Origin of the sequence: Candidatus Centipeda massiliensis (assembly GCF_900290285.1) — a bacterium.
GTDB lineage: Bacteria > Bacillota > Negativicutes > Selenomonadales > Selenomonadaceae > Centipeda > Centipeda massiliensis.
Genome location: NZ_LT985756.1, coordinates 57672 through 115342 on the forward strand (window position 1 = coordinate 57672; position 57671 = coordinate 115342).

At 52.2% G+C, this 57671-nt stretch carries 56 protein-coding genes and 1 pseudogene (2 of these 57 cut by a window edge); 10 read left to right on the forward strand and 47 right to left on the reverse strand.

Annotated features, from left to right (window positions below):
* Nucleotides 1-27 carry the 5' portion of a ShlB/FhaC/HecB family hemolysin secretion/activation protein gene (locus C8273_RS08745; protein ID WP_159060754.1) on the reverse strand. It extends 1647 nt beyond the left edge of the window, so only the first 27 of its 1674 coding nucleotides appear in the window; its start codon is at nucleotides 25-27; its stop codon lies beyond the left edge, outside the window.
* Between the two features lie 536 nt (nucleotides 28-563).
* Here C8273_RS08745 and C8273_RS08755 point away from each other — a divergent pair.
* On the forward strand, nucleotides 564-1517 hold the full coding sequence (locus C8273_RS08755; RefSeq protein ID WP_106627353.1) for an AEC family transporter: 954 nt from the start codon (nucleotides 564-566) through the stop codon (nucleotides 1515-1517).
* 70 nt (nucleotides 1518-1587) lie between these two features.
* On the opposite strand, the gene C8273_RS08760 is transcribed toward C8273_RS08755, so the two are convergent.
* The 6 genes from C8273_RS08760 to gap all read right to left on the reverse strand — a co-directional run bounded on the left by C8273_RS08760 (nucleotide 1588) and on the right by gap (nucleotide 11149).
* Nucleotides 1588-3672 carry a methyl-accepting chemotaxis protein gene (locus tag C8273_RS08760; RefSeq protein WP_456114842.1) on the reverse strand — a complete coding sequence of 695 codons (2085 nt, stop codon included), beginning with the start codon at nucleotides 3670-3672 and terminating at the stop codon, nucleotides 1588-1590.
* Between the two features lie 291 nt (nucleotides 3673-3963).
* Nucleotides 3964-6096, reverse strand: a complete 2133-nt coding sequence (locus C8273_RS08765; protein WP_199821059.1) for a methyl-accepting chemotaxis protein — start codon at nucleotides 6094-6096, stop codon at nucleotides 3964-3966.
* Between the two features lie 235 nt (nucleotides 6097-6331).
* Entirely contained in the window at nucleotides 6332-7888 is a 1557-nt protein-coding gene (gene gpmI, locus C8273_RS08770) for a 2,3-bisphosphoglycerate-independent phosphoglycerate mutase (RefSeq protein WP_106627355.1), read from the reverse strand.
* A 110-nt stretch (nucleotides 7889-7998) separates the two neighbouring features.
* Nucleotides 7999-8748: a triose-phosphate isomerase gene (gene tpiA / locus C8273_RS08775; RefSeq protein WP_106627356.1), complete on the reverse strand. Its 750-nt coding sequence runs from the start codon at nucleotides 8746-8748 to the stop codon at nucleotides 7999-8001.
* 26 nt (nucleotides 8749-8774) lie between these two features.
* Entirely contained in the window at nucleotides 8775-9968 is a 1194-nt protein-coding gene (locus tag C8273_RS08780) for a phosphoglycerate kinase (protein ID WP_106627357.1), read from the reverse strand.
* A 167-nt stretch (nucleotides 9969-10135) separates the two neighbouring features.
* Nucleotides 10136-11149 carry a type I glyceraldehyde-3-phosphate dehydrogenase gene (gap, locus tag C8273_RS08785; protein ID WP_106627358.1) on the reverse strand — a complete coding sequence of 338 codons (1014 nt, stop codon included), beginning with the start codon at nucleotides 11147-11149 and terminating at the stop codon, nucleotides 10136-10138.
* Nucleotides 11150-11372: 223 nt separating this feature from the next.
* On the opposite strand from gap, the gene C8273_RS08790 reads away from it, so the two are divergent.
* From C8273_RS08790 to C8273_RS12650, 4 genes are all read left to right on the forward strand, one after another.
* Nucleotides 11373-12017: a class II aldolase/adducin family protein gene (locus tag C8273_RS08790; RefSeq protein WP_106627359.1), complete on the forward strand. Its 645-nt coding sequence runs from the start codon at nucleotides 11373-11375 to the stop codon at nucleotides 12015-12017.
* 105 nt (nucleotides 12018-12122) lie between these two features.
* Nucleotides 12123-13175 carry an S-methyl-5-thioribose-1-phosphate isomerase gene (gene mtnA, locus C8273_RS08795; RefSeq protein WP_106627360.1) on the forward strand — a complete coding sequence of 351 codons (1053 nt, stop codon included), beginning with the start codon at nucleotides 12123-12125 and terminating at the stop codon, nucleotides 13173-13175.
* A 40-nt stretch (nucleotides 13176-13215) separates the two neighbouring features.
* Nucleotides 13216-13791, forward strand: coding sequence for a hypothetical protein (locus C8273_RS08800; protein WP_106627361.1), 576 nt, complete (start codon nucleotides 13216-13218; stop codon nucleotides 13789-13791).
* Between the two features lie 22 nt (nucleotides 13792-13813).
* The gene (locus tag C8273_RS12650) at nucleotides 13814-14002 is read left to right on the forward strand and encodes a hypothetical protein (RefSeq protein WP_159060755.1); all 189 of its coding nucleotides are present in this window, start codon (nucleotides 13814-13816) and stop codon (nucleotides 14000-14002) included.
* 300 nt (nucleotides 14003-14302) lie between these two features.
* On the opposite strand, the pseudogene C8273_RS08810 reads toward C8273_RS12650, so the two are convergent.
* The 32 genes and pseudogenes from C8273_RS08810 to C8273_RS08970 all read right to left on the reverse strand — a co-directional run bounded on the left by C8273_RS08810 (nucleotide 14303) and on the right by C8273_RS08970 (nucleotide 46793).
* Nucleotides 14303-15199: pseudogene (locus C8273_RS08810) on the reverse strand (IS3 family transposase).
* Nucleotides 15199-16275, reverse strand: a complete 1077-nt coding sequence (locus tag C8273_RS08815) for an IS30 family transposase (RefSeq protein WP_106627362.1) — start codon at nucleotides 16273-16275, stop codon at nucleotides 15199-15201. Before C8273_RS08815 ends, C8273_RS08810 begins: the two are co-directional and overlap by 1 nt.
* On the reverse strand, nucleotides 16235-16669 hold the full coding sequence (locus C8273_RS08820) for a P-loop NTPase fold protein (RefSeq protein WP_159060756.1): 435 nt from the start codon (nucleotides 16667-16669) through the stop codon (nucleotides 16235-16237). The genes C8273_RS08815 and C8273_RS08820 overlap by 41 nt, the downstream gene beginning before the upstream one ends.
* 84 nt (nucleotides 16670-16753) lie before the next feature.
* A complete protein-coding gene (locus C8273_RS08825; RefSeq protein WP_106627364.1) occupies nucleotides 16754-17527 on the reverse strand; it encodes a hypothetical protein in 774 nt (257 codons plus the stop codon).
* Nucleotides 17528-17717: 190 nt separating this feature from the next.
* Nucleotides 17718-18692, reverse strand: coding sequence for an SDR family oxidoreductase (locus C8273_RS08830; protein WP_106627365.1), 975 nt, complete (start codon nucleotides 18690-18692; stop codon nucleotides 17718-17720).
* A gap of 77 nt (nucleotides 18693-18769) precedes the next feature.
* On the reverse strand, nucleotides 18770-19768 hold the full coding sequence (locus tag C8273_RS08835; RefSeq protein ID WP_106627366.1) for a DUF4238 domain-containing protein: 999 nt from the start codon (nucleotides 19766-19768) through the stop codon (nucleotides 18770-18772).
* A gap of 221 nt (nucleotides 19769-19989) precedes the next feature.
* Nucleotides 19990-21228 (reverse strand): ISL3 family transposase, encoded by a 1239-nt coding sequence (locus C8273_RS13225; RefSeq protein WP_159060757.1) that lies wholly within the window; start codon nucleotides 21226-21228, stop codon nucleotides 19990-19992.
* A gap of 355 nt (nucleotides 21229-21583) precedes the next feature.
* On the reverse strand, nucleotides 21584-22369 hold the full coding sequence (locus C8273_RS08850) for a hypothetical protein (RefSeq protein WP_106627367.1): 786 nt from the start codon (nucleotides 22367-22369) through the stop codon (nucleotides 21584-21586).
* Entirely contained in the window at nucleotides 22363-23622 is a 1260-nt protein-coding gene (locus C8273_RS08855) for an AAA family ATPase (RefSeq protein ID WP_106627368.1), read from the reverse strand. Before C8273_RS08855 ends, C8273_RS08850 begins: the two co-directional genes overlap by 7 nt.
* A 318-nt stretch (nucleotides 23623-23940) precedes the next feature.
* Entirely contained in the window at nucleotides 23941-25254 is a 1314-nt protein-coding gene (locus C8273_RS08860; RefSeq protein WP_106627369.1) for a sugar phosphate nucleotidyltransferase, read from the reverse strand.
* A 61-nt stretch (nucleotides 25255-25315) separates the two neighbouring features.
* Nucleotides 25316-26401 (reverse strand): DegT/DnrJ/EryC1/StrS family aminotransferase, encoded by a 1086-nt coding sequence (locus tag C8273_RS08865; protein ID WP_106627370.1) that lies wholly within the window; start codon nucleotides 26399-26401, stop codon nucleotides 25316-25318.
* A gap of 24 nt (nucleotides 26402-26425) precedes the next feature.
* Nucleotides 26426-26833 (reverse strand): cupin domain-containing protein, encoded by a 408-nt coding sequence (locus tag C8273_RS08870; protein WP_106627371.1) that lies wholly within the window; start codon nucleotides 26831-26833, stop codon nucleotides 26426-26428.
* A gap of 45 nt (nucleotides 26834-26878) precedes the next feature.
* Entirely contained in the window at nucleotides 26879-27790 is a 912-nt protein-coding gene (locus C8273_RS08875; protein WP_106627372.1) for an NAD-dependent epimerase/dehydratase family protein, read from the reverse strand.
* Entirely contained in the window at nucleotides 27787-28833 is a 1047-nt protein-coding gene (gene gmd, locus C8273_RS08880) for a GDP-mannose 4,6-dehydratase (RefSeq protein ID WP_106627373.1), read from the reverse strand. The genes C8273_RS08875 and gmd overlap by 4 nt, the downstream gene beginning before the upstream one ends.
* A 111-nt stretch (nucleotides 28834-28944) precedes the next feature.
* Nucleotides 28945-29724 (reverse strand): hypothetical protein, encoded by a 780-nt coding sequence (locus C8273_RS08885; RefSeq protein ID WP_106627374.1) that lies wholly within the window; start codon nucleotides 29722-29724, stop codon nucleotides 28945-28947.
* Between the two features lie 71 nt (nucleotides 29725-29795).
* A complete protein-coding gene (locus C8273_RS08890; protein WP_106627375.1) occupies nucleotides 29796-30665 on the reverse strand; it encodes a LicD family protein in 870 nt (289 codons plus the stop codon).
* A 10-nt stretch (nucleotides 30666-30675) separates the two neighbouring features.
* Entirely contained in the window at nucleotides 30676-32103 is a 1428-nt protein-coding gene (locus tag C8273_RS08895; protein ID WP_159060758.1) for a polysaccharide biosynthesis protein, read from the reverse strand.
* Nucleotides 32104-32114: 11 nt separating this feature from the next.
* Nucleotides 32115-33110, reverse strand: a complete 996-nt coding sequence (locus C8273_RS08900; protein ID WP_234343988.1) for an EpsG family protein — start codon at nucleotides 33108-33110, stop codon at nucleotides 32115-32117.
* Between the two features lie 192 nt (nucleotides 33111-33302).
* A complete protein-coding gene (locus C8273_RS08905) occupies nucleotides 33303-34373 on the reverse strand; it encodes an NAD-dependent epimerase/dehydratase family protein (protein ID WP_199821061.1) in 1071 nt (356 codons plus the stop codon).
* 46 nt (nucleotides 34374-34419) lie between these two features.
* Complete coding sequence (locus C8273_RS08910) at nucleotides 34420-35142, reverse strand: IspD/TarI family cytidylyltransferase (protein WP_106627378.1); 723 nt, start codon at nucleotides 35140-35142, stop codon at nucleotides 34420-34422.
* Nucleotides 35143-35375: 233 nt separating this feature from the next.
* A complete protein-coding gene (locus C8273_RS08915; protein WP_106627379.1) occupies nucleotides 35376-36137 on the reverse strand; it encodes a glycosyltransferase family 2 protein in 762 nt (253 codons plus the stop codon).
* Complete coding sequence (locus C8273_RS08920; protein ID WP_106627380.1) at nucleotides 36137-37528, reverse strand: sugar transferase; 1392 nt, start codon at nucleotides 37526-37528, stop codon at nucleotides 36137-36139. Before C8273_RS08920 ends, C8273_RS08915 begins: the two co-directional genes overlap by 1 nt.
* A gap of 18 nt (nucleotides 37529-37546) precedes the next feature.
* Entirely contained in the window at nucleotides 37547-38887 is a 1341-nt protein-coding gene (locus tag C8273_RS08925) for a GumC family protein (RefSeq protein ID WP_106627381.1), read from the reverse strand.
* Between the two features lie 19 nt (nucleotides 38888-38906).
* Nucleotides 38907-39665 (reverse strand): polysaccharide biosynthesis/export family protein, encoded by a 759-nt coding sequence (locus tag C8273_RS08930; RefSeq protein WP_106627382.1) that lies wholly within the window; start codon nucleotides 39663-39665, stop codon nucleotides 38907-38909.
* A 75-nt stretch (nucleotides 39666-39740) separates the two neighbouring features.
* The gene (locus C8273_RS08935; protein ID WP_106627383.1) at nucleotides 39741-40682 is read right to left on the reverse strand and encodes an AEC family transporter; all 942 of its coding nucleotides are present in this window, start codon (nucleotides 40680-40682) and stop codon (nucleotides 39741-39743) included.
* Between the two features lie 99 nt (nucleotides 40683-40781).
* Nucleotides 40782-41567 carry a histidinol-phosphatase HisJ family protein gene (locus tag C8273_RS08940; protein ID WP_106627384.1) on the reverse strand — a complete coding sequence of 262 codons (786 nt, stop codon included), beginning with the start codon at nucleotides 41565-41567 and terminating at the stop codon, nucleotides 40782-40784.
* Nucleotides 41564-42433, reverse strand: a complete 870-nt coding sequence (gene rsmA / locus C8273_RS08945) for a 16S rRNA (adenine(1518)-N(6)/adenine(1519)-N(6))-dimethyltransferase RsmA (protein ID WP_106627385.1) — start codon at nucleotides 42431-42433, stop codon at nucleotides 41564-41566. The genes C8273_RS08940 and rsmA overlap by 4 nt, the downstream gene beginning before the upstream one ends.
* Nucleotides 42433-42969 carry a ribonuclease M5 gene (gene rnmV, locus C8273_RS08950; protein WP_106627386.1) on the reverse strand — a complete coding sequence of 179 codons (537 nt, stop codon included), beginning with the start codon at nucleotides 42967-42969 and terminating at the stop codon, nucleotides 42433-42435. The genes rsmA and rnmV overlap by 1 nt, the downstream gene beginning before the upstream one ends.
* 139 nt (nucleotides 42970-43108) lie before the next feature.
* Nucleotides 43109-43408 carry a DUF2442 domain-containing protein gene (locus C8273_RS08955; protein ID WP_199821091.1) on the reverse strand — a complete coding sequence of 100 codons (300 nt, stop codon included), beginning with the start codon at nucleotides 43406-43408 and terminating at the stop codon, nucleotides 43109-43111.
* Nucleotides 43409-43418: 10 nt separating this feature from the next.
* A complete protein-coding gene (locus tag C8273_RS08960) occupies nucleotides 43419-44090 on the reverse strand; it encodes a dTMP kinase (protein WP_106627388.1) in 672 nt (223 codons plus the stop codon).
* A 1-nt stretch (nucleotide 44091) separates the two neighbouring features.
* Nucleotides 44092-45543 (reverse strand): aminotransferase class I/II-fold pyridoxal phosphate-dependent enzyme, encoded by a 1452-nt coding sequence (locus tag C8273_RS08965; protein WP_106627389.1) that lies wholly within the window; start codon nucleotides 45541-45543, stop codon nucleotides 44092-44094.
* Nucleotides 45540-46793, reverse strand: coding sequence for a sensor histidine kinase (locus C8273_RS08970; RefSeq protein WP_106627390.1), 1254 nt, complete (start codon nucleotides 46791-46793; stop codon nucleotides 45540-45542). The genes C8273_RS08965 and C8273_RS08970 overlap by 4 nt, the downstream gene beginning before the upstream one ends.
* Nucleotides 46794-46953: 160 nt before the next feature.
* On the opposite strand from C8273_RS08970, the gene C8273_RS08975 reads away from it, so the two are divergent.
* Nucleotides 46954-47409: a nitrous oxide-stimulated promoter family protein gene (locus tag C8273_RS08975; protein ID WP_106627391.1), complete on the forward strand. Its 456-nt coding sequence runs from the start codon at nucleotides 46954-46956 to the stop codon at nucleotides 47407-47409.
* Nucleotides 47410-47462: 53 nt separating this feature from the next.
* Here the strand turns inward: C8273_RS08975 and C8273_RS08980 are convergent, their stop codons facing one another.
* The 8 genes from C8273_RS08980 to C8273_RS09015 form a co-directional block, all read right to left on the reverse strand.
* A complete protein-coding gene (locus C8273_RS08980; RefSeq protein WP_106627392.1) occupies nucleotides 47463-47987 on the reverse strand; it encodes a methyl-accepting chemotaxis protein in 525 nt (174 codons plus the stop codon).
* Between the two features lie 105 nt (nucleotides 47988-48092).
* Nucleotides 48093-49322 (reverse strand): copper amine oxidase, encoded by a 1230-nt coding sequence (locus C8273_RS08985; RefSeq protein WP_106627393.1) that lies wholly within the window; start codon nucleotides 49320-49322, stop codon nucleotides 48093-48095.
* Between the two features lie 29 nt (nucleotides 49323-49351).
* On the reverse strand, nucleotides 49352-50155 hold the full coding sequence (locus C8273_RS08990; RefSeq protein ID WP_199821094.1) for a polysaccharide deacetylase family protein: 804 nt from the start codon (nucleotides 50153-50155) through the stop codon (nucleotides 49352-49354).
* A 56-nt stretch (nucleotides 50156-50211) separates the two neighbouring features.
* The gene (whiA, locus tag C8273_RS08995; RefSeq protein WP_106627394.1) at nucleotides 50212-51144 is read right to left on the reverse strand and encodes a DNA-binding protein WhiA; all 933 of its coding nucleotides are present in this window, start codon (nucleotides 51142-51144) and stop codon (nucleotides 50212-50214) included.
* A gap of 1 nt (nucleotide 51145) precedes the next feature.
* A complete protein-coding gene (locus C8273_RS09000) occupies nucleotides 51146-52441 on the reverse strand; it encodes a gluconeogenesis factor YvcK family protein (protein WP_106627395.1) in 1296 nt (431 codons plus the stop codon).
* A gap of 2 nt (nucleotides 52442-52443) precedes the next feature.
* Nucleotides 52444-53355: an RNase adapter RapZ gene (gene rapZ / locus C8273_RS09005; RefSeq protein WP_106627396.1), complete on the reverse strand. Its 912-nt coding sequence runs from the start codon at nucleotides 53353-53355 to the stop codon at nucleotides 52444-52446.
* Between the two features lie 11 nt (nucleotides 53356-53366).
* Entirely contained in the window at nucleotides 53367-54161 is a 795-nt protein-coding gene (locus C8273_RS09010) for an HAD family hydrolase (RefSeq protein WP_106627397.1), read from the reverse strand.
* 3 nt (nucleotides 54162-54164) lie between these two features.
* Complete coding sequence (locus tag C8273_RS09015; RefSeq protein ID WP_106627398.1) at nucleotides 54165-55001, reverse strand: Cof-type HAD-IIB family hydrolase; 837 nt, start codon at nucleotides 54999-55001, stop codon at nucleotides 54165-54167.
* 208 nt (nucleotides 55002-55209) lie between these two features.
* On the opposite strand from C8273_RS09015, the gene C8273_RS09020 reads away from it, so the two are divergent.
* The 4 genes from C8273_RS09020 to fumC all read left to right on the forward strand — a co-directional run.
* Nucleotides 55210-55698, forward strand: coding sequence for a hypothetical protein (locus C8273_RS09020; RefSeq protein WP_106627399.1), 489 nt, complete (start codon nucleotides 55210-55212; stop codon nucleotides 55696-55698).
* A 47-nt stretch (nucleotides 55699-55745) separates the two neighbouring features.
* Nucleotides 55746-56084, forward strand: coding sequence for a NusG domain II-containing protein (locus tag C8273_RS09025; protein WP_106627400.1), 339 nt, complete (start codon nucleotides 55746-55748; stop codon nucleotides 56082-56084).
* A 1-nt stretch (nucleotide 56085) separates the two neighbouring features.
* Complete coding sequence (locus tag C8273_RS09030) at nucleotides 56086-56571, forward strand: Gx transporter family protein (protein WP_106627401.1); 486 nt, start codon at nucleotides 56086-56088, stop codon at nucleotides 56569-56571.
* Nucleotides 56572-56656: 85 nt separating this feature from the next.
* Nucleotides 56657-57671, forward strand: the 5' portion of a protein-coding gene (gene fumC, locus C8273_RS09035) for a class II fumarate hydratase (RefSeq protein ID WP_106627402.1). 350 nt of this gene lie beyond the right edge of the window; 1015 of the gene's 1365 nt are visible here — the first part of the coding sequence; its start codon is at nucleotides 56657-56659; its stop codon lies beyond the right edge, outside the window.

Consider the following 57671-nt stretch of genomic DNA (forward strand, 5'->3'; position numbering starts at 1 on the left):
ATAGGAGTGATTCATTTCCTTTGCCACGATCATTTCCTTCCTTTCGAGACATCTGCGCGTCGGATGATTCTATACGGATTGTATATTGATAGAAAATTTTATTTTTATCTCATCTAAAATATACTATCTAAAAGAATCGTACGCAACAGATTTGCAGAAAGTGATAACATCTTACATGAAAGAGATACGTTGTCCGTCCGGAAGCACATTTGGAATTTTTCTGCTGCAGTTTACAATGCCAGCGACTTGTGCTAGGATGAACAACATCTTCTATCCATCACCGAAAGCGGGGGCATCTTATGGATGAAATCAATGCACGGCTCATCTATCTATTTACCGATCTGACTTCACAGCACGCCTGTTCATCAGTGACCCGATCATACAGAACACGCTCGTTATCTTCGCGAGCGTTCCGGCGGCGATCAATGCCACGCTTGCCGCGCGGCTCTATCATCTCAATGTCGACTGCACCATTGCCGTTTTTCTTGTGACAACGGTGCTATATCTCACCATCCTATTCCCTGTGACATTTTTTCTGTTTCGAATAGAAAGAAGCGTTTCCCATGGACAATTCCAATTTGCGTATCCTCTACCTCTTTACCGATCTGCTCGCGCCGCTCATCGTCGGCTACCTCCTCTATCGGCACGGCAAGATCTCCGATGCCCTCATCAGCCGCATTCTGCGCCTGAACGTCATCATTATCTATACCCTGCTCGCCCTCATGAGCTGCTGGACGCTGCCGATCTCGTGGGATCTCGCCCTCATCCCGATCTATGGGGTGCTCATTGTCCTCTTTCCGGGGCTGATCGGCTGGGCATTCTTCATCCGAAAATATCACAGTCCCCTCGATCGCGGCGCGTATCTCGCGAACGCGATGATGTCCAACATCACCACCCTCGGCGGTGTCTGTGCCTACATCATCTACGGCGAGCAGGGCTTTGCCTACGCGCAGATCATGGGCATCTTTCAGACGCTGCTGCTTGTGCTCGCGGTATTCCCCATAGCGCAGTACTATTACCTCCAACACAAGAATCACGGACGCGGCGGCAAAATCCATATCCGCTTCGCGGACATCTTCCTCTCATGGAATCAGCTCAGTATCCTCGGCATGGCTGTGGGGCTCGCACTCAATGCGGCGGGGGTGGAGCGTCCGCCCGCCGTCGGTACGGCGTTCGAGGGACTGATCCACTTCGGTGCATGGTTCGGAATGCTTCCCGTCGGAGCGCTCGTCAACCTGCACCGCGCGCGGCGCTATGCACCGTACACCCTTGACCTCTTCGCGCTGCGCTTCCTCATCCTGCCCGCATTCATGATGGCAGTCAGCTATCCCTTCGTCCGCGACCCCGTCCTCCTCGGCGCGATTCTCGTCTTCTCCGTCACGCCGGGTGCAATCAACTCCGTCACGGCGGCAAAACTCTATCACCTCAACGTCGACTACACGATCTCCGGCTTCCTCACCACGAGCATCGCGTTCTTCTTTCTCGTCTATCCCGCACTGTTCTTCCTGCTGCGATAGTAAGGCAGCATAAAAGCCCTGCCGCATTCCTGCGGCAGGGCTTTTGTGCTATATTCTCTTGTGTCAACAATCAAACGTGGAAGCGTGATATCTCGTTCTGCAGATCGGTTGCGATCTGGGCAAGGCTCTCGCTCGCCTCGGCGATGTCCCCGAGTGCCTGCGTCTGCGTGTCGACGGCGGCCTCTGACTCATCCGTCGTCACATCGTTCTCTTTTGCCATATCCATCAGCTTCTTGCTGACGGCGGCAATCGCCTTGTTCTTCTCCGTCAGCTTCTCCGCCGATGTGTTCAGCTTCGTCACGACGCTGTTCGCTCCATCAACCGCCTCGGCGATCATCTCAAAGCGACGCTGCGTACGCTCGAGGTTGACGTTACTCTCCTCAACGAGCTTCTTCGAGACCTCCATCGTATCGACTGCCTGCTGGGACTTCATCTTCAGCTCGCCGATGATGCCGTTGATCTCGTCCGTAAAGCCGCGCGACTGCTCCGCGAGCTTGCGGATCTCCTCGGCGACGACCGCGAATCCGCGTCCCGCCTCACCCGCACGCGCCGCCTCGATGGCAGCGTTGAGCGCGAGGAGGTTCGTCTGCTCGGAGATGGACTGAATCATCGCGCTCGCCTCTTCGATGCGCTCCGCACGCTGATTCGTCTCCTCGACCACACGCGAAACCTCCTGTGTGGCATTGGCGGTCTCCGCAGACTTCTTCATGAGGTCGGTAAGGATCTCCGCGCCCTCGGTCTGGCGCTTATGGATGTTCTCCGTCGCCTCGTTCATCTCCGTCATGACCTTGCGGTTGTCATCGAGCATTTCGAGGATTTCATCCGTATGCTTGACCGCGTCCTGCGTGTCCGCAACCTGCACGCGCGCACTCTCGGCGATGTCGTGGATGCCCGCGCGCACCGTCTCCGCCGAGTGCGCCGTGTTCTGCGCCGTCGCCGTCAGCTCCTCACTCGTTGCTGCAACGGACTGGGAGGCGCCGTTGATCTTGCCGATGATCCCGCGCAGACTGTTCGCCATACGTGCAAGAGAGCTGACCATCGCACCGATTTCATCCGTGCGATACTGATGCTCACGCACCTTCGCCCCCTTCCCAGGATCCAGATCGAGATCCGCGAAGCGAGCAAGCGTATCTGACACATCCCCGATGGGAACGATCAGGCGCCGCTGGATAAACGCCGCAAGAGCGATGACGAGCACCACAGTACAGATCACGGCAAGCACGACGGAGAAGATCACCATCTCGCGCGCTGCGCCGGTAAACTTATCCTGATCCGTGATGGAGAAGATTGCCCACGGCGTATCTGTCCCTTGGAAGTGAATGGAATGGAAGACGTAGACCGAGTCCTTCCCCGTCGTCGTCGAATACTGCGCCTTGCTGAACCCAGTCGCCGAATAGATCTCCTTCTTTTCTTCCTCAGTCGACTGCATGATCGTGAACGCATTCTTCATGATCGACTCGGGACTCGTGCCGTGTGCCACGAGATCGCCTTCATTGTCGATGAGAAGATAGGTGTTATCGGATGAGCTTGCCTTTGCAAAGTCCTCCTGAATCTGGCTCACATCAAAATCGAGAGAAAGCGCACCGATGAAATGCCCATCCACGACGATCGGCATACCGATGGAGACGAGCAGAGATTTCTTGCCCGCTACCTCGTCATAGTACGCCTCTGAGAGAACCAGCTTCGATGTGGACTTCGGCTTCTGATACCACGTCGCCGTCTCATAGCCCGTGCAGCCCTCAAACTCTACCGCGTTTCCCTCACGACTCGCATAGGGCATCGTGCGTCCCGTCTCATCCGACAGAGGATCGCCGGCGTGCGCTGCATCCTGACCGTCGAAGGCATTCGGCTCAAAGACTACGCCAACGCCGACAAGGTTGTCATTGGACGCAACCGCATCGGCAAGCATCTCGTTCAGCGCGGCGCGGCTGCGTGCCTCCGGTGGCTGCTGCTTCATATAGGTATAGATGCGCTGACGTACATCCTCGCCCGACTGCTGCACGGACTCATAGCGGCTGACAACCGCCTTTGACCGCCCCTCAAGCTCGTTGTACTGTGCGCGTGTGCCCATCTCAAGCAGTTCATCATAAGCACGATAGCCAACGAACGACATCAGAATCGTCACCATGACGACCACGCCCACAAGCGTAATCATATTGAGTTGGAATCCGATCCCCCGTCCCCGTTTCTGCCCTTGTTCCTGCAAAACATCCTCTCCTTTCCCGTGCGCGTTTGATGCCATGTATCCTATCCCACAAATCGCGCACACAAAGACAACAGCCCGACTGTCGCTGTAAATAGATTCATATTTAATGGTATATTATTCGCCGCAAACGGCTCTTCTCCTGCCGCAGGAAAATATTATTTCCATGGTCAATACAGAAAAAGGGAATGCAGGTGAAGTCAATGGGCTCCACCTGTATTCCCACTCCATTCTTCGCGTCTATTAAACGCGGAAGCGTGCGACCTCATTCTGCAGATCGGTTGCGATCTGGGCAAGGCTCTCGCTCGCCTCGGCGATGTCCGCGAGTGCCTGTGTCTGCGTATCGACGGCGGCTTCCGCCTCGTCCGTCGTCGCATCGTTCTCCTTTGCCATATCCATCAGCTTGTTGCTGACGGCAGCGATTGCCTTGTTCTTCTCCGTCAGCTTCTCGGAGGATTCGTTCAGCTTCGTCACAACGCTGTTCGCCCCTTCGACCGCCTTGGCGATCATCTCAAAGCGACGCTGCGTCCGCTCGAGGTTGACGTTGCTCTCCTCGACAAGCTTCTTGGAGACCTCCATCGTATCGACCGCCTGCTGCGACTTCGTCTTGAGCTCGCCGATGATGCCGTTGATCTCATCCGTAAAGCCGCGCGACTGCTCGGCAAGCTTGCGGATCTCCTCGGCGACAACGGCGAATCCACGTCCCGCCTCGCCCGCACGCGCCGCCTCGATGGCAGCGTTGAGTGCGAGGAGGTTCGTCTGCTCGGAGATGGACTGAATCATCGCGCTCGCCTCTTCGATGCGCTCCGCACGCTCATTCGTCTCCTCGACCACACGCGAGACCTCCTGTGTGGCATTGGCAGTCTCGGCGGACTTCTTCATAAGGTCGGCGAGGATCTCCGCGCCCTCGGTCTGGCGCTTTTGGATATTCGCCGTCGCCTCGTTCATCTCGTCCATGACCTTGCGGTTGTCATCGAGCAGATGGAGAATCTCGTCTGTATGATTGACAGCATCCTGCGTGTCCGCAACCTGCACGCGTGCACTCTCGGCGATGTCGTGGATGCCCTTGCGCACCGTCTCCGCCGAGTGCGCCGTGTTCTGCGCCGTCGCCGTCAGCTCCTCACTCGTTGCCGCAACAGACTGGGAGACACCGTTGATCTTGCCGATGATCTCGCGCAGACTGTTCGCCATGCGCCCGAGTGAGCGAACCATCGCACCGATCTCATCAGCACGATCCAGATAGATCGCTGCATGCTTTCCCTTCTCGTGATCCAGATCGAGATCGGAAAAACGCGTCAAAATCCCCGTCACATCCCCAATGGGAACGATCAGGCGCCGCTGAATGAACATTGCGAGTGCGATGACGAGCACCACGCTACAGATCACGGCAAGGACGACGGAGAAGATTACCATCTCGCGTGCCGTACCGACAAATTTATCCTTGTCCGTGATGGAGAAGATCGCCCACGGCGTATCAATGCCGTCGTAGTAGAGCGCGTAGAAGACGTAGACCGACTCCTTGCCCGTGGTCGGCGACACATTCGTCAGGCTGTACGGACCGTCCGTGAAGATCTCCTTCTTATCCTGCTCCGTCGAACCCATCAGCTGGAACGCGTCCTTCATGATGGAGTCGGGACTCGTCCCATGCGCCACGAGGCGTCCCGCATTATCAATCATGAGGTAGATGTTGTCGGGCGTACTCGCCTTCTCGAAGTCCTTCTGGATCTGCTCCATGTCAAAGTCAAGGGAGATCGCACCGACAAAGTGTCCATCCTGGATCAGAGGAACGGCGAGCGACACCACGAGAGTCTTCTCTCCGCCAATCTCCTCATAGTATGGATTCGTCAGCGTAAGCTTCGACGTACGCTTTGGCTCCGTATACCATGCCGAAGACTCGTAGTCCGTGCTCGGCTCGAACTCTATACCGCTGCCCTCACGACTCACGTAGGAAATCATGCGTCCTGTGCTGTCCGAGAGCGGGTCACTCGTATGTGCGGCGTCGTTGCCGTCAAAGGCATTCGGTTCAAAGACCACCCCCACGCCCACAAGGTTACTGTTGGACTGAATCAGATCCGCAAGGTTCTTGTTCAGTGCCTCACGGCTGCGTGCCTCCGGCGGTGCCTGCATCATCGTGTAGATGCGCTGACGCAGCCCCTCCCCCGACTGTTTGACCGAGGCATAGCGGTTGATCACCGGACGGATCTTGTCCCCCAGCTCGTTGTACTTCGCCTGCGTCCCCACGGTGAGGAGTTCATCGTACGCGCGGTAGCCGACGAATGAAACGAGGATCGTCACCATCACGACAATCCCGACGAGCGTGATCGCGTTCAGCTGAAAGCCGATACCCCTTCCCTTCTTTTGCCCTTGTTCCTGCAAAATATTCTCTCCTTTCCCCCATGCGCGGCGGCTCCTGTCAGGGGCATGTTCAATCCCCGCGCACACAAAGGCGACAGATCAGCTGTCACCAGATAAACATACTGCATACGTTTTTATTCGCCGTTCCCCCTTTTTTTCCTTCTCTCATTAAATTTTTCCAACAAAACGGGGGCTGCTGCACGAAGCGAAAACGTCATGCAGCAGCCCCCAATCTATCTGACTGTCTGACTTCTTTTTACGCAAGCGTTACGAGCGGCTTGCCCGTCATTTCCTTCGGAATCGGCAGACCTGCGAGCGTCAGAAGCGTCGGCGCGATGTCGCAGAGCGCGCCCGTGTGCACTTCCTTCACGCGGTCAGAGACCACGATGAACGGCACGGGGTTCGTCGTGTGTTTCGTGAACGGCTGGTTCGTCTCGTAGTCCCACATCTTGTCCGCGTTGCCGTGATCCGCCGTGATGCAGACCTCGCCGCCGACCTCGTGGATGGCATCGACGAAGCGCCCGACGCAGGTGTCGACGGTCTCAACAGCCTTCACAACCGCAGGGACAACCCCCGTATGCCCGACCATGTCGCAATTCGCATAGTTGAGGATGATGAAGTCGTACTTCTTCGACTTGATCGCCTCGACCACCTTGTCCGTGACCTCAATCGCGCTCATCTCGGGCTGCAGATCGTAGGTCGCAACCTTCGGGGAGTGCACGAGGATGCGATCCTCGCCCTTGTACGGCTCCTCGACGCCGCCGTTGAAAAAGAATGTGACGTGTGCGTACTTCTCCGTCTCGGCGATGCGCAGCTGCGTGTAGCCGAGATCCTGCACGTACTGACCGAACGTGTTGTCGATCTCCTCGGGTGGGAACGCCACGAGCGCGTTCATCCCCGCCTCGTACTGCGAAAACGTCGCAAATGGGATCTTCAGCGACTCGTCACGCTGGAAGCCGTCAAACTTCTCATCGACGAATGCGTGTGTGAGCTGGCGCGCACGGTCAGGACGGAAGTTGTAGAAGATCGCCCCGTCGCCGTTCTTCATGCCGGGATATCCCTCGACCACGAACGGGACGACGAACTCATCCGTCACGCCCTCGGGCTTCTCGCTCGTATCGGCGTATGAGGCAAGCACGCCGTCGACCGCCGTCTTTGCCGTCGACTTCGCCTTTGCGTGCGCAATCGCCTCGTAGGCGAGCTGCTCGCGCTCCCAGCGGTGGTCGCGATCCATCGCATAGTAGCGGCCGCTGACCGTTGCGATCTTGCCGACACCGATCTCCGCCGCCTTTTTCTCGACCGCCGCAAGATACTCCGTCGCGCTCTTGGGCGGCACGTCGCGCCCATCGAGGAATGCGTGGATCCAGACCTCGGTCAGCCCCTCGCGCTTCGCGAGTTCGAGCACGCCGAAGAGGTGATCGTCATGGCTGTGCACGCCGCCCGGCGAGACCAGTCCCATGACGTGCAGGGCGGCGCCGCGCTCCTTCACGCCGCGTACAATCGTGAGCAGCGCCTCGTTCTTGAAGAAGTCGCCGTTCTTGATATCGCGCGTGATGCGCGTGAGCTGCTGATAGACAATGCGCCCTGCGCCGATGTTTGTGTGACCGACCTCGGAGTTGCCCATCTGCCCGTGCGGCAGTCCGACGTACTCGCCGGAGGCGTTGATCTGATTGTATTTGTATTTTTTCTTCAGCCCGTCGATGACTGGCGTATTCGCCATGGCGATGGCGTTGTATTTCATATCATTCGGGTCGCCGTTGCCGAAGCCATCCATGATGATGAGTGCCACAGGGGCGTTCTTAAGCTTTGCCATAATATTTGATTCTTTCTAAGAGCTTTCGCTCAATACTCAGGAGGCGCAGATTCTCTGCCTCTGCAAAGAATCCGCGCCAACCTAAGTTCATTTATGTATCTTGGGGAAAATCAGAAGTTGACAATCGCCGCGAAATCCTTCGCCTTGAGTGCTGCGCCGCCAACGAGTGCACCGTCGACGTTCGGCTTCTCCATGAGCCCCGCAATCGTCGCCGGCTTGACGCTGCCGCCGTACTGGATGCGTACGCCCTCGGCTGCTGCTGCGCCGTACTTCGCCTCGATGGTCTTGCGGATGTGTGCACAGACCTCCTCTGCCTGATCGAATGTCGCGGTCTTGCCCGTGCCAATCGCCCAGATCGGCTCATAAGCAATGACGAGCTTCGCCACGTCCGACGCCGCAAAGCCCGCGAGCGCCGCCTCAATCTGATACGCAACGTAGGCGAGATATGTGCCCGCTTCGCGGATCTCAAGCGACTCACCGCAGCAGATGATCGGTGTGATGCCCGCTGCATACGCCGCATGAGCGCGCTTGTTCACGCCCTCGTTCGTCTCGCCGAAGTAGTCGCGGCGCTCGCTGTGGCCGAGCACGCAGTAGGAGACGCCAAGCTCCGTCAGCATATCCGTCGAGATCTCGCCCGTGTAGGCTCCGCTCTTCTCCCAGTGCACGTTCTGTGCGCCGACGGCAATGTTCGAGCCCTTGACCGCCTCGGTCACGCCCGCAAGTGCCGTCGCCGTCGGGCAGACGACGACCGTCGCCTTTGCATCCTTGACGAGTGGCGCGAGTTCCTTGACGAGCGCGACACCCGCCGCGACCGTGTTGTTCATCTTCCAGTTGCCTGCAATAATCGGTGTTCTTGCCATATATATGTTCTCCTCTATCGTTCTTTTTACTCGTCCGCGAGTGCCGCGATGCCCGGCAGCACCTTGCCCTCAAGCAGTTCAAGCGTCGCACCGCCGCCCGTCGAGATGTGCGAGATCTTCTCGGACAGCCCCGTCTTCTTCAGCGCCGCGATGGAGTCGCCGCCGCCGACAATCGAGACCGCACCTTCCTTCGTCGCCTGTGCAACCGCACGCGCAACCGCCTCTGTGCCCTTTGCAAACGCGTCGAACTCGAACACTCCCATCGGACCGTTCCAGATCACCGTCTTTGCACCCTTGAGAGCATTCACATACTCCTCGGAGGTCTTCGGACCGCTGTCAAGCGCCTGCCAGCCATCGGGAACCTTGTCCACATCGACGATCTTCGTATTCGCGTCCGCCGCAAACTTGTCCGCGATGACGAGATCGACGGGCAGGACGACCTTCACGCCCTTCTTTGCTGCCTTTTCGAGCAGCTCCTTCGCGAGGTCGATCTTGTCGCGCTCGCAGAGGGAGTCGCCGACGGCGTAGCCCTTCGACGCGTCAAAGGTGTGCGCCATGCCGCCGCCGATGATGATCGTGTCCACCTTGTCGATCATGTTCTCGATCACGCCGATCTTGTCCGAAACCTTTGCGCCGCCGATGATGGCGACAAACGGACGCTTCGGACTCTCAAGCGTCTTGCCGATGTAGTTGATCTCCTTCTCCATGAGGAAGCCCGCGACCGTCTCAAGATATTTCGTAATCCCGACGTTCGAGGCATGGGCACGATGTGCGACACCGAACGCATCGTCCACCGCGATATCCGCGAGCGATGCAAGCTGCTTTGCAAACTCCGGATCGTTCTTCTTCTCCGCCTTGTGATAGCGCAGATTCTCAAGGAGCAGCACCTCACCCGGCTTCAGATCGGCAGCAGCCTTCTCCGCCTCGGGGCCCACGCAGTCCGATGCCCACTTTACCGGCTGACCGAGGCACTCCTCCAGACGCGCCACAATCGGACGCGTCGAGAACTGCGGCTCCCGCGCCTCCGTCGGACGGCCAACATGGCACGCGAGGATGACCGCAGCGCCCGCATTCAGGAGGTGCTGAATCGTCGGGAGCGTCGCACGGATGCGCGTGTCATTCGTGATGTGCTGGTTCTCGTCCATCGGCACGTTGAAGTCCACACGGACGAATACCTTTTTCCCGTGCGGATCAATGTGCATCATTGTCTTTTTGTTCATATTGTCCCCTCCAGAAGGGAATCGCTGAACGGATCAGCGCTTCCCTAATAAAAACGAGGTTCGGCCCAAACGTCGGCCGGACCTCGTGAAAGATCGTATGCACACGGTAACCGAATCAGAGCGCTAGCAACTCCGATCCGTGTCCCGTATATCTCTGTTTACTTGTCTCAGCCGAGCTCCGCGAAGTACTTGATCGTGCGAACCATCTGGCTCGTGTAGCTGTTCTCGTTGTCGTACCAGGAGACCACCTGGACGAGCGTGTTGCCGTCGCCCGTGTCGCTGACCATCGTCTGCGTCGCGTCGAAGATCGAGCCGTACGTCGTGCCGATGATGTCGCTGGAGACGATCTCGTCCGTGTTGTACCCGAACGACTCCGTCGCTTCCTTCTTCATCTGTTCGTTGACCTGATCGACCGTGACCTTGCCCTCGACCACTGCATAGAGGAGCGTCGTGGAACCCGTCGGGGTTGGAACACGCTGCGCCGAGCCGATGAGCTTGCCGTTCAGCTCGGGGATGACGAGACCAATCGCCTTTGCAGCGCCCGTCGAGTTCGGAACGATGTTGATCGCTGCGGCGCGGCTGCGGCGCAGATCGCCCTTGCGCTGCGGACCGTCAAGTACCATCTGGTCGCCCGTGTAGGCGTGGATCGTCGTCATGATGCCGCTCTTGATCGGAGCGAGATCGTTGAGTGCCTTTGCCATCGGTGCAAGGCAGTTCGTCGTGCAGGATGCCGCCGAGATGACCTTGTCTTCCTTCGTCAGCGTCTTGTGGTTGACGTTGAACACAACCGTCGGAAGATCTTTGCCCGCAGGAGCGGAGATGACGACCTTCTTTGCGCCCGCCTTCAGATGCGCCTCAGCCTTTGCCTTTGCCGTGTAGAAACCCGTGCACTCAAGCACAACATCGACATCGTGCTTGCCCCAAGGGATCTGCGCAGCATCTGCCTGGGCATAGATGTTGATCTTCTTGCCGTTGACCGTGATGGAGTCCTCGCCGGCCTCAACCGAATCCGCATACTTATAACGACCCTGCGTGGAGTCATACTTCAGGAGATGAGCGAGCATCTTCGGGCTCGTCAGATCGTTGATCGCAACGACCTCATAACCGGGCGCATCAAACATCTGACGGAAGGCGAGACGACCGATACGGCCAAAACCATTGATAGCAACTTTTACTGCCATTGAAATACCCCCTGTTGAGTCCCAAAACATTAGCACCGCGAACCTTTTGTCGCCGCGCTCTTCATACGATTTATATTATAAACCATTCCCAATAAAAGTCAAACTTTTTATCTTTCATCGGGCATTTTTCCTACAATAATTTTATCTTAAATACAAAAACTCCTTGCCATACCGCGTAAATCTTCGGTAAAATACGAGTATACGCGCAGCAAGGAGGAACATCATGCTCGAAGAAATCAAAGAAGACGTGCGCCGCCATGCACTTGAAGCGGATCGCGCGGGACTGTGCCGCCACCGCTCCGGAAATTTCAGTGTGCGCGACACAGTGAGCGGTCTTATATGTATCACGCCGACGGCGATGGATCGCGCGGAGATGACCGCAGAGGATATCGTCGTCATCGATATGGACGGTCATACGATTGAATCACTGCATGATCGAAAACCGACCAGTGAACTCATGATGCACACGGCAATCTATCGGAGCCGCAGCGACGTTCTTGCCGTCGCGCATACACATTCGCGCGCGGCGACCGCATTCGCCGTCATGAACAAAAAGATCCCCGCCATCGTCTACGAGCTTTCCATCCTCGGCTGCAAAGAGGGCTATGTCCCCGTCGCTCCATACGGCCGCCCCGGCACACGCGCAGCCGCCGAAAACGTCCTCGCGCCCCTCGCCCTCTCCGACGTGGCTCTCATGCAGGCACACGGCGTTGTCGCCGTCGCGGAGAGCCTCAAGGAAGCCCTGCTCAAGGCAAGCTACGTCGAAGAACTCGCCGACATCTACTACCGCTGCCTCACCGTTCTCGGACGCGAACCCGAGACAATCCCGGCGGACGAGCTGGCAAAGTGGAAATATCCGGCGGTTTAGCAACAGCAGCTTTCCCGCCGCTTTTCTTAGCCTCCCCCGTATGACGGGGGAGGGGGACCGCTTGCGGTTGTGGGGGCACATCTATTTTAGAAAAAGAGGCTCACAATGAACACCAACATCCTCGACATGGAAACCCTCACCCTCGACGAAGAGGCGCGCGCCCTCGTCATCATCGACCAGACCAAACTCCCGAACCGCGCCGAATACCTCCATCTCAAAACGCAGGGCGAGATCTGGACGGCAATCCGCGACCTCCAAGTGCGCGGTGCCCCTGCCATCGGTGACGCCGCCGCCATCGGCATCTACCTCGCCGCACTTGAGATCGACACCAACGACTACAACGATTTTTCACGTCGCTTCCACGCAGCCGCCGACTTCCTCAACTCCTCCCGCCCCACCGCCGTCAACCTCTCATGGGCGCTGAACCGCATGGAGAGTATCGTCAAGAACAACCACGGGAAATCCATCCCCGAGATCCGCACACTCCTACGTGACGAAGCTCTGCGCATCAAGCAGGAGGACATCGACATCTGCAAAAAAATAGGCGAGCACGCGCTCACCCTCGTAAAGCCCGGATATGGACTCCTCACCCACTGCAACGCCGGACAGCTTGCCACCGCCAAATACGGCACCGCAACCGCCGTCATGTACCTCGGACACAAAAAAGGCTACAACTTCAAAATCTACGCCGACGAAACGCGCCCCCTCCTGCAGGGCGCACGTCTCACCGCCTACGAACTCAGCGCCGCCGGCATGGACGTCACCCTAATATGCGACAACATGGCGGCCACCGTCATGAAAAACGGCTGGATCGACGCCGTATTCGTCGGCTGTGACCGCGTCGCCGCCAACGGCGACGTCGCCAACAAGATCGGCACCTCCGGAGTCGCCATCCTCGCCAAACATTACGGCATCCCCTTCTACGTCTGTGCCCCCACCTCCACCATCGACCTCTCCACCCCAACAGGCGCCGACATCCACATCGAACAGCGCCCCGCAAAGGAAGTCACCGAAATGTGGTACAGCGAGCGCATGGCGCCCGAGGGTGTGAAGGTTTATAATCCCGCGTTTGATGTTACGGAGCATGAACTGATTACGGCGATTGTGACGGAGGAGGGGATAGCAAGTTTTCACCCCAAACAGGATCTAACGATATAATTATTTGATATATTCACAAAGGGAGGTAACGTACAGTATTATGACAAAAGAACAATTCATCTATAAAAACCATATCGAAAAACAAGTAATCGATGCACAGGAAGCCACAGCTACAACCATACTAAATATGACAATCAAAGAATATGATTACGAGACGACGAGAGCGCGATCTTTTGATACACGAAGCGGCATATTTATTGGTTTCATTGGAACAATTTTAGTATTCCTTATGTCACAAATCACAGTCTTTCAGATAGAACTCACCGCAACACTCCCCTTTGGAGAGGCTATACTCATCGTATTATCTGGTGTATCACTCTTTCTGGCGGTAACAGGTTTTCTTACAGCGATTCATTTTTTTATAAAAACAATTTCTGTCGCCAAGTATAAACGTCTTCCAATAGATATTTCAAAGGAATTTTACCAAAAAAAGAACACATACATCATGCAGAATTATGTCAATCTGCTTTCAAATGCCTGTCATATATATCGTGAATCAAACGAACTAAAAGCCCTGCACTTTAATTATGGGTGTCGTTTATCCTACGGAAGCGTTATAGCCACAGTCATATCATATGTTTTTACACTAGTCAAACTTCTATTCTTTGGTGTATAATACATGAAAAGGAGGTGATTCTATGGATTTCGAAAAACAGCCGGATGATTTTGCACTATCTTTTCAACAAGTAACTCAGGATCTTCCCCCTCATCAAGTAGATATACCCGGTGCATCAACAACTGCCCCATCTACCACAAGCATTTACTCCTCGTCAGAACTTCAATTAAGGTCTGTTAACGAGGACTGGCATGAAACCAGCGAAAAATAACCTTGTAGGGGGCTGTTACACGAAGTCATTTCCCCAAAAACGTAGCAAAAAAAGTAAGACCTAATCATGACCACCCGTCAAACGGGTGGTTTGCACGCCCCTATAAGGGGATAATACCGGCCAGCGTCTAAAGGCGCTGGCTTTCACTTTGTTCAAGCCTTATTGCCCTTGACTCGTCACTGCCCTTAAAAGGGCGGTGGTACTACCTGCTCCCCTTAAAAGGGTCTTCGTACTCTTTCACGCTGAGTTTATTGATATTGTCAAGAACAGTTGACAAATTTCTCACAAGGAAACGAATGCTTAAGCAGTCGCGGCAATGGAGTCATAGAACTGTCGACGCTTCACCATCGGAGGAAGCCCACCGTTTGTTGAACAAATTCGGCGGTTGTTCCAATAGCTCATGAAGTATCACCAAACCAGAACCTTCAACTCTTCCGTTGTCATTTTCTTTGTGTCATAGCGTCCATAGAGAAGCTCCGATTTCATGCGTGCCCACATGCTCTCACAACGCGCGTTATCATGACAGCGTCCACCGGCACTGTTCATACTTTGACGGATTCCATAGTGTTGGATTGCCTCCCGATACAGCTGACTCGTGTACTGGCTGCCGCGATCCGAGTGCAGGATTGCTCCCCTGAGCATCGGGTAGGAAATCATGGCGTTATCAAGCATCTGCACACACAGAGAAGCCCTCATATTCGTATCCACAGAAAGTCCGAGCACGCCGGCGTCATAGCAGTCAAAGAGTGCTGAAATATAGAGTTTTCCGTCACACGCTGGAATCTCTGTCAGGTCAGTGACACACTTGGAAAGCGGTGTGTCGGCATGAAAATCACGGTGCAGGAGATCCTCCGACATCTGTGCCTGCCGATCTACTTTTGTGATACCGTTCGGCTTATGATTGGGACGATGACTCAAGCCGATCTCTTCCATAATGCGGTAAACGGTGCGTTCACTCGGAACATGGATGCCTTCTGGCTGCTTGATCTTGAGTGCCTGATACATGCGGATTCTTCCGTAGGTATCGTTGCATTCATCCTCTGCATGGATCTGCATCATGGCATCGGCAAGTTCCTGATATTTCCAGGGGCGGTCTTTGCTCACCAGATACTGATAAAATCCCTGTCTTGTGACATGGAGCAGTCTGCAATAAAAACTGATCGTGAATTGCAAGAGCAAGTTGAACAGCAAGTTAATTAAGAAACATTTTCAATAGTGTATACTTCATCCAAGAAAGTGCTAAACAGTTCTGCCGGTGTTTGATAGCCGAGAGTTCGACGAGGGCGGCTGTTTATCTCATCCGCTATGTTCAGGATGTCCTCGTCACTGTATCCGTCGATGTCCGTTCCTTTTGGGATATATTGGCGGAGGATGCCGTTGTGACGCTCGTTCTGCGGGCGTTCCCATGAGCTGTAGGGGTGAGCGAAGTACACCTTCGTGCCGAGGCTCTCAAGCTGCGTGAACGTCTCGAACTCTGTCCCGTTGTCAACGGTAATCGTCTTGAACACCTGGCTGAAACGTGCCTCTCCATATTCCGCTTTCAAATGAGCGATGGCTTCTTCGATACCGGCACACGTGCGCCCCGAAATGCGGATTGCGATGTAGTCCTGTGTCACCTTTTCCACAGCGGTAAATACGGCTGCGCCGCGTCCTTTCCGCGACCCGACAACGGTGTCGGCTTCCCAGTGTCCGATTTCCGTGCCTTCGTCCACAAGGGCAGGTCGATCCTCTATGCTGCGCCCTTTCAGGCGCTTGTTCTTGCGGTTTTGCAAGCGCTTGCGCTTGCGCCCGAGCGCTTGCGGGACATCGAACAGCGTCAGCGGAATCCTGCCCGCCCACAGCATATTGTAAAGCGTCTTGGTGCATGGGATGCCTTCCTCGTCGAACCGTTTGTTCGCCCTGGCATCCCCGACGCACATATCGATCGACCACTTGTCCTTGCGTATTTTTTCGGTCATCCAACGCAGGAATGGCGCACAGACCTCGCCGTCAACCTTGTATGGTCGTTTGGAGTTCTTTCTATGCGCGAGGTAAGCCTGCTGCCCTCGTTTTGCCGTATATTGCGGAGACCGCCCGCGAGCAGATCGGCGTTCAGGCGTCCCACGTGTAATCTCATAGTGGATCGTTGTATGCGAGCATCCAATCCGTGCGGCTATGGCGCGAAGCGAGAATCCCTCACGGTGAAGTGCCTGTATTTGCCCTCTTTCATCAAGGGTAAGGTGCTTTCCCGATTTACGAATGGCCTCCGTTGTGGTAGAATGGGGGTAATCCATAGTGATTGCTCCTTTGCTGATGTTTTGTTGCAGAACCATTATAGCACGGGACGTCACTATGGATTTTGTTTTTGTTTAGCTGTTCAACTTGCTCTTGCAATTCACGTAATACATTAAAAGCAACGGCAAAGTATTCCTGTTTTTCTACATCACCAATTATAGGATGTGCAGCCTCAAACAGCCTTGCATCGATATCAACGCTGTTTTGCACGCCAAACAAACTAATGTACCATGCTAATTTAGGAGTTTCCTTATTTTGCTCTTTCAATAGATTTTGTACAAAGTAGGTTTTTCCACATCCCCACGCTCCTGTCAATAGAATCGCATATTCAGGATTAGAATCCCATTCATCAATATAGGAAAGACACCTTTCACGTATACTTTTCGCATCCATCTTGCTGCTCCCCACTACTCTATGTATATGAAGCCTTCCAGAAAAGAATATCCTCATCCCCGAATCCGTCGGATTCGGATATTCTCACTCATCATTCTTACAGAACTTTATCGCACTAGGTCTAAGCAAATCCACGCTAAATGGAGGATACTTAAAATTAAGAGTACCGATCATCGCAATATCATAAAGACATTCTTCGTCGATCACATCTCTTATTTTATAACGACAGGTTCTCGTTTGTATTATCCCGCCACCTCTCTGTTCGGCAAAAATCTGCAACAAGTAATACAACGCTCCATTATTTCCATATCGCTTTTCAACATGGAGTTTCACCTTTCCATAAAAAACAAATATTTCATCCGTCTTTTCTTTTCGGATTCCTTCTCCTCCCGCATTGAGACTCTTACGCCGTAAACATCGTATTGTCTTGCCTCCCCTCGTATTCTCCATAACACACATAGGATTCGTTTTCTCGGTCGCACCATCTTTTGAGTACGGCTTTACAGCACTTTGCTTTTCCCTGCATAACATATAAAGAATACTATTCAGCTTATCGTCTATTTCATTTTCCGTCATCAAAGAAAAATACTGTTTCACGCAATCGGGCAAAGCATATTCGTAGTTATAGGAACAATTATTTTGATGGAATGAACTTGGTATACGCCGAAGGTGCGCTTTTTTTATGGAAGTCTTATGAACAAAAGTCAACTGTGCCTGCCGGCATTCTGGGCAATACATTTTTCCTTCATATTTTCCGATTTTTCCACTGTACCGGTCTGCATATTCAGCAACATCATCCACAGAACATATTTGTCCATCATCAGTAAAATAAAATTGGTCAAAACGCTTCGGTGACATTTCGATATCTCCTTGTATTGATCATCACATTTAACGGATATTATCCCCGAAAAACGCATAAAAGCACATACTCTTTTCAGTCAACAGTCCTTCACCAAAAATCTTCCATAGCATAATCTTTTTCATCCACAAACGGCATCACCATGATCGCATATATATATATATGATCACGACGATGCCGTTCTATATATTACAGATTTTCCTTATACCACTGGATCGCTTCCTTGATTCCCTTCTCGAAATCATACTCCGGTGCATAGCCGAGATTCTTGCGAATCTTCGAGATGTCCGCCCCACTGTGACGAATATCGCCCTTGCGCTCCGGCCCATAGATCGGCTTCAGATCCTTCTCGAACAGTTCACTGAGCACAGCATACATCTCGTTGAGACTTGAGCGCTTGCCCGCCGCGACATTATACGCCTCGCCCGCCACCTCATGCGGCGCAACACACGCAAGGAGATTCGCCTGCACAACATCCTCAACATAGACGAAATCGCGCGACTGCTCCCCATCCCCGTTGATCGTCGGCGGCTCATCGCGGAGCAAGCACTCGATGAACTTTGGAATCACCGCCGCGTATGCACCGTTCGGATCCTGCCGCCGTCCATAGACATTGAAATAGCGCATTCCGTAGCAGTCCAGACCATAGTGCATCGTGTACTGATAGGCATACTCCTCGGCAACAAACTTCGTCACCGCATACGTCGAGAGCCGATTGCCAACGATTTCCTCGCGCTTCGGCATCGTCTCATCATCGCCATAGACCGCAGCACTGGATGCGTAGGTGAACTTCTTCACCCCGTTTTTCGCCGCCGCATCCATCATATTCACCGTGCCCACAATATTCGTCAGCGTGTACTCCACCGGCCGCTCAATGCTCTCAGGCACACTCACCGCCGCCGCCTGATGCAGCACGTAGTCCACACCCTCGCATACACGATGACAAAGCGTCGCATCTCGGATATCCCCCTCGATAAACTCGAAGTTCGGATTGTCCCGAAATCCCGCGATATTTTTCGCATATCCCGTCGACAGATTGTCCAGCACACGAACTCTGTGCCCCATATTGAGCAGGGCTTCGGCTAGGTTAGATCCGATAAAGCCTGCGCCGCCCGTGACAAGGAATAAACTGTTTTCCGGAAATACGATTGTACGATAGTCCATAATTCCCTCCAACGACTCTTAACAAACACTCCCATCAGGTCTATAACATTCATATTTTATAAAAGCGATAATGGGTTCTATGATGTTTTTATATTATTCCCACAAAAATAATGATTAAAATCTTCTTCATTCAATGAATAAAGGTTCTGATAAGAAGCAGTGATAAGTTTATTATTATAATCATGAACGAGAGCTTCTTCAACAAGCATTTCATCTTCTATATCTCTATCATTAACCGTGATTGCAACTCGAGGTGATATCGGATAATAAAAGACTAGTTCCTTTATATCCTCACCAACCGAGTGATTGGCTTTTAGATTAATAACAGGCTGGTCTGAAGTTAAAAAATTTTGTTTTGATGAATTTATAAGGAGTGTCATATGGGTATCTTGATCCAATAGATAATCCGTACAAGCAGACTGAAATTCCCATGTAAACATATGGACAAGATGCTCTGCATGAATATTTTCCGGAGAGATATTTAATGTAGACCATTTAGGGTCTTTTTTTGCTTTTTCTAGAGTATTAATAAGCCCATCTTTTATCTTCCTCGTTCGAAAATACTGGATACATAGATAATTAATAAAATCAGATTTGTCTTCCTGAGTATAAAAGGATTTTTCTTTATTTCTCAGTGCATTTAACCACAACATTGCCTGTCCTTCGATATCATTATGAAAATCTTCGACCGTATTGATTTTTTGCTCATCAATCAAAAGCTTCATTTTGTTAAAGGCATCCAATATTTCTTCATTTAAATCAGTATAGATCTCTATTATCTTGGAGAATCTATCAAGCAAACTTTCATTCTTATATGGTAGTTGATACAACGCTAAATGTTCTAACAGAAGCGCTTGTTTCCGTGACGGATATTTAGAAATCCATCTTTTATAAAATTGGACTTCATCTTCATTCCACCGTTCTATTTTATAGAAATCTCGTTCTTGAGCAACATTCTTGATATGAGTTTTGAAAGGTGACCGTCTCTCCCTTAAACAAACAATCTGTTTTTTGTTATCTGCCCACGCCTGTAAATACCCTTGAAAAACATAGTGTTGCTGCCTTTTCTTCCCCATCAGAATTTATCCCCCCATCGAAAGCACGAGACATCATCAGAATGTGTGGGTAAAATCCCATCTCCTCAGGCGCCACATATTCCCATGGCAAACGAACATCGATATCAGAACAGCGGAGCATGATCATATCAAGCATGTTATCAATAATTGCGAAAGCCATATGCCATATAAACCGACAGCTTGATTTTGGCTCTACTCCAAAATTAGTGGAAAAGCTATTTTCAGAACAGAACAGGCGTGGCCAATTCCAATTTTCCTGCGACCAAGTAGATCATTGCGGCATAGCCTTCAAAGCTATGAAAACCTCTTGCCTTGCGCTTCGCCGCTTGAATCATTGCGTTGATTCCTTCGCAAATCGCGTTCGTCAGGCGCGTATGAAAATAGTTCAGTATTTCCTTGCTGTGATTCCTGAGCGTCAAGGCAGCATCCTTCATCGGTTTCAGTCGACAGCGTCGCATCCATGAATACAGCTTGTCCAGTCGCTCCTGCGCCTCCACCATGGAGGTCGACGCATAGAAGTCATCCAGAGACCGGACAATCCGAAAGGCACGCCCCGTCTTCTTGTACTGCTTGGAAAGTTCCGCTACCATTGTCCGTTGCTTGTCGGTCATGCGCCCTTGCGACACCATGAACAGTTTGCGGCGCAGAAACAGCTCCTTTTTCCGGCCGGACTCTTTTTGCTCATCCTTACGCACCGCATCCAAGGCTTTGAGCAGCACCTGTTTGACATGAAATTTGTCGATGGTCTGCTTGGCGTTCGGAAACACTTCCCGGACGGCGGACAGGTAGCTTGCGGACATGTCGCTGGTGACAGAATTGACGCTCTTCGTGTTGCCACCGTTCCTCTCCAGTTTTTCGCCCACGTTTTTGACCGCCGTTTTGTCGCGACCGGGTTCGACGTCGAAGACACGGCGCTTTACTGCGTCGACGGCGACGGTGACGTATTTGTGCCCATGACGAAAGGATGTCTCATCCATGGCGATGGAGCAGGTATCGGAAAGATCCATACGATTTACCGCGTCATGCACCCAATACGTAAGGATAGCGGCGAGCGACTTTTCGTCACAGCGAAGCAGACGGGAGGCTCTGGCACGAGGAACGTCTTGCAGGAGCAGCATGGCGTAGCCTTCGAACAGCAGGGTAAAGCGACTGTTCTTGCGCTCAAACGGCGCATTGACCTGCACTGTGCCGCATTTATCGCAGAGAACACGGGGACGCTTGCAGTGGACATAACAGGGATAAAACAGGCAGTCCGCATGACGCCAGATACGTTCCTTCGGCTCGTAGCCGTACCGTTTGGTCGGCGCACCGCAGACAGGACAGCACAGCGCAGCCGCCTTGTCTATGCCCACATGTATATGGATTGCCGGCTCTTCCTCGTTAAATTCTGCGCCTATGATATACCATGGAGCCTCTAGCCGCAGTGATCCTGCGAGCATCTTGTCAAAATTCTCGACCATTTTTCATCACCATAGTCGATTATACCATTTCCACTACTTCGGGAGTAGAGCCAAATTGGGAAACTGTCCGATTTGCTATTGCAATTAACCTTTTACAACTTCCCACTTCACTGTTCATCCCTTCCAGAATAGCATTAGTTGCAGATGTGAATTTCCATGGGGATTCTTTCGATGGTTTGAACCCCGCTCGATATATACACCAGGATTCGGGGATGTTCAAAACAACAACAAACAAGTTTGCAGAATCCATGAGCAATTCCATCTTTCTCATTCTATGTCATGGATACAATTTCACCGAAAGAGATACGGATTTTCAAGTGTTACCCACACAGCAAACAGTGAAAGGTCATTTTTCTCAAAGGTTTCGCAACGTCTCATAGCCTTGCAAAAAATATCGCCTGCATTTCTCAGCAACTATACTAGGGCGAATTTCTCTTAGCATAATTTCGCCATGCCTCTTTTTAGAATAATATAGATGCCGTGATTGAATACCTGCTGCCTGTTGGAGAGCCACACTGCTCACCGCGTCTTGCAACTGATCGCTCAATTTGACATATTTATTTTCGACCCAACCATAGGTTTCAAGATCATCTCTATAATCACCTAAAAGATTGCTAAAAATGAACTGCCTTAAATGATGGAGAAATCTTCTCCTTTCAGTCATGGAAAGATCCTCTACAAATCGCTTGTTTTCATATACATACTGGAAACTCTTTTCCCAATCTGCCAGAAACCACGCTTCAATCTCCGGGGAGGCATACAGAAAAATGACAGGTACGTTCCTTCCCAGACACGCATGGATTCTACGGATAGCGCCCTCCCTATACGCATTCACTTCACCATCGGCACAATCATGAAAACGTCCATCCAAGTCATCTTCAATCAAAACAGCCTGGCAACAGCTGATGTCTGCTTCATTCCTATATTTCCTAAGGATAGTACAAACCCGTTCCAGCAGAGCCTTGCCTGAAAGGCCGTTGTATTCATTTCGGATACTTTTCGATTCCCCTTTTCTTTTTCTCGTTTTGTTCGGAAGGCATTGAACGAAATCGCATGCGTTATTGATTTTCTTCAAAAACAACTGCATTGTCCCAGCTTCTGTGTAGCCGCAAGTAAAAAAACATGCCACCTGAATCACCACGGCCACCCACCTAATGCGGGATCATTAGTTCGGTACAAATCCCCCAACTCCCAATCTCCCAAATCTTCTTTGATGTCCTCATACAAAATCTTTTTCGTGGGATTCCTCTCTGAAAAAACGAATACAGAAACGTCGCCTGCCTTAAATCCTTCCGTAAATCCATCCAAAAAATCAGGAGAATGCGTACTGATAAAAATCTGTTGAAATGTATCGGTTTCTTGCATCCAATTCGCAACTACCTTTTGCCATGCAGGATGGAGATTCATTTCCGGCTCATCAATCGCTAAAAGAGAATAATCGTCTCTCTTCGGCATATTAATCAACAAATTCAATACAAGGGCTTTGATCGTGCCTTCTGAGATATCCTCCAGATCGAACTCACCCCCATTATTTCCTAGGCGAAAAATCATCTTCTCATAAGCATTGACTATCTCAATAGATTCAAGATCATGAATCAATTCCCTTGCCTTTTTTTGAAAGATTTTTTTCCAGTGAATTCCCTTCTCTACATTATACGTATTAAACACACTGACAAAATTCGATGCATCTGCACAAAGCAACGAGTCTGTACTTCTCACAGGAGCAGGAAGTGAAATTTTTTCAGAGGAAAACCGACTCGTAGAATAAACGCCAATATGTTCAAAGTAACTTTTTATCTTATTCAATTTTTTTGATATCCCGAGGCTTGTTCGATCCTCTTGATAAAATTCCTCAGAATCCAAGAGTATGTCCTTGATTTGAGCGATGATTGTTTCTTGGGGGTTGACAGAAAAACTCATACGCTTATTTGTCTGTCCCCGTTCCATTGCAGATGAGACAACGCCTTGCCCAGACTTACTATCATGACACGAAAAGAAATTAAAGGGGTTGCTGTAATAATCACTTTTTTCCGCAGAATTCAGTCGTTCCAAAGTAATATTGCAATCATCTGGCTTATCACCAACTTGGAAAGAAAATCTATATTCAAAACTCTCTCCATCCAATTCAAACAGCCAAGATAATTCAATAGGATCTCCTCTGTTTACATCCTTCTTTCGCATATGATCCCATCCATGCCGCTGAACCGCATCTAAGAAAGCTGTATTTCCGTCTACAATTCGCGAATTCCGCAACATGTCTGAAAGAAATGTCAATGCGCGAATAAAATTTGTCTTCCCAGAGTTATTTCCGCCAATCAGAAGATTGATGCGATCAAACGTCAAATTCGGTATATTCACATTACGGAAATTCTTAGAGTAAAATTTCTTTATCATTCGATTTCCCCCTTAGTATAGTATGTTTTGTAAACAAAGCAGCATCTGACTTTCTGGAGGAAGTTGCGTTAAGTGCGCCCTTCTTCTGGGAATCTGTACGAATTCATTTCAAAAGGGGGCTTGAGATATTACCCATTTGCTTCCTCTATAGTCATAATATTCACGTTCGACTCAGTTAGTTATACAGCTTATTCAGTTATCTTAAAAGAATCCCGCGCCTTCCCACTGTACGCATCAGTAAGCAGCGAAAGCCCCGACTCCATAAGTCAACAATTCTATAAACCAACCCCATTTTCCTGCATAGACCGTACCATTCCGTCACCCTCCCCACACAATCTTATCCTCCACATCAATCTCCTCACCCGTCTGGATCTCCATTACCTTCAACAGCGTTTCCGCTCGTATCGTATGGAACGAGCCGCGCGGAATACGTACCGTCTGCCCCTCGGCAACAGCGAACTCATTGCCATCGAGTTTTACCCAGCCGCGCCCCTCGATCACCGTCCACGCCTCATCTCGTCGCTCGTGCAGGTGATAGGTCAGAGAACGCCCCGGACTGAGCGTGATCTTAATCGTGAGACTCTCCGTTTCCGCATCGATGATGCGGAACTCTCCCCATGATTTTTCCGCGTACATCACGGGCGTATGCAGACGCTCCGCATAGGGCTTCATCGCACTTGAGCGGGTCTTGTCCGCGATGAGGATGCCCTCCGGACTCGCTGCGACGACGACATCCTTCAGCCCCATACAAAGAACGGGCATCGGCAATGTATTTACAACATGAGAATTCCTGCAAGTTTCGTCCATTGTAACGCGACCGATCGTATGCTCCGGCATCACCTCGGCAAGCGTATTCCACGTTCCTATATCGAGCCAAGTTCCACTATAACGCTGCACAACAATACTGGATTCCTTTTCAACAACCGCATAGTCAAAGCTGATTTTGGTCAGATCCTCATAACGATTGAACAAATCCTCGTAGTCCGCATAGCCAAGCAGTTCACGGGCTTTATCAAGTGCATAGCCAAGTTTGAACGCAAAAACACCGCTGTTCCACAGCGCCCCTTGCGCAATGTATTTCTCAGCGGTTTCTTTATTCGGTTTTTCTTTGAACTCCTGCACCTTGCTTTGTGATTCCTGAGACACAGGCATAATATAGCCATACTTCTCACTCGGATACGTCGGCTCGATGCCCATCAAGACAAGATGCGCAGAACCTTCCCGTTCAGCTTCCTCGAGCAACTGCACAACGGCACGAAAATATCCCTCATCGACATAAGGATCGGCAGGACAAATCGCCACAGCCTCATCGATAGGAACACCACGAACTTCATGCAGATAGGCAGAAACCAAAGCAATTGCCGGAAACGTATCGCGTCGGCATGGCTCGATAGAAATATTTACCCCTGCGCCAAGCTGCCGCCGAATCAGAGATGTTTGCTCCCGCCCCGTTGCAACTGTAATCGGCACATCTGCCGCAACACTCTGCACCTGACGGAAGACACGCTGAATCATCGATTCGTGTGTTCCGTCTTGTCGTTTCAAAAGACGAAGAAATTGCTTAGAATATAAATCATTGGAGAGCGGCCACAGACGCTTGCCCGCGCCGCCGGAAAGTAATACAAGTTGCATATCTACCCCATCCTGCATAGCACAAGTCTACATAAACCGCTCTCCACACACCAATCATTCATCAAGCAAAATACGCTTTGATATGCTTGCAGACCTCTTCAATCTCCTCATCTGTCAGTTGTGCTGCGGACGGAAGCCAAAGCCCCTTGCGCGAAATCTCCTCCGTCACAGGATAGCTCCCCTCATAGCCATAGGCAGGCTCTGCATGGAGCGGCGGATAGAAGTCACGCGAGCCGACACCATGTTCCTTCAGATAGGTTTTCAGTCCTTCGCGATCCTCCACAAGAATATCAATAAACCACGGTGTCGTATTCTCATAATTTGTCGGGATAAATTCAACCTGCTTTACATCAGCAAGCAATTTTTCATAGAGTTTGCCGATTTCCTTCTTTCGCTCGACACGATAGGCGAGCTTCTTCATCTGCTCCAGACCGACAACCGCCTGCAGATCCGTGAACTTGAAGTTCCATCCCTTGATGAGATAATGATCAATACCGCCCTGCGAGCGTCCGAAATCACGAATCTTCCTGATACGGTCGAAAAGCTCCGCATCGTCCGTGATGAGTGCACCGCCCTGCCCCGTCGTAATGACCTTCGGCGCACTGAACGAGAAGCTGCCGATATGACCAAAAAGCCCGAGATGCTTGCCATTGACGCGTGAACCAAGTGACTGCGCGGCGTCTTCAATTAGCCAAAGACCTTTCTCTTTGCAGAACGCCGCAAACTGCTCGATCTCTTCCGGATAACGCCCATTGATGGTCACGAGCATGACCGCCTTCGTCTTCGGCGTGATCGCCGCCTTCATCTTCTCAAAGTCCATGCAGAGATTCCGGCGGTTGATGTCAACAAAGACAGCCTTCGCCCCGATCAGTTCCGCAGAGTTCGGCGTCGCAACCATCGTATAATCGGGGACAATAACCTCGTCATCCTTCTTTACACCACATGCCATCAGTGCGATCGAAAGACTGACCGTTCCATTTGCAACAACAGAGCAGTACTTTGCCCCCGTATATTCCGCGATACGGTCTTCAAGCTCCCGCGTCTTGCGGAATTCCGTCACCCAGCCGCCGGATTTCATATATTCATGTACGGCATTCGCCTCGGCATCGTCAAACCACGGCTCCATCTGATTGATAAACTGACTCATTGAAACCACCTCCACAAATACTGTTTAGATTCGTACCCGATCCACTTCAGCCCCAAGGTAAGGACCATTTTTTATTTCTACGACTTGCGTACCATCTTCCAAAATTTTATACCCATGCGCGCCGTTGAGCAAGACCAAAATTTCTCCCTGTTTCACGACAAACCTGTCCAGCAGCGAATGGGGCTCATCCTCATCAAAGATACTCGCTTGAATCGAACCTTTCTGAATGACAAGAACCTCCTGCGTACGCTTGACTGTACGCTCTACGAGGTTGTGCTGATGCGCAAGCAGGTCTTTTCCTGCCTCATACCGCCATGTTCCAACCTGAATGAAGTCCGCGTCATCCGAGAAGAACCCTAGTCCATCCTTAATATCCTCTGTCGTGATATGTTTCGCCAAAAGCTGTCCACTCGGAGATTGTACTGTTTTCATTTCTATCCCCCATTTCCATCAAATAATATAAGCCTAAACGGCTATTTAACGGTTTTCAAGATACCACGCGACCGTCTCACGAATCCCGGCGCGAAAATCCTTCTCGGGACGCCAGCCGAGGAGCTCCATCCCTCTGCTGCCGTCTACCGTTTTATACGGAGCACCATCAGGCTTCGATGGGTCGAGTTTCAATTCGCCCGTATAGCCGACATCCTCTTGGATGATTTTCGCCATATCGATGATGGATATGCCCTTGCCCACGCCGATATTCACGGGCCGCTCCTCGTGCGGTGCATCGAGTCCGCGCACCATCGCCTCCGCACCATCATCGACATACAGCCATTCGCGCACAGGCTTTCCCGACCCCCAAACAATGACCTCGGGCAGGTTCTCTCGCTTTGCCTTTACAATCTTCATGATGAGAGCGCCGAGTGCATGAGAACGCTCCTCCTCAAAGTGATCCTCGGGACCATACATATTGGAAAGAATCAGGTTGAGCGAGTCCAGACCATACTGCTTCTCGTACGCCCATGCACCTACCCAGGAAGTCTTGCGCGCATGTCCATAAACCATGACAGACTCATGAAGTTTGCCCTCCCAGAACTCACTTTCCTTGAAAAACGTTGCCCTCGCGGGATAGGCACAGTTTGAAATTGGGTTGACAAGCCGCCGAACAGAAACCTCTTTACAGGCATCGAGAATGTTGATTGTCATCAGCAGATTGTTGCGGAAAAGCTCCGCAGGATGCTTATAGCCGAACTGAATGCCGCCGACATAGGCGGCGCAGTTGATGACCTTCTCCGGCTTCACCTCTTTGAAGAGCTTTTGAACCGCAGAGGGTTCCCTTAGATCTATTCCCATCGACAACGATGTCGGATGAAATGCCAACCCGCGTGCCTTTAGTTTTCTTGCAACGCGTTTCCCAAGAAAGCCCGTCGCACCCGTCAATAAAATCATTTGTGATCACCGCCAAAATTATCAAACTTCATATCATAATCCATCATAATCTCCACAAGACGCTCGAAGCTCGTCTTGTTCGTCCAGCCAAGCTTCTCCTTCGCCTTGGACGGGTCGCCCCAGAGGAACTCAACCTCGGCAGGACGGAAAAAGCTCGGATCAACATCAACAAGAATGCGGTTTGTCTTGCGGTCATACGCCTTTTCCTCGACGCCCTCACCTTCCCATGCAATCTTCACACCGATATGACGGAAAGCAAGCTCCGTGAACTCCCGCACCGTATGCGTTTCACCCGTCGCAATCACGAAGTCATCAGGTTTGTCCTGCTGCAGCATCAGCCACATCGCCTCAACATAATCCTTCGCATAGCCCCAATCACGCTTTGCGTCCAGATTGCCAAGGGACAGCTTGTCCTGTCGCCCCTGAGCGATACGTGCCACAGCGCGTGTGATCTTCTTCGTCACAAAATTTTCTCCACGCCGCGGTGATTCATGGTTAAACAAGATCCCATTACACGCATACAAATCATAAGCTTCCCTGTAATTTACAGTAACCCAATACGCATACAGCTTTGCAGCGCCATACGGGCTTTTCGGATAAAACGGCGTTTTCTCACTCTGCGGAGCAGTCTCAGGAAGACCGCCAAAGAGCTCCGAGGTAGACGCCTGATAGAAACGTATCGGAATACCGGCTTGACGCACTGCCTCAAGCAATCGAATTGTTCCAACTCCTGTCGCCTCTGCCGTATACTCCGGAACCTCGAACGAAACCGCAACATGGGACTGTGCCGCAAGGTTATAAACTTCATCGGGTTCGACCGCGCGAATTAGTGCGTGTGCGCTGCTCGAATCCGTCAGATCGCCATAGTGGAGGAAAATACGACCATTATATTGCATATCCGATAGGAGATGGTTAATGCGCTCTACACATGGTGTACTGTGCCGACGAATAATACCGTGTACCTCATAGTCCTTTTCAAGCAAAAGCCCAGCCAGATATGAGCCATCCTGCCCATTGATACCTGTAATAATCGCCTTTTTCATATTGAACCCCTTCCTTTTTTGCTGTGCCTCGAGACAAATAAGATAAGGAAACAGCTGTATACGAGAAAACTCTTCGTACACATTTATTGTATGTTTATTAGATTACAATCCTTATTTTCCGGCGTCTTCAAAGCTATTAAACATTTGTCGTATTTTTCTTCGCATATTCCATGGTATCATTCTTTGGAATATGCGGCTTCTATATTCTTTAAATATATATATATATAATTCCCGCGTGCTCATCAGCTTCCTTGAATTGGGTAGCTCTATACCTTGTTCTTTTAAAACATGATATACCCTTGGATCATATTTTCCTTTTATGATTAGATTCAGATAGGGAAATAGTGCATCAAGGCAGGAATACCATTTATCGTATTTATCTGTTCTGGCGGACCCAGTTATTTCAAATTGCCACGCATTCTCTTTTTCATCCAGGATATCCAATAAAACCTGCTTTTTCCAAATAGAAAACACGGCAGATGATCTATATAATTCTCCTTTTCTCACGACCCCGATAGTTTCATATTTTTCCCCTGTTGGAGGTGGCAACGGGTTTAAGCGTAGATAATTCATATCCTCTTCTTGGAAAACACGAATCATTTCATCTATGCTCTTGATTCTTATTCCATCTGTTATGAACAGATCATCAAATACTGTCAGTATATTTTTTTCTTCTATCTTGGACAGCGCTGATTTCAAATTAGCACTCCATGTAACATCCTCACCAACACAAATCGTTCTTACTCCATATCCTTCATATATTTTATTGTTCGACAGTAAATAAACCGGATAGTTGTTATGCGGCCATTTTTTATGGAAGTCCATGAAAAAGGCATCCCAAATATCCGCATATTTATCGCACGACAAAACAAGTATTGCGAAGCTGTTCATGCTTACCCTTTCTCTCTCCAGCCAGTTGACACATACATCATGTCTTTCAGGGAACCATATTCATTACCACTTCACTGCTCCTCCGGCACCGGATAATATACGCCCTTGTATTCAAGATAACTTTTATTTAGATCCAAACAAACACACTCAATCCTTGGTTTTCGTTCCTCTATGGGTGGTAATTTCATATAATCACCATATAGGATTCTTAAATATAAATCACAATCCTGCGGTACAGGCATATCATGTCCTTCAAACGGAATGTACATCGGTTTTTCAAACATTTCTTTAGGGTATTTATGTGAGATATGAACAAACGCGCACAATGCCGCATAGTTCGAACAAGCCCTTATATTATATTTGCTCATCTGTTTTTCTGCAAAATGAAAGATTTTATATTGATTTTTTCTATTAGAAACTAGTTTTAATAACCCCCTGCAGACTTTTTCGATAAACCACCCATATTTTTTTGTCGGCAGTTGATTGGCATACAGAGAAAATACAACCGCCCAAAATATCTGTAAATATCTCTGATATTTTTTTTCGGGATAGCCATCCAATGGTGATATTTCAAGAGCAATGCCTTGATTGGCATCAAAATACTCGTGTCCTTTTTGTATATAAGTCGTATTGTTATCATGAATTGTTATATATTTATTCCCGTTTACTATCTTTTCATTCGGACGAACACAGGAAAACCTTTTTGTATCTGCATCCTTATTCCAAAGCTCCTCCAGACGTTCATAGTCATCTCTTTTCATCATCAAGTCGATATCATCATCCCATGGAATGAATCCGTTATGTCTAATCGCCCCTAAGCACGAGCCCCCTCCTAAATAAAATTCCATTTTGTGATCGTCGCAAAATTTTTTAAAATAAATCAACAAGTCCAGACTCTTTTTTTGTAATACCCTTAATTCATCATCGTCAATGGTATACATCTGCTTCCCCCTAAATATTCATATATATTTCTTTTATCGCTTTACATTTTACCTTAATAGAATTAAAATTCCATATCCCAACCGCGAACAACAACAGCCCATATATCACGCCCCCCTTGAAGGCGTCCAAATTAACAACAATAATATAATACAGTATCACAATCATAAATGTAATACCTTCTGCCCCCATTGAATACCGTTCTATACAAAGCGCCCTCTTAATTATTTTCATCCCCATAATATGTTTACAGACAAAAATAGAAACAAGGCACATCATAACATTTATTACAGAGCACATATCCAACCAAATGATTACCCCAAAAAGCACGCTTACAAGCAGGCTCACGACATTTGTATATAAAATTTGTTTTTCTTGTCTTATCACCTTTAATATTGTCGATTCCAATGATGTCCATTTTATATCATATATGCACATAGGGAACAAAAGCCCCATATATATAAAGCTGTCTACATAATTGGGAAGCCATATTGTCAATAAAACACATAACGGGAAATATAGCCATTGCAAACATAAACCAAAATAGCATAACAGATCATTCGTAAGCACAAAACTATCCTTTATATATTTTTCATTGATCCGCCTCATTGCCGGGAACAACGCCAAACTAGCTGCATTTGATAGTACAACAAAAGCTCCAACAGCACTAATTGCCAAAGATACCTTACCGAAGGTAATTATATCCCACTTGTTTTCAATCAAAAATCTAAAAATACCTATTGATAACATACTGGAAAAATTAGAAAAATATAAATTCACCCCACAAGACCAGTTTTCTACAATCTCAGAAACAGCTTTTTTAAGGTTTGCGACGCCGCTGCTTCGGAGCTCCGGCATAATTCTTCTGACATATAAGTATGAACAGCCTCTTGCCAGCAAGTCTATAAAGCATATTACTTCAAAGGAATTTTGCTTATGAAAAATAAAGTAGATTATACTCAATGATATAAATACTATTCTTTCTAAGAGCATCACCTTGGCATATTCCGCCATTCTCGCCGTGGTGAGCAAAAGTTGTGAGTAAAATATCCTAATACCGGCTAAAACAAATGCTATGGCACAAATCATAAATACAATACCTTTTTCGGTATCCGGTTCGAACCCGCCTATAGCAAATATGATGGTTGCCATGAGAACTTCTATAATCGTTAAAAACTTGAATTGAGCATACAGCAGCGGGAACTCCAATTCCTTATAACGGACTCCGCCATACCTCAAATAAATTCCGTCAATGATTCCAAGATGTCCAAAAATGACAAAAGACGAATAAAACAAATATAACTGAAAATAAGAATAATCCACTTCCGATAGCACTTTAGGGAAAATCAGTGTAATAGATACAGAAATAAGCAGGGACAAAAAATTCGAACTAAACACCGCAAAAAAACCATACAAAAACTTCAATTTACCTTTTTTCATACCCAGCATTCTTACCTGTCGTCACCAAAGCTCAAATTAGCTTTATATGTAATATTCCCTGCCGACGCTCTCAAATCAGTATCATGCCCTGTCTGAGCCGCATTGATTCCGTACAAAAAGGTCACACTATACACGAAGACAATCGACGTAATCAATAAAGCTTTTTGTCTTATTTTATTTTTACACAACAGTATAATCCACGCTATAATAAATACGGCTGAAAAAAACGCCACTATCCTTGAATAAGGTCTTACTAGCATAAATTTCATCATCGTACATAGCGAGAGCAGAACTCCTATCACATATTCATCCCTAATATTCCAATCGAGTTGTTTAATCAAAAAGAGAAATTGAAAGAGAAAAAACCATGCACTTAGACCTAAACCAACATCCGTATCCAAGGGGACAAAATCTATATAGTTCTCATAAATTCCAAGTTGCGATATTGTCCAGGAAGCCCAAATATACTTAAATGAAGTAAATGATAATACAATTGCAATACAAGTAAGAATTACATATTTCCCCTTGCTTATATGCATCTTAAGTACAAGCGGCAGAACAAGCATCGCCAATGCGCTTATATGTATAAATGCAGCGATTAGACACCATATAATATATTTTTTATTGTTATTTTCTATTAAATATCTATATGCATACAACAATATCGCAATCGCTAAATACTGTCTCACCACATTCATCGAGAACCACCAGCCCATATCAAAAGCCGATATGATCCACAAAGATATGAATAGCAGAATATAGCGCCTATCTTTTACATACACTTTTGCTGATTTCCATATAAATACGGCTATAGCGACACTGTAAAAAGCAAACACACATTGGTAGCCTAATTCTGCTTTTTGAATTATCGTGGATAATATTTGAAACGATATCTCCGGATAAGGTAAAATTTCATCCATCACATCACATAAAAAAAACAGTTCTATATAGCTTGAATAATCTTCTCCAATATTGTTTCTTACGGCGGACATAATGGTTACGATCACCAATAGAAACCATGCCAGTATCGGTACTTCCTTCTTTATCATAAATAAGGAAACTATATTTATTCCAATAACCAGAAGAACGATCCCAACCCACGTCTCCAATATATTCACCCACCAATATTATTAAAAGGAAGCGCCGACAAAACAAACCTTCGGATTGGTACAGTTTTTCTATCAATGAATTGAATGGTGCTAATAATCACATATCGCTATCATGCGCTCATACATATCCTTCAAATCCCGGCAAGGCTGCCATCCAAGCTGCCGGATTTTTTTCGTATCAAGATTCATATAGAGTTCCGGCGGATAAACGGAGGCACTTTTTTCATCTTCACGAATAACAACACCTACAGGCGATCCATATTTTTCCAAAACAACGGGAAGATTAGCTACACATTCCGCCATCTCACGAATCGAGCAGTAGGAATCTTCATTCGCAGCATTATACGCCTCGCCATTCTTTCCGCAGAGAAGCACAGAAAGCATAGCGGTAACCGCATCTGCAGTATATAGGTATGAGTGTTCTGTTCCCCCCTTCGTCTTTAGTACAAGATCTTCTCCCCGCAGAGCCGACCGCATGAGCTGAGCGAACACGCGGTTGTCATTTCGAGGTACACCGGCACCAAAGGTTTGTGTGAGTCGAATAACCTTTGCAGGCACCCCATACTCGGCAGCGTATGCGCAACAAAGAGCTTCTACCATACGCTTTACCTCAGGATAGGAGTTGCGTGGTTGCATCGTATCAACAAAGCTCTCATGGGCTTCCTCCACTTTTTCTCTGCGGTGAAGTGCACCATAGACCTCCATACTGGATAGGAAGAGAAATGATTGGATGCGCTTCTTACGGGCAAACTCAAGAAGCGAAATGGAACCCGTGAGATTTTCACGAATGGTCTCCACGGGATGCTCGGCAAAATAACGGCTCGCAGTCGGACTGGCTCCATGGATAATGTAGTCAACTTTTTCTCCAATGACAGGGATATGCATCAGATCTCCACACAGAAAGGAGAGGGGAGCTCCTGCTGCCAAAAGCTCGCAAAACCGTCCTTTTGCACGTTCTTCGTTTCGAATCAATGCAAGAATACGCAACGGAATCGCCCGATACAGAGCAGCATAGGAAAGTGCGGAGATGAGATTAAATCCGAGGAGTCCTGTGCCACCTGTAATAAGTACGGTCTTCCCCTTTAGATCCCCCCAAGGCAGAAACGAGGCATTTGCAATATACTCCATATCCTCACGAAATATATCATTTTCAATCCACATAGGAATCCCCTCTCATGAAAATTACTTTTAGAGCGACCATTATGGCTCAAATCCCGGCAATCTGCATATTCTCGCGCGCATCCAACAGTGCACGGAAGAGATAAAAGTCCGTCGGCGTAGTAATCTTGATATTCTCAACGGATCCCGTCACCATATAAAGATGCGCGCCGTAATACTGCATCATCATTGCCGAGTCAATGAAATCGTTCCGCCCCTCAGCCTTTGCCTGTAAATGTGCTCGATAGAGCTCAGCAAGATAAAAACATTGCGGTGCACGCGCCATAGCGCAATGGGAACGATTGAAGATCTGTCCCACCTCATCCGCCTCGCTTTGAACAAAAATAGTTTCAATCGCAGGTGTCGTTGTTACTGCATTTCCATGAAGTTCCACAGACGTCAAACACATAGTAATCGTTTCTTCGTCGATGAGAGGCCGTACACCATCGTGTACTAAAACGACATCTTTTTCACTCTTTGAGATCTGTCGCGCACACGTAAGCCCTGCGAATATCGATTCCTGTCCCGTTTCTCCACCAGGTACAACATCGACAACCTTTGGGAGATGATAGTCACGTATTAACTTGTTTGCATATTCGATCCACGATGCAATGCAAACAAGTACAATCGCATCAACTTGTGGATGATTCTGAAAGTGCTCCAGCGTGTAGATAAGAACAGGTTTTCCGTGCATTTTCAAAAACTGCTTCGGTATTGCCTTTGTGTTCATACGCTTGCCTGCACCGCCGGCAAAGATCACCGCAATATTCATAGACTATACCTCATACATTTCAAAAAATAGAAGTAACTCCTCTACAGCTGTTCCCCTTCTTGATTCATTGATAAAATGAACTTTGTCAGATTTGCACTTTTCACCTGATTGAGAAGGATAACTAAATGTAGAGATATGTTCTGTTGAGAATTTTTCAAAAAACATGCTAAAATAAAGTACTGATTCTATATGTGTTCCATTCGCCCCTTTCGATGATTCCGGGCTTACGAAAACTACATCCCCCTATAGTGTTTATGTAGTCCCCGCGCGGCATAGAACATCAGATAATAGACGGATTTTAACCATGAGAGTCCTTGCGTCTTACGATACACCTGCCACGTCCACGCAAGGCTTTGTTGTTTGCTTGCAGTGAGCGAATCTGCACTCTTACGATAGCGTGCGAGATCCTCATGCAGGGCGTAGGCTCGCCCTCCTCCTTGATGCAACAGATTCAACCATGTCACATAGTCTTCATGACGAACATGCGGCATTTCAATATGTGGAAATATCTTGCGATCAAGCATGACTGTCAGACAGCCGATATCATTCCCCTTCAGAAGCTCATGATAATCGACGCTATCATGTGTACGTATTAACTTTCCTGGCATCGCCGGATCTTTATAAAACTGTCGATATTCTGTATACGTAAACCCGCTGCCATTGCATTGCATAAACTCAAGCTGTCGTTTCAATTTATTGGGAAGCCAGAGATCATCACTGTCGAGAAAGGCCAGATAGCGACCTTCTGCAGTTCTAATAGCTCTGTTGCGGGCTTCTGCGACCCCCATGTTATACTCTTGACGATAATATTTTATGCGCGAGTCCGTATGCACATACTCTCGAACAGTCTCGGCAGTCATATCCGTTGATGCATCATCTACCACAATCAATTCCCATTGTGTATGAGTTTGATCTAGAACAGACGAAATGGATCCGCCAATAAATGTCGCACTGTTGTAAGCAGGCATAATTACGGAAACAAGTTTATCCTGCACTAAAAATCACCATATATATCTTTCCGAATATCATATTTCGTCAAGTCAATCTCCTCTTGAAATTGAGCTGTACCTTCTGTTGCACTTTTCGTAAATAAGACCTTAACGGTCTGTATAATAATAGTCAAATCCGTCAAAATACTACAACGCTGAATATACATCAAATCATAAATCAATTTGTCAAACGGCGTGGTATTATATTTCCCATAGACCTGTGCAAGCCCTGTAATACCGGGCTTTACGTTATGGCGGTATGCGTATTCAGGCATCTCCTCAATGTATTGTTCAACAAAAAAAGGACGCTCCGGACGTGGACCAACGATGCTCATATCTCCAACAAGAACATTCCAGATCTGAGGAAGTTCATCCAATCGAACAGCACGCAAGAACCGTCCCAAGGCTGTAATACGCGGGTCATTTTCTTGTGCAAGCATCGGACCGCTATATTTCTCCGCATCCACACGCATGGTACGGAATTTATAAACACAAAACTCTTTCCCGTTTCTGCCCGTCCGCACCTGACTATAGAAAATCGGTCCACGATCACTAAACTTAATCGCAAGAGCTGTGAGCAGCATAAGGGGAAGCGCGCAGGCAAAACCAATCGCCGCAACGCTCAGATCAAGCCCACGCTTAAGTGTCCGCACTTCAAGGGTGGGGCGCAGTACCGACGGGCGAAACACGGGGATGTCATCAATCTTGTCAAGTTCTGCACCGCTACAAAAAATCTCGAATGTATTCGGTATCAGCAAAGGACGTTTTCCGTGCTGATAGCAAAAGTTAATCACTTGAACTTTATGGCGATGCCGCATACCGGGGCACATAATGATGACATCCACAGAGGCGGCGGACTCTTTCCATAGAGAGTTTTGCATGTCAGTACAGACATACTTCAGCTTCATATTGAGATGACGCTGTCGGGAAAGTCGGTTATAAACGTGGGTACATTCTTCCTCAGAACCAATGAGCAGCACATCTCTCACGGCATAGACATGCCGCTCAACCCGCCATGCGAGATAACGCCAAATCGACAGAAGAAAAAACTGCAAAAAAACCGTCAGGAGCAACACCGAGCGAGAGCAGGATAGCTCCTGGATAAAGAAACTAAGCGCAAAAATAAGAATCAGCGCGCAAAGATTCGTCACTGCAACGCTAAGCAAAACCTCTGCGAACCTTTTTGTAGCAATGGAATACAGCCCGTTGATATTTAGAAGCAGCCCAGTTAAAACAATAAGCAGAGGGAACAAACTCCCATAAGAGTATAGATTGGCGGGCAGCATGTCGTCGTTTAAAATGATAGAAACCGAGATGAGATAGGATACGCCCATCAACAGAATATCTCCAACGAGCATAACCAACTTACGCGATTTTGGAAACTGTTGCAGGCGCATATTCTCCCCCCATTTCTCTTATTGTTGTCTCTTGTATAGAATGACGCCGTACCCAAAAGCAAGGAAGCATCCAAGTAAAAAGCCCACTGCGGTAATCAGTGCCTTGCGCGGCGCTACCGGTTTCTCAATATCCGGCAGATCCGCAGGATCTACGATCTGGATGTCCATGCTCTCCATCGCCGCCTGGATCTTGTGCTGTTCACTCTGTTTGACCAGATTTAGATAGACTTCATTTTGAATGGTTACATTACGCTGAAGGCGAACATACTCAAGAACATCGTCCGGCAGCTTTCCGATCTCTTCTTCCTTTTTTCCCCACTCTTCTTCGACGGCTTTTTTGCTGGCTTTCGCGACAGAGAGTCCGACAGAAGCGAGTGCCTGCTGTTTTAGAAGTTCGGACTGGGTCGGATTCAGCGTCACGGCATTGGACTCCACAGAGGCAGTGACCTCGTTATGCAGACTCTTTTCAAGCTGCTGCAGTTCCTCCTCTGCACGTTGGATGCTAGGATGTTTGTCCGTATAATTCTGCCTGAGTCCGACAAGTTCGACCTGCTTTGCAACGATTTGGGAACGCAGTTCTTGTACGATTTTATTATCCGAGACACTATACACCCTACTGCTCATCTTTTGTTCCTCAAGCGCAGTATTTGCGGCATCTAGGGAGGCCTGTCCGGACTTGATGGAAACTTCGAAGTCCGCCATCGCCTTGTCAAACCCCAAGATTTGGCTGAGTGCATGCTTCACCTGATCATCGGGGCTGTATATTTTGTGCTCCTTGCTGAACGCTAGGAGTTTTGCCTCGGCATCCTCAGAGGCCTCTTTGCTCTCATCAATACGTTTTTCAAGGAATGTTACGAGTAGGGACTGCGTCTGCTGATTCATATCCGTCTGCATGAGAAGGAAGTTATCCACCACAGTCTGCGAGATGCGCTGCGCCTCTTCCGGTGACTCCCATCGCGCAGAAACTTCGATCAGATTTGTCCCCTTTGTATTTTTGATATCAAGATATTTTTTTGCGAACGCCTTTGCGGTCGGTTTCTTTTCTTCCCCATCAAAGTCAAGGCTGTCAATAATCGGCTCAAGCACCGTCCGCGACTTCATCAACTCCATATAATTCATTGTCGGCGAGGATGCGCCGGACCCACCAAGCGCCGCAAGAGCCGCTGCCGTACCGGATGACGAAGCGTTTGCACTGCTCGTCTGTACCAATGTCGTGGACTCATACTGCTTCGGCAGGACAAACGCAATCACAAGAGCAACGAGCGTGCAAGCTCCAACGATGCCAAAAATAACCGCCTTACGCTCACACATAACCCGAAACAGACGTCCGAGATCGATCGAATCTTCATTGCGTTCCATTATTCAATCTCCTCCCGACTTACTTCGTCAAAGCCTTATACATCGCCCACACGCTGACGTATGGCAGAACATCCTCGTCTAGCTTAATACCATTGGAACGCGGTACATAGATGATGTCTCCATCTTGAAGCACGACGTTCTGTGTGAGATCATGTTTCTTGATGTAGTTTTTGATATTCAGCGTCTTATAGTACATGGTATCGCCCACAACGCGCAGCACCTGTACCTGTGTGCTGCGTCCACGACGTTTGATGCCGCCGGCAGAGGAGAGTGCTGCATAAGCGTTGAGATTATCAGCACCAAGCTCGTGAATTCCAGGTGCCCCCACTTCCCCCATGACATAGACCTTGCGGGGTCCGTAGGAACTCATGATCAGCGACATATCCGGGAAGCGCAGATACTGCCCCATGCGCTCCATCAGCACAGCCTTCGCCTCATCAAGAGTCAGTCCGGCAAGTTTCACGGAGCCGACATAAGGTAGCTGTGCATAGCCGTCGGGACCGATCATGATGTCGCTCATTCCGGCACCTTCAGGAAGTCCGATGACCTGGATATCAATGACATCATACTTCGTCAGGCGGTAGGTCTCAAGCAAACGATCCGGGCGAAGGGTAGCCGTCTTAAAGTCGCCGCCCTCGACAACACGATGCGGCATATCGCTCGCAATATCGGCATTGACAGAGGCATCCTCTGCCGCCTGTACGGACGGTGCCATGATGCCAACACATCCCGCAACAACAAGAGCGCCGAGTGCTGTGAGACCTTTCTTTCTTATCATTTCAGACGGACTCCTTTTCTTATTACGACTTAGTCCTAAGTATACAAAATTTTGTTAGGTTGTCAACCTATTGTGTTAGAAAAAGCCCAATGTCTTGAGCAAAAAGACCCAGCCAAAGATCGTCAAGCAGGACAGCGCACTGCTGTATACGACGCAGTTGCCCGCCAGCTCCGCATCCGCCTGCATCTGCTGTGCCATGGCAAAGCCGGCGACGGCGCAAGGTGTGGAAAAGATGGCGATGAGCGTGACGAGTTCAACGTCCCGAAAGCCAAGTGCAACTGCTAGTGGAAGTACGAGGGCGGGTACGATGATGAGACGAGCGGCAACCGAGAAGATCAGCTGGCGCAAGTGTGTGTGGTAGCTGCCGCCGTGGAACGATGCACCGAGGATGATGAGGGCGACAGGCGTGGTCGCCGCCGCAATCTGCGCGGCGGGTTTGAGGATAGGCGCAGGGATCGGCAGCTGCACGAGCCGGCACAATGCCCCCGCAATCGCACCGAGGATCATGGGATTCATGAGTACGCCACGCAGAATGTGCAGGAGATCAAATCGCCCGCCGCGAAAGGTCTCGAGGACAAATACGCCGAGAACGTTATAGAGAGGGACGATCGCCGCAATCATCATGGTTGGGATCGCAATCGCCGCATCCCCAAAGATATTTGCGACGAGCGGAATGCCCATCAGGACATAGTTGCCGCGAAAGGCAGCCTGAATCATCGGACCGCGCCGCGCGTTATCAGGCTCAATACGGCAGACGATGATACCGAAGACGAGAGCCGTGAGGAGCACTCCGCCCGCACCAAAGATCATGAGCAGTGGCTGAAACGCCGTCCCCGGATCGGAGATGTAGATGTTGTAGAACATCATGAAGAAGAAGAACACACGAAACACCATACGGTTGACATGCAGGAGTTCTTCCTCACTCAGAAAGCGAGATCGCTTCACAAAGACACCGACCGCCATCAGACAGAAGAGAGGCACAACGCCGCCGAGCGCGACAAAAAAATTACTGAGCACAAAAACGCCTCCCCATCCATAGCCTGTATTATAACAGGAAAGTGACGGAGAGGCAACGGACAAAAAGTGTGCATACAAAGTAGATAAATGCACTGTATTCTACTCACAAAGCCGCATCTTACGTTCGCGGAATGTAATGATCGTGAGATCAAACGCACGGGCGAGTTCACGCGCACGGTTATAGCAGCGACCGATGCCCTGCGGGACGTGGGCGTCGGAGCCGATGGTGACGTAACGCCCACCGAGCTGACGATAGCGGCGGTAAATGGGCGCGAGTTCTTTGATGCCGCGCGGTACGGAGAGGCGGCGTGTGTTGATCTCGATGGCGGTGTCCGTCTCGACAAGGGCGCGCAGGACAGCGTCGATGTCCTCCGAAAACGCGCCATACGAAATCTCGGGATTGTCAAACGGCGCGTTGCGCGCGATGTAGTCGATGTGGGCGAGCGCGTTGATAAAGGGATGCGCATAGATCTCGTCGCGCATGACGGTGAAGTATTCGTGATACATCTCGCCCTTTTCGCGCCCCTCAAAGGTCTCGGGATAGTAGAGATCCTTCACATCCAGAAAATGAATCGATGCAAGCACAAAATCAAACGGGACACGCCGCAGGAATGCGGCGTTTTTTTCACGCGCACTTGCCATCATTCCCATCTCGACGCCAAGCGAGAGCATCCCGTCCGCGCGCAGGGGTTCATACTTTGCCCAATACGCCTCGGGATCAAAGATAAACTCCTCCGTGCCCGCCGAAGGATAGTCATAGTCCAGATGCTCGGTGAACACGAGCCCGAGTCCCTGTTTCTCTGCCTCGCGAAGTGCATCCGCCGCCTTCATCTCAGAATCAGCGGAGAACTCCGTATGAACATGGCTGTCAAAGTACATCGTCATCCCTCCAAGCGCCCGACCGCATCGGACAGGCGTGCAAAATCCGCAAGGGAGAGCTGCTCCCCGCGCATATTCTCTGCAATGCCCGCCGCCGCGAGTCCCGCACGACTCATCTCCTTGGTCAATCCCGCACCTGTAAGCGCATTGAGGAGGGTCTTGCGCCGCTGGCCGAATGCGGCGCGAACAAGGCGGAAGAAGAGTTTTTCATCGTGCGGCTGAACTGTGGGCACGTCCTGCACATGACAGGCAATGACGGCGCTCGTAACCTCGGGTGCGGGCAGGAAGGAGCGCGGCGACACGTCCATGACCATGCGCGGCACGGTAAAATACTGCACGGCGACGGAGAGTGCGCCATAGTCCTTCGAGCCGGAGCGCGCCGTCATGCGGACGGCGACTTCCTTCTGCACCATGGTGACGAGGCGTTCGATGGGCAGTCGCTGTTCAAGAAGCGTCATAATGATCGGTGTAGTGATGTAGTAGGGCAGATTCGCAACGACCTTGCATCGTTCCCCTGTGCGGAGTCCCAGAGTCTCAGGGATGTTCAGCTTTAGAATATCACCCGGCACAATAGTCACGTTGTCATAGCCCCTCAGCGTCTCCGCAAGTACGGCGGGAAGTTTTTTGTCCAGCTCGACAGCAACGACGCGCGCACCACTCTCGGCGAGTCCCTGCGTGAGCGTACCGATGCCGGGGCCGATTTCAAGCACAATGTCCGCTGGGGAAAGTTCTGCCGCGTCGACAATGCCCTGCACGACGCTCCGATCCACGAGGAAGTTCTGCCCAAGGCGTTTGCTCGCACGCAGGTGAAATGCACTGAGGATGTGGCGTGTGACCTTCGGGTCGGCGATCACGGGGATACTTGCGTTCATCATAGCTCCTCTATTGCTGTTATAAATTCCTCGCGGGTAATTCCGTACGTGTTGAGACGGCGGAGAAAGGTCTTCGCATTCGCAAAGCCAAGACCAAGATGGCGTCCAAGGCGTGCGCGGCGTACGGCGGCGTCGTCTGTGCCTGTCAATCCGTGCATCATCATGTCACTTATCGAAAAGATCTCTGCAGGGGCATCCATCGGTGTCCGCACCCTTTCGAGCGCCGCACGGATCGCGTCGGGACTCGCCTGCTCGACGCCGACATCGCCGTCGTTCAGATTCGTCGCATCCTCGACGGGAATGAAGGCATGACGTGCGCGTGGGAATATCTCCGTGAGACGCGCACGGATGCGCTCGCCGACGGTATCGGGATCGGTGAGGACGATGATGCCGCGCTTCTCGTAGGCGGCGCGGATATTTTTGATGGCGGCGCTGCGCAGACGGAATCCATCCGTGATGATGCAGTCCGCCTCAACCGCACGCCGCACCGCCAATACATCCATCTTTCCCTCGACGATGATAACTTCTTTAATCACAATCGGCTCTTACGCTCCTTAGCCTGACACGCCACTGGATTCGCCCCTTCCACCACGCTTCGCGTGGTTCCCCTCCCCCGTTGCGACGGGGGAGAATTTTTTACTGCTCCACCATAACACAAGACAGGCTTGTAGAGAATTATGCAGATTCCTCAAGCGGATCCTTTACTACAGGGGCTTCATAGAGGACAAAGGGATCGATGTCAATACATTTCGTCGCGTCGCGATTTCCTGTGAGATCCCATGCCACAGAGCCATTCATGACGGTCATCGTATTCACAAAAACCTGCCGGTCACGCAGCTGTGCAAAAACGCCCGTCCCCATGACAAGCTCTGAAGCATCGTAGCAGTGTACCGTTCCGTCGTTGAAATAGGCATAGACGATATAGTTGTCACCAGGGACAACCTGCAGTACCTCCGGATAAAACCGTGAATCCATCGTACTCATCTCACAGCCGCCTCGCAATTTCCCCATACAGGCTCTCATGGATCTCCGCGATCGGCAGCGGCTCCCCATCCGCGCTCGATGGAATTCGCACCCAGCCGTAGCGCTCGGCGAGGAGGACGTAGGCGTCGTGGGCGCGTTCGAGGTAGGCGGCGTCGCGCTCGTGGATGTCGGGCGCAGCCCCCTTTGCCTCTGCACGCATGGCGATGAGACGCTCCGCCGCGCGTGGCTCCATGTCGAGGAAGAATACGGCATCGGGTACAGGCAGTCCCATCTTGCGGAACTCGAGGTCGTAGAGCCAGTCAAGAAAAATGTCGCGCTCCGCCGCATCCCCGATCTTCACCGCCTGATACACCATGTTGGATGTGGTATAGCGATCAGCTAGGATGATGGCGCCCGCCTCATAGTCCCGCCCCCACTTCATCCGATAGGAGGCATAGCGGTCGACGGCAAAGAAGGTCGACGCCGCATAAGCGTTCACATCGTCCGCATGCGCACCGAAGTCGCCGCGCAGATACATCCGCACGAGCACGGACGAGTCCGCCTCATAGTCGGGAAAGGTCACGGGCACGACGCGGTGTCCTTCACGCATAAGCCGCTCGGCTAAAAGCCGCGTCTGTGTCTCCTTGCCCGAGCCGTCCCCCGCCTCGATGATGAAGAGTTTTCCGTTTGCCATATCAGCCTTTCGCAATCACCATGAGTGTTTCGAGCAACGCATCCGCCGCTCCCACGACGCGCGCCCCGATTGCCCTCATGGCACGCAGATACGTGAGTGTCTCCGCATCAATCCGATCGCCGGGCGCAAGTACGGGAATGCCCGGCGGATAGAACACAATCGTCTCCGCCGCAGTCCGCCCCTCGGCGTGCTCCACCGGAACACGCTCGCCGCGTGCAAAATACGCAGCGCGCGGCGAAAGCACCGTCTCTGGAATCGGCGGCAGCGCTAAAAACGACGCCGCCCCACGCGAGGTACACAGCGGTGCGCACGATGCCGCCATATCCCGCAGCGCCGCAAAAATCCGCTCCGCCTCACGCGCTCCGTCCGCATAGGAGAGGAGGAGCAGCACATTCCGCGCATCGGCAAGCTCGCACGCGATATTGCGCCGCCGCAACTCTGCCTCCGCCGCAAAGCCCGAGAGTCCGAGTCCCGTGACCTGCACCGTGATCTTCAGCGGATCAAGCGCAAGACGCCCTGCCCCGCCCATATACTCCGCACCGAACGACCAAAGCCCCGGGATCTCGTTGATGCGGCAGCGCAGCTCATCTGCGCAGCGAATCGCGGCGGCAAGGCGTTCCCGCCCATCCGCCGCCATTTGCGCACGCGCGAGATCAAGCGAGGCGAGCAGGATCTCATTGGGGCTTGTCGACTGTACGATGCCCGATGCCGCCCGAATACGCTCCGCCGGCACACGCCCGCCGCGTGCGAGCAGCATCGATGTCTGCGTCAGCGAGCCGAGCAGCTTATGCGTGCTCTCCGCCGAGAGATCCGCCCCCGCCGCCATCGCAGACGGCGGCAGTTCATCGGAGAACGCGAAGTGCGCCCCATGCGCCGCATCCACAAGCAGCAGCATATCATGTGCGTGCAGGACATCCGCAATCGCGGATAGTTCCGTCGCCACGCCGTAGTACGTCGGATAGACAAGGAGCACCGCACGCGCCTCGGGATGCGTGCGCACCGCCTCCTCCACCGCCTGCAGCGATACCCCCATCGCAATCCCGAGCCGCGTGTCGATCTCCGGCTGCAGGTACACAGGATGTACGCCCGTGAGGATCATCGCCCCCACGATGGAACGATGCACATTGCGCGGCACAAGCACAACATCACCGGGCGCGAGCGATGCCATCAGCATCGTATGGATCGCGCCCGTCGTCCCGTTCACCATAAAGTACGCCGCATCGGCTCCGTACGCCTCCGCCGCAAGCTCCTCCGCCGCACGGATACAGCCCGTCGGTGCATGGAGATCATCCAGCTCCGCCGAGAGCGAGACATCGGCACACAGCCCCTCCTCCGTAAAGAAGCGGCGCAGGAGCGGATGCGCCCCGCGCCCGCCCTTGTGTCCCGGCGTATGACAGGGCAGAACGCCGAGCCCCGCGTACCGGAGCACAGCCTCCGCGAGAGGCGCGCTCAATTCTCCTCCACCATGCGGTTCTGCACGCGCAGGTGTACCTTCGTCCCCTTCCCCGGCTCAGACAGGATCTGGATCGCTGCGCCGATGATTTTCGCACGCTCCTCCATGCCGATCACGCCGAAGTGGCGCCCGCGCAGCCGGCGCTGTGTCTCCATGTCAAGCGCATCGTCCGATTCCTCCAGCTCCTCCGTCAGATGGCTGGGATCAAAGCCGACCCCGTCATCCGCAATCAGTACGGTAAGCGCCTGCGCCGTATAGTGCATGCGCACGCGCACCTTGTTCGTCTTGGCATGATGGACGACATTGTTCAGCGCCTCCTGCACAATGCGGAAAATCGCGATCTCCACATGCTTGGGCAGCGTGTAATGCTCACCCTCCATGCTGAACGTCCCATGCAGCTTTCCGCGCTCGCCAAAGAGTTGAATGAGCTGTTCCACTGCCTGTGGCAGTCCCAGATCATCGAGCGCCATCGGACGCATATCGAAGATGATCTGCCGTACGCCCGTAAGACATTTGCGAAGCTCCTCGCGCAGCTCTGCGAGCGTCTTCTTCGCCTCTGCCATATCCTTGTCCATCAGGCGTTCCGTGATCGTCGTAGTGAAGAGGGCATTCGCGAGATCCTGCGCGGGTCCGTCGTGAATCTCGCGTGAGATGCGGTAGCGCTCCTCCTCCGTCGCCTTGATGATGCGCGCGCCGACGAATTTGTCCTTCTGCACCGCCTCGATCTTCCAGAGCACGCCGCTGACCTGCGTGCTGAGATAGCTGAGTACCGAGCCGATGGAGAGTGCCATGTGCTCCGCACGCGCCACGACGTTGTGCAGATAGCGCAGACGAATCTCAAGCTTGTCGCGCTCCACGCGCATCGTCTGCTCTTTCTCACGCTCAATCGCCAGATTGATCTGGATGATCGAGACCGCCTCGTACGTCTCGCGGATCTCATCCTCCGTATGCTCGGTGAAGTTCCGACTCACTGCGGCAAGTCGCTGCTTCGCCTTTTGCTCATCCGCCGCAAGCGCATCCACACGCTCGATGGACTCCGCAACGCGCTTCTTCAGCTCTGCCAGACGCGTGCGCGCATCATCCACCTCATTGCGCGTATTCTGATAGATGTCAAAGATCTGCGTCTTATTGTCCTCGATCGTGTCGATTGTACTCGTCAGCAGCCTGCGCAGCTGTCCCTCCTCAAGCCCCTCCACGACCTGCTCCGTCTCCAGCTCCGTGCTCATACGTCCCCGTTGCTTACTCGTCATCGTCCCCTCCTGCACACTGTCATGCGCCTATTGTACCCCATTTCCCCGTAAAAGTCACGCAGACTTCTCCCTTGCTTTTTCCTTAAAAAATCGGTAAAATGACGAAATGGAGAGAAAAGCGCACTGCGCCAAAATATAAACGAAAGCACAGGTGAACTCGATGAGCATCTTTTCACGCTTCCTGCCGAAGCGCAAACCGCCCGAACTCAAGAACAACATTCCGAAGGAAAAGGAGAACATCCGCAAGACCTTCGGTGTCTACTGCAAGAAGCACCACAGCCCAAAGGAAGGAAAGCTGTGCCCCTCCTGCACCGCCCTCCTTGCGACCGTCTTTACGAAGATGGATCGCTGTCCCTACGGCATCACAAAGCCGATCTGCGACCGCTGCGACCGCCCGTGCTTCGGCGCGAAGGCAACGCAGGAATTCCTCACGATCATGAACTCTGCGCAGCGCGGCATGTTCCTGCGCCACCCGATCATGACGATCAAGCACAAGCTCGCGAGCATGGGGGTCGACTACGCCAAGTACCAGCAGGAGAAGAAGGTCAGCGACAAGGCAAAGGCAAAGGAGAAGTCAGCGAAGGCACGCGCGAAGGAAAAAGAGAAGAAGAAGTAAACGGCATACAAAAAATCCCGCGAAGTCGCGGGATTTTTTGTATGCCGTTACGATCAAGCAAGCTTCTTGATATAGTCCTTGAGCTCGTCCGCCGCACGCGTCACGCGCGAGAGGTTCGCGGTAATCTCCTGCGTCGATGCCGCCTGCTGCTCGCTGATGGAGCCGGTCGTCTCGATCGACTTCGAGATATCCTCCACGGCTCGGTTCATCTCGTTCAGCGTCACCTGAATGCGCTCCGTGGCCTCACGCGACTGCTCGGCGAGCTTGCGTACCTCCTCGGCAACAACGGCGAAGCCACGCCCCTGCTCACCGGCACGCGCCGCCTCAATGGCCGCATTCAGACCGAGCAGATTCGTCTGCCCCGCAATGTTCGTGATGAAGTCGATGACTTTAATCGTGTCTGCATTGCGCTCCTGCAGGAACTTCGCCTGCTTGACAGACTCCTGTCCTGCGCTCGCGAGCTCCGTCGCACTCTTTGCGACCTGCTCAATCGCCTCATAGACCGTCTGCGTCGAGGTCGCAATCTGCTCAATCGCAACAAGCAGACGCTCGTGATCAATCTTCGTCTCTTCTGCCATATTTTCCTTCCTCCCTGATCCACCCGGGTTTGAATGATTCCGTGTATTCTCTCACTATATTGCTAATTCAACGTATTTAATAAAAACCCTTCTTTGGATAAAAATTTATCTCTCCGGCATCAAAATGATATTCACCGGCAGATTGGATGCACCGGGCGGCGAGTACTCGAACTGCACGGGCGACGCACTCGAATATGTGCCGAGATCGGACAGCTCCGTATACTGCGTCAGGAAGAGCAATCCCTCCTCTCGCGCCTGTGCCACGTTCGGCGGCTCCGGCAGTGTCTGGTCGCCGAAATAGGGACGGGTCGCAGGTGTCTCAAGCATACGCCGCTGCGCCCCGCTTTCCGCACGCATCGCCCCCGCATACACGCCGCCGAGGGGACTCAGGAAGTAGCGCGTATTCTCGCGTCCCGTCGTCGGGATCTGGATCTGATAGAGAATGCCGTAGTTGCCGTAGTTGACAACCGCCGACCCATCCGTCGCGTCAATCCCATGGCGATAGACATCGTGGATGTTGTCACCGATGGGGAAGTAGACCGCGCCGTCCATCGTCGGACGGTAGACCTTCTGTGATGTAATGACGCGGTTCATACCGCGAAATGTGCCGCGCAGTGCAATCTCATCGCGCGGCAGAACATGTGCCGTACGCAGAAATGCAAAGGGATCGACATCCGCTCCGTACATGATGACGGAGACGCGCACGGGCACATTCGTGTGGAAATCATAGACGCCGTAGGTGAGCTGTCCCGGTGCAAGCACCGCCACATTCATCGCGGGGGTTAGGAGGCGCGGGCGCTCCTTCGTCACATAGATGCGCTCGTTCATCTCCCGTGTATCGAAATAGCCGATCTGCGTTTCCTTGCCGACGTGCAGATAGTCCGTGCTCGGCGCAGCCGCCGCTCCGCGTGTCACCGTGACCGTCGCAAGATCCGCCTCCGTCTCAAGAATGACGGCGACCTTCTTCGGCTGCGGTGTATCGTTCAGATGATAGTAGAGAACGCGTGCATCCCCCGTTACGGTATCGCGGTAGAGGATCCCTGTCTCCTTGACATACTCCGGACTGTCCGAAAAGAGCAGCGTGCCGCCCGTATCGTAGGACTCCACCGGCCAGCGGTGCATGAGGCGCGAGGTGCCGGGGGAAAAGATACGGTTGCGTGGCTCCTCCGTCGAGCCAAGAATGCTCGCAACACGGTCACGGATATTCGCCTGTGCCGCTCCGCGCTCACGCACAATCGTCGTCCCCGCTCCGCGCTGCGCCGCAGTCCCCGTCCCCGCCGTACAGAGGAGGGCGAGTGTCAGTGCCGCCATTTTTTGAAACAATCCCTTTTCCATGCTTTCTCTCTTACATTCCCTTCCATTTCTCAGTGTACAGTGTGCATCTTCGCCCGCAGTCCTGCGACTGCCTCACGCAGCCCCTCGGGCAGCTGTTGGAGCCGTTCGTCCAGCCGCGCGGCGAGATCCGCCTTTAAGAGGCGCAGACGGAATTCCATCAGCCCGAAATGCGGCGGCGGAACATTGACACGGCGCAGGAGATACGGATTCGTCGTGAGCGTGTTCAACCCCGCCTCTCCTGTCACCGCCGTTAAATACTGCTCCTCCTCCAGCATGGCAACAATGCCGTCGTCATAAGCGCCGTTCGGATAGGAGAAGCTGTAGATCGTCTTCAGTCCGCGCCACTCAAGCATCAGCTTTGAGAGGCGCAGTTCATCGCGCTGCTGCTCGGGCGAAAGCGTTGTAAGCGGCAGATGGTTCGCTGTGTGACCGCCGATCTCCATGCCGTGCCGCTCCAGATCAAAGAGGTTGTCCCACGTCAGGTAGCCCGGCTGCCCGATCTTGTTCGTCACCATATAGAACGCCGCCTTCATTCCGCGCTCCTCAAGCATGGGCAGGACGACACGCCAGTTGTCCTCATATCCGTCATCAAAGGTGAGGATGATGGGCTTTTCTGGGAGCTGCTGCTTCCCCTTGCGCGCACGTGCGTAGTCCTGCGGTGTAATGGTCGTATACCCCTGTGCCGCAAGATCGTCGAGCTGTGCGGCAAAGTCCTCGGGCGGCACCACGTACGGCTTTGCATCGGGGGACGGATGCTCCGTCACCATGTGATACTCAAGAATGGGAAATCCCGTCGGCGGCTCTGCGGTCAGAACCCACGCCGCAAGAGCCATGAGTAGGAGCACGGGTATGGGCAGCCCCTTCGAAAGCAGCCGCACAATTCTTCTGGTCAAACTGATACCTCCTCCGCCGCCGCACGGATCTTCCGCAGGCGATGGCTCATTCCTGACTTACTGATGTGGCAGAGTGCCGCGAGCTCCGCCATGGTGATCTCCGGATGGGCGCGGCGCATCTCTGCTGTCTCGCGCAGATCCTCCGGCAGAGCTGCGAGCCGCCCTGCCGCCGCAAGGCGCTCGATTGCCGCCAGCTGATCCGCCGCTGCATCTACGGCACGCTGCAGATTTGCCGTCTCCACGTTGACGAGGCGGTTCACCTGCGCACGCACCTCTTTGAGGTTGCGCGCGACCTCGATCTCCTCCGCCGCCTCCTCCGCACCGATGAGCGCAAGGAAGTCCATGACCGCATCCCCCTCCTTGAGATAGACGACGTAGGCATCATGCCGGTCGGTCAGCCCCACAGGAAAATGCAGACGGCGCAGGAGCGTATGCAGTGTCCGTCCCATCGCCGCACTCTTCGATGTGATTTCGAGATGACAGCTCGCCTCTGGGCGATTGACACTCCCTCCGCCGAGAAACGCGCCGCGCAGATACGCTGCACGACAGCATTTTCGGCGCAGGAGCAGCACATCCGTCCCCGCGCGCAGCGCCTCCCCGCCCGTGAGGAAGCCGAGCCGCGTGAGGAGCGGTGTGACACTCTCGCCCGCCGCGATATTGACGATGTATTTGCGGCGGCGCAGCTGCGGCGTACGCTCCATCGCAACCGAGGTCTCAATCGCCGCATCCATCGTGCGCAGAAGGCGGATCACGCGGCGCGCAACGGCAGCGCTCGCCGCCTCAAAGCGCAGCCCAAGCCCATGCGCGCCGTCCGTCACCATTGAGGCACCCATGCGCAGGAGCGCGGCGAGTTCCGCCGTCTGACAGCATTCGCGATCCGTATCCGTGCGCGAGAGCGCGTTCTTTACATCCGAGGCAAAGGACGGCATCTCAGCTCACCCGAAAATCGTAGATCATGCGCATGACATTGCGGCTGAGCTTGTCCGGATCATGGCGCACGGCATCCGTCTGATTGATGATGTCTGCCGCAACAAAACCAATGCCGAGCGCATTGATCTGTGCCTCGTCCACCAAAACGGGTGCAATCCCCTCTGCCGCATATTTTTCACGCAGTTCTTCCGAGATCGGCGCATTGTTCACGAGCATAAAGTCGATGGCGCCGCGCCCCCCATGCTTGATGATTGCCTCTGCGTGCATGGACGCCGTATAGCCGTCCGTCTCACCTGGCTGCGTCATGACGTTGCATATATAGATCTTGAGCGCACGGCTCTTCCGAAGCGCCTCTGCCACCCCATTCACGAGCAGATTCGGCATAATGCTCGTATAGAGACTGCCGGGACCAAGGACAATCGCATCTGCCGTGTGAATCGCCTCAAGTGCAGCCGGTACTGGCGCAACATCCTGCGGATAGAGGCGCACACTGCGGATGCGCCCCGGTACCTCTGGGATGTGCGACTCCCCCTCAACGACGGTTCCGTCTTCCAGAATCGCGTCGAGGCGCACGGACTCCTTCGACGCGGGGAGCACGCGCCCCTTGACCGCGAGAACCTTCGAGGACTCGCGCAGCGCCGTCTCCATATCGCCCGTTACCTCTGCCATTGCCGCGAGGAAGAGATTGCCGAAGCTGTGTCCTGCGAGATTGCTGTGTCCCTCGAACCGGTGCTGAAAGAGTTTTTCCATCAGCGGCTCGGTGTCGGCAAGTGCGACGAGACAGTTGCGCAGATCACCGGGCGGAATGATGCCCAGTTCCTCGCGCAGACGCCCCGAGGAGCCGCCGTCATCCGCGACGGTCACGACCGCCGTCACATTGCTCGTCAGTTCCTTGATCCCGCGCAGGAGTACGGAGAGTCCGTGCCCGCCGCCGATCACGGTGACCGCAGGACCGCGGCTGAGACGCGTCTTTTCATACACGAGATCCACCAGACGCGCCGACGTGCCCTCCGGCATCAGCGCCGTTATGACGGAGCGGATGATGTGCCGTGTCGCCACGAGCATGAGCGCCGCGCCGAGGAGCAGAATGAGTCCGCCTGCAATCGCCGTAAAGCCGTAGTCGTAGCTGCCCTGCCACGTATAGACGAAGCGGAAGATTGCCTCCTCGATGCTGTCGATGTATTTGTAGTTGAAAATGAGCGCGGCTCCAAGCCCCACCGCGAGCGTCCCGACGGCAAAGACGAAGAGCCATCGCTTGAACCCCATGCCGGGATAGAGCCATTTTATGAGGTGCATACTCAGCCCTCACTCACATGCTCATGCACTTCGTTCTTCATGAGATCGCGATGTTCGAGGCGCGCTGCATAGCTGCCTTTGATCCGATCATAGAGATGCTTGGCGATGAAGACGCTGCGGTGCATGCCGCCCGTGCAGCCAATGGCAATGACGAGCTGACTCTTGCCCTCCTTCACGTACTGCGGCAGGAGGAACGCAATCAGCCCATCAAGCTGCTGCTCAAACTTCTGTGTGACATCCCACGACTCGATGTAGGAGGCGACCTGCGGGACGGTGCCGCTCTTATTCCTCAGCGAATCAACGTAGAACGGATTCGGCAGGAAGCGCACATCAAAGACGAGGTCGGCATCGAGCGGAATGCCGTACTTAAACCCGAACGAGAGGATATTTACGTTCATCTGGACATCTCTGCCGGGTGTATCGTAGTGCTGTCGAATGATGTCGCGCAGCTCGGCTTTGCGCAGGTGCGACGTATCGATCAGCTGGGTTGCACGCGCACGGAGCGGGGCAAGCTGCCCGCGCTCACGCGTCACCCCCTCCGAGATCCGCGCCTCGGGAGCGAGCGGATGTGGGCGGCGGGTCTCCTTGTAGCGGCGTATGATCACGTCGTCGGACGCCTCCACAAAGAGCAGCTCGTAGGATACATCCCCCGCGTCGAGTTCGCTGAGGACGCGGACAAAGTCGTCGAAGAACTCGCGGCTGCGCGTATCCACCACAATCGCCGCGCGGCTGATCTGGCCATGCGTCTCACGGCAGAGATCGATGAATTTCGGAATAAAGACCGGCGGCAGATTGTCCACGCAGAAATAGCCCAGATCCTCCATATAGCGGGCGGCGAGCGATTTCCCGCCGCCCGACAGTCCCGTCACGATCACAGGGCGGAATTTCTCCGCCGTGCGCTTCGTCTCTCCCATCGCAGATCACCTCACAGTACAAATTTCTCAATCGCGAGCGCAATCCCGTTCGCGTCGTTCGATGCCGTCACATAGCTTGCGCGCTCCTTCGCCTCCGGCAGCCCATTCTCGGGAACGACGGAGAATGCGCCCATCTCAAGCATCTCATAGTCGTTGTCCGCGTCGCCCGCCACCATCACCTCATCGAGGCCGAGCCCCATGGCATCCGCGAGCGCCTTTACACCGACCGCCTTGTTCACTCCGGGGGGATTGATATCGACGCTTGTTCCCGTATTTTGCTGCGGCAGGAGCTGATTGCCGAAGTGCTCCCGTACCGTACGCACATAAGCGTCGATCCCCGCGTCGAGTTCGCGCAGGACGAACTGCGGTACGTCCTCTGTATAGCGCAGATAGTCGTCGCCGACTTCGTGTACCACGAACCCTGCCGTTGTGCGGTAGGCAGTAAAATACTCCGCACGGTACTCCGGCGCGTAGATGTCCAGACCTCTGTACCAATTCACATACCAGCTGCGCTCGTATGCAAAGGTCAGGAACTCCCGCGTGAGTGCAGGGTCAAAATAACGTGCAAAGACCGGTGCTCCCTCCGCGCGTCCGACGTAGCCGCCGTTGCAGCATACAACAGGTGCATCGGAGGCGAGGAGGCGCGTGAAATAGAGTGCCGAGCGCAGCATGCGCCCCGTTGCGATTGTCACCGTCACGCCGCGCGCCATGGCGCGTGCGATGATATCCTTCGTGCGCGTCGTGATTTTCTTGTCCGATGTGAGCAGCGTCCCATCCAGATCGAGCGCGATGAGTTTGATTGCCATGATTCACCCCCTCGCAATCGGCACAGGTGCATCTGCCCCCATGCCGAGTACATAGTGATAGATTGCCGCTGCAAGCCCGTTCTCCGTGCAGGTGAGCGTCTCGTAGTCCGTCACCTCTTTGACCTCGGGGAATGCGTTGCCCATTGCAATGCTCTTGCCCGCCGCCTTCAGCATCGGCAGATCGTTGTAGGCATCGCCGATTGCCATTGTCTCCTCAATGGCGATGCCGAGCTTTGCTGCAAGCGACGTGAGCGCCGATGCCTTCGAGACCCCCTTCGGCACGATCTCGATGAGGCAGTCCGCCGAGCGCGTCACATCCACATGGGCACCGAATGCGGCAAGCACAGCCTCCGCACGCGCAAGCGTCACGGAAAGCTCCTTCGTCACAAGCAGCAGCTTGCAGTTGCCCGCCGCATGAGCAAACAGCCCATCCCAGCCGACCGCCTTGCCCGTAACCTGCTGCGCCTTCTCGTAGAAGCGCGACTCATCGCACGCCTCTACATAGCGCAGAACCCCGCCGCTGTAGCATTGAATGTACCAGCCGCGCTCCTTGCAGAACGCGATGATGTCGCGCGCAAGGGCTGGCTCTATCGTATGCTCTTCGTAGACGCGTCCGCTCGGGCTCTTGATGAGTCCGCCGTTGTACGAGATGATCGGTACATCCACGCCAAGTGCCTCCGCAATGGGCAGTGCCGCCTCGAACATGCGCCCCGTCGCGATTGTCACCGTGACACCTGCCTCCACTGCACGGCGCCCCGCCGCGATATTCTCCGCCGATACGACATTGCCGTCCGGCAGCATCGTCCCATCCAAATCCGATACGAACAGTTTTACCGCCATTCCATCCCCTCCTGTATCCCATTTCTAGGCACTATGATAAATGTTACGGACAAAAGCAAATGCAGTACTCCTAAGCAAACCCTAGTGGAGTACGCAGCGCGCATCCGTAACAGTTGCCATAGCCCCCATTTCCATCAACTGCTGACAAAACGCTTTCCCTTATGTTATAATACCCCGAAACAACGAGCACACGGAAAGGAGGAGCACGATGCAGAATTTACTTCGGAAACTCCTCGTCCTCGTCGGTATGCTCCTCATCCTCGTCGGCATCTTCGGACTCTCCTACACCTACCAAATCGACCACCGCAGTGCGCGCAGCCTCTCTGCTTATGCACGCATCGACTTTCAAGCATCCTACACGGGCGAGGGACGGCTGGAGGGCGCGACCCTCGCGCTCTGGGACTATCGCTTCGATGAAGCAAAGCTCCTGCCCGACGTCGTTCTCTATACAGACGGTACCGCATGGGAGATGAAGGCGACGACCAAGTACACGCCGCATCCCGTCCACGATGCACCCAGCCCCTACAAAAACGAAAATAAATTTTTCGTGGAGCTCCCCCGCGCCAGCCTCCCCACCGTCCGCAAGGCAACAAGCATCCGCGTCCGCTTCTACTACGACAACGGACAGACCATTGACCTGCCGCTGAACGAGCCCGATCTTGCCTATTGGCAGCGCGAACTCGGAAAAGGCATCTAACGTTTATTGTACTGTGATTGAAAACATTCGTCAAGGCAGGGAACCGTATGAAGAAAAACGACCTCGCTCTCATCGGCACACTTCTCCTCATCTGCGGGATCGGTGCCGTATTTTTTTTCACACATACAGAGAACGGTGTGCGTCATGCCATCATCACACAGGACAATGTGCAGATCTATGACATTTCACTCACGGGACACACGGGCACAGAGGAAATCGTCCTTGCGGACGAGGACGGCACGAACACAATCCGTATCGAGGGGGAAACAATCGCCGTGGTCGACGCCGACTGTCCCGACCATGTCTGCGTAAAGACGGGCAAGGCGTCGCAAAAGGGCGACGTAATCGCCTGTCTGCCGCACAAGCTGCTGATCGAAGTGAAGTAGTATGCAGCTGCACCGCATGACGCGCATTGCGTTTCTCACCGCACTTTCGCTCATCCTCTTTGTCCTCGAAGGATTGCTGCCCCTCCCGCTGCCCGTGCCGGGGGCAAAGCTCGGACTTGCTGCCATCATCACGCTGCTTGCACTATATACACTGCCGATGCACGACGCAGCGCTGATGCTCCTGCTGCGCATCCTGCTCGCCTCCGCGCTTGGCGGCGGCTTCGTGCCGATGCTCTACAGCCTCGCGGGCGGCGCGGCAAGCTTTGCGGCAATGGCACTGCTGAAAAGACACGGGACACTCTCCATTCTTGGCATCAGCGCGGCGGGCGGCTTCCTGCACAATATGGCGCAGCTCCTCACCGCTGCCGCCGTGATGCAGACCACGGCACTCTTTTCCTACGCGCCCGTGCTCGGCTGCGTCGGCGTTTTGACCGGCATCCTGATCGGCGTCACCGCACGATCAATTTTACAGAAAATATCAAGATAAATATTCTCAATTTTATATTTTTGTGCTATACTCTTATTAGCAGATTTTTCTCTCTACTATTACAATTTTAAGGAGGACAATCCAAATGGAGTATCGTATCGAACACGATTCCCTCGGCGAAGTCAAGGTTCCGGCAGACAAGTATTGGGCGGCGCAGACAGAGCGCAGCTTCGAGAACTTTCCCATCGGCATTGAGAAGATGCCCGCCGAGATCATCCATGCGTTCGGCATTCTGAAGAAATCCGCCGCGATTGCAAACAACAAGCTCGGCAAACTCGACGAGAAGCGCCTCTCTGCGATTAAGGCAGCGTGCGACGAAATCATCGCGGGCAAGCTGGCGGAGCACTTCCCGCTCGCCGTCTGGCAGACGGGCAGCGGCACGCAGTCCAACATGAACGTCAATGAGGTCATCGCAAACCGCGGCAACGAGATCGCGGGGGAGAAGATCCTCCATCCGAACGATCACTCCAATATGTCGCAGAGTTCAAACGACACCTTCCCGACAGCGATGCACATTGCCGCCGTCATTGCGATTGAGGACGGGCTGTTCCCGAGCATCGACCTCCTCGCAAGCACATTCCGCCGCCTGATGAAGGAGAACGAAGGCATCGTCAAGACGGGGCGCACCCATCTGCAGGATGCCGTGCCCATCTCCTTTTCGCAGGAGATCAGCGGCTGGCTCGCGATGCTCGAACAGTCGAAGAAGCAGCTGCAGGCGGCGCTCCCCTTCCTCCACGAACTTGCGCTCGGCGGCACCGCCGTCGGCACGGGGCTGAACACGCCGAAGGGCTTTGATGTCGCCGTTGCACAGGCGGCAAGCGAGCTGACGGGCAAGAACTTTGTCACCGCACCAAACAAGTTCCACGCGCTCACGAGCAAGGACGCCATTGTCTTTGCACACGGCGGTCTCAAGGGACTCGCCGCGAACATGATGAAGATCGCGAACGACATCCGCTGGCTTGCGTCGGGACCGCGCTGCGGACTCGGCGAGATCACGATCCCCGCGAACGAGCCGGGCAGCTCCATCATGCCGGGCAAGGTCAACCCGACGCAGTGCGAGTCCGTCACGATGGTCGCCGTACAGGTCATGGGCAACGATG

What these genes read in the sequence shown, in the direction of transcription:
- C8273_RS08755 (WP_106627353.1), top strand. Translation starts at nt 564, where the DNA reads ATGGACAATTCCAATTTGCGTATCCTCTACCTCTTTACCGATCTGCTC.
- C8273_RS08760 (WP_456114842.1), bottom strand. Translation starts at nt 3,672, where the DNA reads ATGATTACGCTTGTGGGCGTGGTCGTCATGGTGACGATTCTGATGTCG.
- gpmI (WP_106627355.1), bottom strand. Translation starts at nt 7,888, where the DNA reads ATGGCAAAGCTTAAGAACGCCCCTGTGGCACTCATCATCATGGATGGC.
- tpiA (WP_106627356.1), bottom strand. Translation starts at nt 8,748, where the DNA reads ATGGCAAGAACACCGATTATTGCAGGCAACTGGAAGATGAACAACACG.
- C8273_RS08780 (WP_106627357.1), bottom strand. Translation starts at nt 9,968, where the DNA reads ATGAACAAAAAGACAATGATGCACATTGATCCGCACGGGAAAAAGGTA.
- gap (WP_106627358.1), bottom strand. Translation starts at nt 11,149, where the DNA reads ATGGCAGTAAAAGTTGCTATCAATGGTTTTGGCCGTATCGGTCGTCTC.
- C8273_RS08790 (WP_106627359.1), top strand. Translation starts at nt 11,373, where the DNA reads ATGCTCGAAGAAATCAAAGAAGACGTGCGCCGCCATGCACTTGAAGCG.
- mtnA (WP_106627360.1), top strand. Translation starts at nt 12,123, where the DNA reads ATGAACACCAACATCCTCGACATGGAAACCCTCACCCTCGACGAAGAG.
- C8273_RS08800 (WP_106627361.1), top strand. Translation starts at nt 13,216, where the DNA reads ATGACAAAAGAACAATTCATCTATAAAAACCATATCGAAAAACAAGTA.
- C8273_RS12650 (WP_159060755.1), top strand. Translation starts at nt 13,814, where the DNA reads ATGGATTTCGAAAAACAGCCGGATGATTTTGCACTATCTTTTCAACAA.
- C8273_RS08815 (WP_106627362.1), bottom strand. Translation starts at nt 16,275, where the DNA reads ATGGATTACCCCCATTCTACCACAACGGAGGCCATTCGTAAATCGGGA.
- C8273_RS08820 (WP_159060756.1), bottom strand. Translation starts at nt 16,669, where the DNA reads ATGGATGCGAAAAGTATACGTGAAAGGTGTCTTTCCTATATTGATGAA.
- C8273_RS08825 (WP_106627364.1), bottom strand. Translation starts at nt 17,527, where the DNA reads ATGTCACCGAAGCGTTTTGACCAATTTTATTTTACTGATGATGGACAA.
- C8273_RS08830 (WP_106627365.1), bottom strand. Translation starts at nt 18,692, where the DNA reads ATGGACTATCGTACAATCGTATTTCCGGAAAACAGTTTATTCCTTGTC.
- C8273_RS08835 (WP_106627366.1), bottom strand. Translation starts at nt 19,768, where the DNA reads ATGGGGAAGAAAAGGCAGCAACACTATGTTTTTCAAGGGTATTTACAG.
- C8273_RS13225 (WP_159060757.1), bottom strand. Translation starts at nt 21,228, where the DNA reads ATGGTCGAGAATTTTGACAAGATGCTCGCAGGATCACTGCGGCTAGAG.
- C8273_RS08855 (WP_106627368.1), bottom strand. Translation starts at nt 23,622, where the DNA reads ATGATAAAGAAATTTTACTCTAAGAATTTCCGTAATGTGAATATACCG.
- C8273_RS08860 (WP_106627369.1), bottom strand. Translation starts at nt 25,254, where the DNA reads ATGCAACTTGTATTACTTTCCGGCGGCGCGGGCAAGCGTCTGTGGCCG.
- C8273_RS08865 (WP_106627370.1), bottom strand. Translation starts at nt 26,401, where the DNA reads ATGAGTCAGTTTATCAATCAGATGGAGCCGTGGTTTGACGATGCCGAG.
- C8273_RS08870 (WP_106627371.1), bottom strand. Translation starts at nt 26,833, where the DNA reads ATGAAAACAGTACAATCTCCGAGTGGACAGCTTTTGGCGAAACATATC.
- C8273_RS08875 (WP_106627372.1), bottom strand. Translation starts at nt 27,790, where the DNA reads ATGATTTTATTGACGGGTGCGACGGGCTTTCTTGGGAAACGCGTTGCA.
- gmd (WP_106627373.1), bottom strand. Translation starts at nt 28,833, where the DNA reads ATGAAAAAGGCGATTATTACAGGTATCAATGGGCAGGATGGCTCATAT.
- C8273_RS08885 (WP_106627374.1), bottom strand. Translation starts at nt 29,724, where the DNA reads ATGAACAGCTTCGCAATACTTGTTTTGTCGTGCGATAAATATGCGGAT.
- C8273_RS08890 (WP_106627375.1), bottom strand. Translation starts at nt 30,665, where the DNA reads ATGTATACCATTGACGATGATGAATTAAGGGTATTACAAAAAAAGAGT.
- C8273_RS08895 (WP_159060758.1), bottom strand. Translation starts at nt 32,103, where the DNA reads ATGAAAAAAGGTAAATTGAAGTTTTTGTATGGTTTTTTTGCGGTGTTT.
- C8273_RS08905 (WP_199821061.1), bottom strand. Translation starts at nt 34,373, where the DNA reads ATGTGGATTGAAAATGATATATTTCGTGAGGATATGGAGTATATTGCA.
- C8273_RS08910 (WP_106627378.1), bottom strand. Translation starts at nt 35,142, where the DNA reads ATGAATATTGCGGTGATCTTTGCCGGCGGTGCAGGCAAGCGTATGAAC.
- C8273_RS08920 (WP_106627380.1), bottom strand. Translation starts at nt 37,528, where the DNA reads ATGCGCCTGCAACAGTTTCCAAAATCGCGTAAGTTGGTTATGCTCGTT.
- C8273_RS08925 (WP_106627381.1), bottom strand. Translation starts at nt 38,887, where the DNA reads ATGGAACGCAATGAAGATTCGATCGATCTCGGACGTCTGTTTCGGGTT.
- C8273_RS08930 (WP_106627382.1), bottom strand. Translation starts at nt 39,665, where the DNA reads ATGATAAGAAAGAAAGGTCTCACAGCACTCGGCGCTCTTGTTGTTGCG.
- C8273_RS08940 (WP_106627384.1), bottom strand. Translation starts at nt 41,567, where the DNA reads ATGACGATGTACTTTGACAGCCATGTTCATACGGAGTTCTCCGCTGAT.
- rsmA (WP_106627385.1), bottom strand. Translation starts at nt 42,433, where the DNA reads ATGAACGCAAGTATCCCCGTGATCGCCGACCCGAAGGTCACACGCCAC.
- C8273_RS08955 (WP_199821091.1), bottom strand. Translation starts at nt 43,408, where the DNA reads ATGGATTCACGGTTTTATCCGGAGGTACTGCAGGTTGTCCCTGGTGAC.
- C8273_RS08960 (WP_106627388.1), bottom strand. Translation starts at nt 44,090, where the DNA reads ATGGCAAACGGAAAACTCTTCATCATCGAGGCGGGGGACGGCTCGGGC.
- C8273_RS08970 (WP_106627390.1), bottom strand. Translation starts at nt 46,793, where the DNA reads ATGACGAGTAAGCAACGGGGACGTATGAGCACGGAGCTGGAGACGGAG.
- C8273_RS08975 (WP_106627391.1), top strand. Translation starts at nt 46,954, where the DNA reads ATGAGCATCTTTTCACGCTTCCTGCCGAAGCGCAAACCGCCCGAACTC.
- C8273_RS08980 (WP_106627392.1), bottom strand. Translation starts at nt 47,987, where the DNA reads ATGGCAGAAGAGACGAAGATTGATCACGAGCGTCTGCTTGTTGCGATT.
- C8273_RS08985 (WP_106627393.1), bottom strand. Translation starts at nt 49,322, where the DNA reads ATGGAAAAGGGATTGTTTCAAAAAATGGCGGCACTGACACTCGCCCTC.
- C8273_RS08990 (WP_199821094.1), bottom strand. Translation starts at nt 50,155, where the DNA reads ATGGCTCTTGCGGCGTGGGTTCTGACCGCAGAGCCGCCGACGGGATTT.
- whiA (WP_106627394.1), bottom strand. Translation starts at nt 51,144, where the DNA reads ATGCCGTCCTTTGCCTCGGATGTAAAGAACGCGCTCTCGCGCACGGAT.
- C8273_RS09000 (WP_106627395.1), bottom strand. Translation starts at nt 52,441, where the DNA reads ATGCACCTCATAAAATGGCTCTATCCCGGCATGGGGTTCAAGCGATGG.
- rapZ (WP_106627396.1), bottom strand. Translation starts at nt 53,355, where the DNA reads ATGGGAGAGACGAAGCGCACGGCGGAGAAATTCCGCCCTGTGATCGTG.
- C8273_RS09010 (WP_106627397.1), bottom strand. Translation starts at nt 54,161, where the DNA reads ATGGCAATCAAACTCATCGCGCTCGATCTGGATGGGACGCTGCTCACA.
- C8273_RS09015 (WP_106627398.1), bottom strand. Translation starts at nt 55,001, where the DNA reads ATGGCGGTAAAACTGTTCGTATCGGATTTGGATGGGACGATGCTGCCG.
- C8273_RS09020 (WP_106627399.1), top strand. Translation starts at nt 55,210, where the DNA reads ATGCAGAATTTACTTCGGAAACTCCTCGTCCTCGTCGGTATGCTCCTC.
- C8273_RS09025 (WP_106627400.1), top strand. Translation starts at nt 55,746, where the DNA reads ATGAAGAAAAACGACCTCGCTCTCATCGGCACACTTCTCCTCATCTGC.
- C8273_RS09030 (WP_106627401.1), top strand. Translation starts at nt 56,086, where the DNA reads ATGCAGCTGCACCGCATGACGCGCATTGCGTTTCTCACCGCACTTTCG.